General features: G+C 36.9%; 50 protein-coding genes, 5 pseudogenes and 1 other annotated feature (1 of these 56 cut by a window edge). Of the genes and pseudogenes, 41 read left to right on the top strand and 14 right to left on the bottom strand.

The annotated features are described in order from the left end of the window. The first annotated feature begins 502 nt into the window (after positions 1-502). From ACGLYD_RS08785 to ACGLYD_RS08760, 6 genes are all read left to right on the top strand, one after another. Positions 503-706 (top strand): hypothetical protein, encoded by a 204-nt coding sequence (locus ACGLYD_RS08785; protein WP_399632476.1) that lies wholly within the window; start codon positions 503-505, stop codon positions 704-706. 543 nt (positions 707-1,249) lie between these two features. Further along, positions 1,250-1,690 (top strand): NUDIX domain-containing protein, encoded by a 441-nt coding sequence (locus ACGLYD_RS08780; protein WP_338656577.1) that lies wholly within the window; start codon positions 1,250-1,252, stop codon positions 1,688-1,690. A gap of 383 nt (positions 1,691-2,073) precedes the next feature. Next, on the top strand, positions 2,074-2,577 hold the full coding sequence (locus tag ACGLYD_RS08775; protein WP_342538269.1) for a hypothetical protein: 504 nt from the start codon (positions 2,074-2,076) through the stop codon (positions 2,575-2,577). A 297-nt stretch (positions 2,578-2,874) separates the two neighbouring features. Further along, positions 2,875-3,699, top strand: coding sequence for a methyl-accepting chemotaxis protein (locus tag ACGLYD_RS08770; RefSeq protein ID WP_399633160.1), 825 nt, complete (start codon positions 2,875-2,877; stop codon positions 3,697-3,699). 630 nt (positions 3,700-4,329) lie between these two features. Then, positions 4,330-5,373, top strand: a complete 1,044-nt coding sequence (locus ACGLYD_RS08765) for a hypothetical protein (protein WP_067209562.1) — start codon at positions 4,330-4,332, stop codon at positions 5,371-5,373. A 323-nt stretch (positions 5,374-5,696) separates the two neighbouring features. After that, complete coding sequence (locus ACGLYD_RS08760; protein WP_342538268.1) at positions 5,697-7,448, top strand: M3 family metallopeptidase; 1,752 nt, start codon at positions 5,697-5,699, stop codon at positions 7,446-7,448. A 131-nt stretch (positions 7,449-7,579) separates the two neighbouring features. Here the strand turns inward: ACGLYD_RS08760 and ACGLYD_RS08755 are convergent. From ACGLYD_RS08755 to ACGLYD_RS08745, 3 genes and pseudogenes are all read right to left on the bottom strand, one after another. Beyond that, positions 7,580-8,786, bottom strand: a pseudogene (locus tag ACGLYD_RS08755) (IS110 family transposase). A 1,385-nt stretch (positions 8,787-10,171) separates the two neighbouring features. Beyond that, positions 10,172-10,654, bottom strand: coding sequence for a GNAT family N-acetyltransferase (locus ACGLYD_RS08750; RefSeq protein WP_399632473.1), 483 nt, complete (start codon positions 10,652-10,654; stop codon positions 10,172-10,174). A gap of 106 nt (positions 10,655-10,760) precedes the next feature. Beyond that, positions 10,761-11,315 carry a GNAT family N-acetyltransferase gene (locus tag ACGLYD_RS08745; protein ID WP_399632471.1) on the bottom strand — a complete coding sequence of 185 codons (555 nt, stop codon included), beginning with the start codon at positions 11,313-11,315 and terminating at the stop codon, positions 10,761-10,763. A gap of 384 nt (positions 11,316-11,699) precedes the next feature. Here ACGLYD_RS08745 and ACGLYD_RS08740 point away from each other — a divergent pair, with 384 nt between their 5' ends. The 7 genes and pseudogenes from ACGLYD_RS08740 (at position 11,700) to ACGLYD_RS08710 (ending at position 18,372) form a co-directional block, all read left to right on the top strand. Continuing rightward, positions 11,700-12,377 carry a GNAT family N-acetyltransferase gene (locus ACGLYD_RS08740; protein WP_399632468.1) on the top strand — a complete coding sequence of 226 codons (678 nt, stop codon included), beginning with the start codon at positions 11,700-11,702 and terminating at the stop codon, positions 12,375-12,377. Between the two features lie 674 nt (positions 12,378-13,051). After that, positions 13,052-13,393 carry a hypothetical protein gene (locus ACGLYD_RS08735; RefSeq protein ID WP_338656584.1) on the top strand — a complete coding sequence of 114 codons (342 nt, stop codon included), beginning with the start codon at positions 13,052-13,054 and terminating at the stop codon, positions 13,391-13,393. Between the two features lie 123 nt (positions 13,394-13,516). After that, positions 13,517-14,602: pseudogene (locus ACGLYD_RS08730) on the top strand (IS3 family transposase). A 555-nt stretch (positions 14,603-15,157) separates the two neighbouring features. After that, a complete protein-coding gene (locus ACGLYD_RS08725; RefSeq protein ID WP_399632465.1) occupies positions 15,158-15,790 on the top strand; it encodes a histidine phosphatase family protein in 633 nt (210 codons plus the stop codon). A gap of 101 nt (positions 15,791-15,891) precedes the next feature. After that, entirely contained in the window at positions 15,892-16,122 is a 231-nt protein-coding gene (locus tag ACGLYD_RS08720; protein ID WP_399632462.1) for a DUF3953 domain-containing protein, read from the top strand. Between the two features lie 123 nt (positions 16,123-16,245). Further along, positions 16,246-16,641, top strand: coding sequence for a nucleoside 2-deoxyribosyltransferase (locus ACGLYD_RS08715; protein ID WP_399632459.1), 396 nt, complete (start codon positions 16,246-16,248; stop codon positions 16,639-16,641). Positions 16,642-17,787: 1,146 nt separating this feature from the next. Further along, entirely contained in the window at positions 17,788-18,372 is a 585-nt protein-coding gene (locus tag ACGLYD_RS08710; RefSeq protein WP_399632457.1) for a GNAT family N-acetyltransferase, read from the top strand. 200 nt (positions 18,373-18,572) lie between these two features. On the opposite strand, the gene ACGLYD_RS08705 is transcribed toward ACGLYD_RS08710, so the two are convergent. Beyond that, on the bottom strand, positions 18,573-19,784 hold the full coding sequence (locus tag ACGLYD_RS08705) for an IS110 family transposase (protein WP_399632455.1): 1,212 nt from the start codon (positions 19,782-19,784) through the stop codon (positions 18,573-18,575). Positions 19,785-20,222: 438 nt separating this feature from the next. Here ACGLYD_RS08705 and ACGLYD_RS08700 point away from each other — a divergent pair, with 438 nt between their 5' ends. The 7 genes from ACGLYD_RS08700 (at position 20,223) to ACGLYD_RS08670 (ending at position 26,286) form a co-directional block, all read left to right on the top strand. Beyond that, positions 20,223-20,939, top strand: coding sequence for an alpha/beta fold hydrolase (locus ACGLYD_RS08700; protein WP_399632452.1), 717 nt, complete (start codon positions 20,223-20,225; stop codon positions 20,937-20,939). A gap of 968 nt (positions 20,940-21,907) precedes the next feature. Then, entirely contained in the window at positions 21,908-22,294 is a 387-nt protein-coding gene (locus tag ACGLYD_RS08695) for a hypothetical protein (RefSeq protein WP_399632450.1), read from the top strand. A gap of 81 nt (positions 22,295-22,375) precedes the next feature. Beyond that, a complete protein-coding gene (locus ACGLYD_RS08690) occupies positions 22,376-22,612 on the top strand; it encodes a hypothetical protein (RefSeq protein WP_399632447.1) in 237 nt (78 codons plus the stop codon). 1,496 nt (positions 22,613-24,108) lie between these two features. Then, on the top strand, positions 24,109-24,327 hold the full coding sequence (locus tag ACGLYD_RS08685) for a hypothetical protein (RefSeq protein WP_067209539.1): 219 nt from the start codon (positions 24,109-24,111) through the stop codon (positions 24,325-24,327). Positions 24,328-24,454: 127 nt separating this feature from the next. Beyond that, on the top strand, positions 24,455-24,781 hold the full coding sequence (locus ACGLYD_RS08680) for a MazG-like protein (RefSeq protein ID WP_399632443.1): 327 nt from the start codon (positions 24,455-24,457) through the stop codon (positions 24,779-24,781). Positions 24,782-25,352: 571 nt separating this feature from the next. Further along, positions 25,353-25,709 (top strand): hypothetical protein, encoded by a 357-nt coding sequence (locus ACGLYD_RS08675; protein ID WP_399632440.1) that lies wholly within the window; start codon positions 25,353-25,355, stop codon positions 25,707-25,709. Positions 25,710-25,848: 139 nt separating this feature from the next. Continuing rightward, a complete protein-coding gene (locus ACGLYD_RS08670; protein WP_399632437.1) occupies positions 25,849-26,286 on the top strand; it encodes a GNAT family N-acetyltransferase in 438 nt (145 codons plus the stop codon). Between the two features lie 378 nt (positions 26,287-26,664). Here ACGLYD_RS08670 and ACGLYD_RS08665 read toward each other — a convergent pair whose 3' ends face one another. Then, on the bottom strand, positions 26,665-27,300 hold the full coding sequence (locus ACGLYD_RS08665) for a pentapeptide repeat-containing protein (RefSeq protein WP_399632435.1): 636 nt from the start codon (positions 27,298-27,300) through the stop codon (positions 26,665-26,667). Positions 27,301-27,907: 607 nt separating this feature from the next. On the opposite strand from ACGLYD_RS08665, the gene ACGLYD_RS08660 reads away from it, so the two are divergent. Beyond that, on the top strand, positions 27,908-28,150 hold the full coding sequence (locus tag ACGLYD_RS08660; protein WP_338656599.1) for a hypothetical protein: 243 nt from the start codon (positions 27,908-27,910) through the stop codon (positions 28,148-28,150). Positions 28,151-28,241: 91 nt separating this feature from the next. Beyond that, positions 28,242-28,484, top strand: a complete 243-nt coding sequence (locus ACGLYD_RS08655; protein ID WP_338656601.1) for a hypothetical protein — start codon at positions 28,242-28,244, stop codon at positions 28,482-28,484. Between the two features lie 352 nt (positions 28,485-28,836). On the opposite strand, the gene ACGLYD_RS08650 is transcribed toward ACGLYD_RS08655, so the two are convergent. After that, the gene (locus ACGLYD_RS08650; RefSeq protein WP_399632431.1) at positions 28,837-29,454 is read right to left on the bottom strand and encodes a cupin domain-containing protein; all 618 of its coding nucleotides are present in this window, start codon (positions 29,452-29,454) and stop codon (positions 28,837-28,839) included. 178 nt (positions 29,455-29,632) lie between these two features. Continuing rightward, on the bottom strand, positions 29,633-29,872 hold the full coding sequence (locus ACGLYD_RS08645; protein ID WP_399632428.1) for a hypothetical protein: 240 nt from the start codon (positions 29,870-29,872) through the stop codon (positions 29,633-29,635). A gap of 378 nt (positions 29,873-30,250) precedes the next feature. Here ACGLYD_RS08645 and ACGLYD_RS08640 point away from each other — a divergent pair, with 378 nt between their 5' ends. Together ACGLYD_RS08640 and ACGLYD_RS08635 are read left to right on the top strand one after the other, a co-directional pair. After that, positions 30,251-30,493 carry a hypothetical protein gene (locus ACGLYD_RS08640; protein ID WP_338656604.1) on the top strand — a complete coding sequence of 81 codons (243 nt, stop codon included), beginning with the start codon at positions 30,251-30,253 and terminating at the stop codon, positions 30,491-30,493. A 662-nt stretch (positions 30,494-31,155) separates the two neighbouring features. Continuing rightward, positions 31,156-32,355, top strand: a complete 1,200-nt coding sequence (locus ACGLYD_RS08635) for an MFS transporter (protein WP_340742146.1) — start codon at positions 31,156-31,158, stop codon at positions 32,353-32,355. Between the two features lie 129 nt (positions 32,356-32,484). Here ACGLYD_RS08635 and ACGLYD_RS08630 read toward each other — a convergent pair whose 3' ends face one another. Next, entirely contained in the window at positions 32,485-33,354 is an 870-nt protein-coding gene (locus tag ACGLYD_RS08630; RefSeq protein ID WP_399632425.1) for a LysR family transcriptional regulator, read from the bottom strand. Positions 33,355-33,471: 117 nt separating this feature from the next. On the opposite strand from ACGLYD_RS08630, the gene ACGLYD_RS08625 reads away from it, so the two are divergent. The 8 genes from ACGLYD_RS08625 (at position 33,472) to thrS (ending at position 46,196) form a co-directional block, all read left to right on the top strand. Then, positions 33,472-34,620 carry a CynX/NimT family MFS transporter gene (locus ACGLYD_RS08625; RefSeq protein WP_399632423.1) on the top strand — a complete coding sequence of 383 codons (1,149 nt, stop codon included), beginning with the start codon at positions 33,472-33,474 and terminating at the stop codon, positions 34,618-34,620. A gap of 1,347 nt (positions 34,621-35,967) precedes the next feature. Then, positions 35,968-36,195: a GNAT family N-acetyltransferase gene (locus tag ACGLYD_RS08620; RefSeq protein ID WP_399633159.1), complete on the top strand. Its 228-nt coding sequence runs from the start codon at positions 35,968-35,970 to the stop codon at positions 36,193-36,195. Positions 36,196-36,639: 444 nt separating this feature from the next. Continuing rightward, on the top strand, positions 36,640-37,428 hold the full coding sequence (locus ACGLYD_RS08615; protein WP_338656611.1) for an AraC family transcriptional regulator: 789 nt from the start codon (positions 36,640-36,642) through the stop codon (positions 37,426-37,428). 247 nt (positions 37,429-37,675) lie between these two features. Next, positions 37,676-38,914: an LL-diaminopimelate aminotransferase gene (locus ACGLYD_RS08610; RefSeq protein WP_338656613.1), complete on the top strand. Its 1,239-nt coding sequence runs from the start codon at positions 37,676-37,678 to the stop codon at positions 38,912-38,914. A gap of 13 nt (positions 38,915-38,927) precedes the next feature. Further along, positions 38,928-39,839, top strand: a complete 912-nt coding sequence (gene dapF, locus ACGLYD_RS08605) for a diaminopimelate epimerase (protein WP_338656615.1) — start codon at positions 38,928-38,930, stop codon at positions 39,837-39,839. A 2-nt stretch (positions 39,840-39,841) separates the two neighbouring features. Next, positions 39,842-41,167, top strand: coding sequence for a type I glutamate--ammonia ligase (gene glnA / locus ACGLYD_RS08600; RefSeq protein WP_067209467.1), 1,326 nt, complete (start codon positions 39,842-39,844; stop codon positions 41,165-41,167). A gap of 63 nt (positions 41,168-41,230) precedes the next feature. Continuing rightward, on the top strand, positions 41,231-43,081 hold the full coding sequence (asnB, locus tag ACGLYD_RS08595; protein WP_399632419.1) for an asparagine synthase (glutamine-hydrolyzing): 1,851 nt from the start codon (positions 41,231-41,233) through the stop codon (positions 43,079-43,081). A gap of 921 nt (positions 43,082-44,002) precedes the next feature. Next, positions 44,003-44,227, top strand: a binding site (T-box leader). A 49-nt stretch (positions 44,228-44,276) separates the two neighbouring features. Continuing rightward, the gene (gene thrS, locus ACGLYD_RS08590) at positions 44,277-46,196 is read left to right on the top strand and encodes a threonine--tRNA ligase (protein WP_399632417.1); all 1,920 of its coding nucleotides are present in this window, start codon (positions 44,277-44,279) and stop codon (positions 46,194-46,196) included. A gap of 997 nt (positions 46,197-47,193) precedes the next feature. On the opposite strand, the pseudogene ACGLYD_RS08585 reads toward thrS, so the two are convergent. Continuing rightward, positions 47,194-47,965, bottom strand: a pseudogene (locus ACGLYD_RS08585) (alpha/beta fold hydrolase). Positions 47,966-48,055: 90 nt separating this feature from the next. Further along, a pseudogene (locus tag ACGLYD_RS08580) lies at positions 48,056-49,086 on the bottom strand (IS30 family transposase). Positions 49,087-49,172: 86 nt separating this feature from the next. Between ACGLYD_RS08580 and ACGLYD_RS08575 the strand changes: the two are divergent. Then, positions 49,173-49,691, top strand: a complete 519-nt coding sequence (locus tag ACGLYD_RS08575) for an NUDIX hydrolase (RefSeq protein WP_255428430.1) — start codon at positions 49,173-49,175, stop codon at positions 49,689-49,691. 217 nt (positions 49,692-49,908) lie between these two features. Here ACGLYD_RS08575 and msrA read toward each other — a convergent pair whose 3' ends face one another. After that, entirely contained in the window at positions 49,909-50,439 is a 531-nt protein-coding gene (gene msrA, locus ACGLYD_RS08570; RefSeq protein WP_338656621.1) for a peptide-methionine (S)-S-oxide reductase MsrA, read from the bottom strand. Between the two features lie 165 nt (positions 50,440-50,604). After that, positions 50,605-50,703, bottom strand: a complete 99-nt coding sequence (locus ACGLYD_RS08565; protein WP_082786576.1) for a YjcZ family sporulation protein — start codon at positions 50,701-50,703, stop codon at positions 50,605-50,607. A 256-nt stretch (positions 50,704-50,959) separates the two neighbouring features. Here ACGLYD_RS08565 and ACGLYD_RS08560 point away from each other — a divergent pair, with 256 nt between their 5' ends. From ACGLYD_RS08560 to ACGLYD_RS08540, 5 genes are all read left to right on the top strand, one after another. Beyond that, entirely contained in the window at positions 50,960-51,919 is a 960-nt protein-coding gene (locus tag ACGLYD_RS08560) for an LCP family protein (RefSeq protein ID WP_067209453.1), read from the top strand. Positions 51,920-51,945: 26 nt separating this feature from the next. Next, entirely contained in the window at positions 51,946-53,151 is a 1,206-nt protein-coding gene (locus ACGLYD_RS08555; RefSeq protein WP_187044880.1) for an AI-2E family transporter, read from the top strand. 3 nt (positions 53,152-53,154) lie between these two features. Then, positions 53,155-53,538, top strand: a complete 384-nt coding sequence (locus ACGLYD_RS08550) for a sporulation protein (protein ID WP_067209440.1) — start codon at positions 53,155-53,157, stop codon at positions 53,536-53,538. Between the two features lie 145 nt (positions 53,539-53,683). After that, positions 53,684-54,094, top strand: a complete 411-nt coding sequence (locus ACGLYD_RS08545; protein ID WP_067209437.1) for a MarR family winged helix-turn-helix transcriptional regulator — start codon at positions 53,684-53,686, stop codon at positions 54,092-54,094. Between the two features lie 841 nt (positions 54,095-54,935). Next, the gene (locus tag ACGLYD_RS08540) at positions 54,936-55,181 is read left to right on the top strand and encodes a hypothetical protein (RefSeq protein WP_067209436.1); all 246 of its coding nucleotides are present in this window, start codon (positions 54,936-54,938) and stop codon (positions 55,179-55,181) included. Between the two features lie 136 nt (positions 55,182-55,317). Here ACGLYD_RS08540 and ACGLYD_RS08535 read toward each other — a convergent pair whose 3' ends face one another. Both ACGLYD_RS08535 and ACGLYD_RS08530 read right to left on the bottom strand, forming a co-directional pair. Further along, complete coding sequence (locus ACGLYD_RS08535; RefSeq protein WP_082786575.1) at positions 55,318-55,545, bottom strand: tyrosine-type recombinase/integrase; 228 nt, start codon at positions 55,543-55,545, stop codon at positions 55,318-55,320. A 12-nt stretch (positions 55,546-55,557) separates the two neighbouring features. Then, positions 55,558-55,797, bottom strand: coding sequence for a hypothetical protein (locus tag ACGLYD_RS08530; RefSeq protein ID WP_399632409.1), 240 nt, complete (start codon positions 55,795-55,797; stop codon positions 55,558-55,560). A gap of 237 nt (positions 55,798-56,034) precedes the next feature. Here ACGLYD_RS08530 and ACGLYD_RS08525 point away from each other — a divergent pair, with 237 nt between their 5' ends. The 3 genes and pseudogenes from ACGLYD_RS08525 to ACGLYD_RS08515 form a co-directional block, all read left to right on the top strand. After that, a complete protein-coding gene (locus ACGLYD_RS08525) occupies positions 56,035-56,703 on the top strand; it encodes a DNA alkylation repair protein (RefSeq protein ID WP_399632407.1) in 669 nt (222 codons plus the stop codon). A 146-nt stretch (positions 56,704-56,849) separates the two neighbouring features. Continuing rightward, positions 56,850-57,213: pseudogene (locus tag ACGLYD_RS08520) on the top strand (DUF6262 family protein). Between the two features lie 99 nt (positions 57,214-57,312). Then, positions 57,313-57,671 carry the start of a helix-turn-helix transcriptional regulator gene (locus ACGLYD_RS08515; RefSeq protein ID WP_399632404.1) on the top strand. 607 nt of this gene lie beyond the right edge of the window, so the window shows 359 of its 966 coding nt (coding positions 1-359); its start codon is at positions 57,313-57,315; its stop codon lies off the right edge, out of view.

The raw sequence follows: 57,671 nt of genomic DNA, 5'->3' as shown, positions 1-57,671 counted from the left end.
GATTCAACTAAACGGTTGTTTTTAGTTTTATTATTGGATTTTAGTCTTTGCACTTATTTTGCCCGAAAACAGCTAATGGGGCACCAAAGTAGGAAAAGTCGATGGGAATCAATCAAACTGAAAGGATTAGAGATGTTTTTCGAAGGAGTAAGCATCTCCAACAAGTCATTAGATAGGAACGAAGTTAAGGATAATTCAAGAGCGTATCCACGTAGTTGGAAATGTGAGAGGGATAGAAGTTCTTCGTTGGATTCTTGAGGTGAAGAAGTACTCTTGGATAAGCATGTCCCATCCGACACCTGAAAGGCTCCATCGTGATGCAAATGTCAGAAATGCCAAATACGTCGAGATATTGTTCTTAGAGAATAAAGAAGATAAACTTAAAGGCAAGTCGGGAGTGCGATAATTTGTATGTAGAACTATGCAACAGTCCAATTACATACGAGTGTTAACTTTTAGTTTACCTATATTTCTGATAACATCGGTTGCGGGAGGTGAGAAAATGCTTGAATTTCAGATAACACTTCATTTTAATGATAATGAAACTTTCATTATGAACTTATCTGCGAGTAGTCTAGAAGATGCGTCGATAAAAGTTACTCAAATGATACAAGATAAACACATTCATCAAGATATAATGGGGAATTCCTATATAAAAGGATATAATCTTGCTATGGTACAACGTTTTCATGTATCCAACAGGTAAAAGTTATGAGTTTATTTAGCATCTTGCTGGGTGCTTTTCTTACGTTCAGTCAAGTGTTTTCGTGGGCTTGCTTGCTGCATACACCGATTGAACCTGACCAGTAATCTCGATGCAACAATGGCCAACTAAACAATTTCCGAAGTTACAACCCAACCCAACAGCTTAGCAACCATCCGATTCAAACCCCGCATTATTATTAGCGCCCAGATTCAGCGACAAGCAGCGAATCGAGGAGCTGAGGTTCATGGCTAACAATGCAATTACGTGTGTTCGCGAGATTTTGATTGGCGTTGAATGAATTCTTGGAGTATCTCTTGAATTTAAATAGTACTATAGGTATCATGATTTATAGTCCGTCAAATCAATAAATTGGAGAACTGTAATTAGGGTTCTGCTCATAAAAGTCTGAAACCAAGGATCATACCTTTTCAAGTTGCATAAGGTGCCTATTGACATAAAAGGTTCGAGGGGGAAATTTTTTGCATATGATGCGTTGAAACTTTCTCAATCAGCCTTATTTTATTACTTAAGGGGATAATTGAAATGAAGGAAATTAACGAACTTAAAGCAGGAGTCGCTATTATTATTTTAGATGAAGATAATCGAGTATTATTGCAGAAAAGAGCTGATGTAGGGCTATGGGGGATCCCATCAGGACATGTAGAGATCGGGGAGACAGTATCCGAAGCAGCTATTAGGGAAATGAAGGAAGAAACGAATTTAGATATACGAATTACTAAGTTAATCGGTGTTTACTCTGATCCAGATTCACAGGTGTTTTCATACCCTAAAGGAAAAATAGTTCATTTTATAACAACCTGTTTTTTAGCTGAAATTATAAGCGGAGAACTTCGATGCAATTCTTCGGAATCACTCGATATTCAATATTTCGAACAACAAGATTTGCCATCAGATTTGTTGAAAATGCATCCTTGCTGGCTGAAAGATGCTTTGGCTGAGAGAGATTTGGCGTTTATACGTTAAGGTTCAGCGCTAAGAATAAGTACAAATGGAGAACGTCCAACCGGGCGTTCTTTTACTTTCCCAAAAGAAAACTGGCAAACAATGCGTTTGGTGGTTTTCTATTAATTAAGGGAAAAGAAAACAAATCTACCGTTGACGGCATGCTGCATACGCGAAACGAAAGCCGAAAGATAGAGAAGGTATAAGGCTAGGATAGCAATGCGATTAGTCTGGTTATCCAAAAATAAGGAGTGTGGAATGGCTGACGGAGAGGTGACATTCATTTGAAGAAAATGCTATGATTAGTAAATCAGTGTGTAGAGATATTGGCTTTCTCATTAACCAAAAATATATGTCTCATGATACGTCTGCCATCTGAAATATTATTCGCGGAGATGACAAACATGCATGGAGAAACAAGACTACCTAGAAACGGAAGAGAAGGTATATTATTTTTATTAATCATTTCAATTATTTCAGTAAACACAATCGCCCCTATTATTACAGGGTTGGAACGTGGCTTCAGTAAAGAGGTATATCTAGATACATTAAAGATTATTCCGTTTATGTGGATAATCGTAATTTTATCAGTACGATTGATTGCGGGACCGATTGTTGGTAAGCTGATACCAAAATTCGTGGGACAATCAGATGGGTTTAATGCCAGAATTCTATTGAATACTTTATTGAATGTTACGGTATTATCTATTATTCTATCGATTATCGGAACTTGGGTTGGTACGAAACAAATAAGCCTAGAACCATTTAAAAATTTCTTTCACATTTGGCCAAGAAACTTTGGTATAGCATTTTGGATTGAACTGTTGGTTGCACAGCCAATAGCAAGATTTGCGATGAAAAGATTACATGCAAGACAGGGTCGCAAAGCCGAAAGTGTAAATGCGTAACGCGCAGCAGGAACAAACTGCAAAGTAGTGAAATTGAATAATTATTAATGTGAAAACGTCCATTCGGGCGTTTTTTACATTTGTAAACCGATGCTGTGTTGAGTCGATGATGGTGGAGGTGATGAGTTAGGTAATTTGGCACTGTAATACTTGATGGTGATAAAAAGGTCTTTCGTCCTCCTTTGTAGTAGTATAGTGTAGAGGAATTATTATGGGAAATAAAATCTGTAATTCCACTCTTTTCTATTATGTTTTTAAGAATAGGAAATCTATTATAAAGGAAGTAGGCACATGAACATGAACATTGCTACAAATATTAATATTAGTACCCAAGTATTGAATGAAAGAGCGGTTTTAGCTTCACTAGAATCTAATTTAGCTATGATAGAATTCAATTTGGATGGGAAGGTTATTTGGGCAAATCAGAACTTTGCACAGACTTTGGGGTATAGTGTCGACGTAATGAAGAATATGTCACATGAACAATTTTGCACCTTAGAATTCTGGAATAGTAAGGAATATGCTGAGCTATGGGATAATCTAAGGAAAGGTAAAAAGTTTCAAGAGAAGATTCATAGGGTTAGTAAAGCAAAGGATTTACTTTGCCTAGAAGCTACTTATATTCCCGTTCTAAACGATAAAGGTGAAGTAAATGCTGTACTTAAAATCGCAACAAATATTACAGAACGCGAAAATAAAACGATAGAAATAGTTTCTCAATTAAAAAAGTTGTCTGAGGACTTAGGGGAAATGGTTACTGATAACTCTACGGAGAACATAAAAGCATTTCAATCTTTGAAGGAACAAACCAATTTAATAAGTGAAGTTTCTAAATCAATACGAAACATTTCTTCGCAAACTAATATTTTGGCATTGAATGCAGCTATTGAAGCGGCTCGAGCAGGGAAACATGGACCCGGTTTTAATGTGGTGGCAACAGAGGTTCGAAAATTGGCTGGTGATGTCGAAGGTGCGATAAAAAAAGTGAATGCCAACGTAGACAACATTACAAAAGAAGTAATGAAGGTCAGTGAAGTAACGGAGAATTCGCAAAGGGCGGTTATTTCAACTCAATCTAAAATTAATGAGACAATGAAGGAATTTGAAGGTATTACTAAGTAGTAAACTAGCGTATTTTATTTGTAAATTAATTATATGCAACAAGTCAGAACGTTCCACTGGGCGTTCTTTTTCTTTGCTCAAAAATAGCGAAGGGGAGTGAAATGGAGGATGCCGGATGTAACAATAGAATCATCTATTTTTAAAACAGTTAGACATTAAAGCGGACAAATTGATGTCCAAACAGTAAAGATTGCGGTGCTAGAAAAATCAGACCAACGCGAAAATTAGGAGCTGTATGTCTAAAGATTATGTGGGTTATTTGGTACATTCAAATATTGATAAACCTGATGTCTACTACCATACCTAATGACCTGAACAATGTTTTGAAACTGTTTCATTCACTATTCGAAAAAATGAATTTGGATTTTTAGTTTTAGGGAGAGAAAGAATCTAATAAATGGAGAGAATTTTACTGCTCGATGTATGTTTGTAAGGAGAAAAGAAGGAAATAGGTGGGGATAAATGGAAACAACTATAGAGTATATTGAGTTGGAAAGTTAGTTCTTATTAAGTCAACGAGTGCGTTCGTTGAACTGTAGAAGATGGTCTCTTTTATTTTTAAAAGTAATAAGTGTTGCGTTTGGGAGTAAAATAAATTACTGTTTAAAGTAACGAAGGAGGGTTTCCAAAATGGATGATATTCGATTAAACGTGGCATTATTGAGAAGAAAAGTGCCGAATTTAACATCCGCAGCAAAATCAATTGGAATTCGACCGGCTACGGTGTCAAATTTATGCACAGGTAAAATCGATTTAGGAAAAGCAGAAGTCCGCACTTTAGTCGGTCTCGCAACACTAGCTAACTGTTCAGTAGACGACTTGATAATTCGAGGGGAGAAACTGAATATGATTGAAACGAAAATTAAAACATTGGATTTTTTTGCACCACTTGTAAAAGGAGGTACTACTGGATTAGTGGCTCGTCCAGGCATGGGGCAAGTTGTTATATTAGCCGAATTAATGCACCGTTTTAAAGAGAGTGATTACACAACGGTCTTTTTACTTCCAACAACGAATCATCCGGAGCTTGAAGGCACGACTGAATTGGCTGATATAGTGACGGCGACAATTGACGAGACATTCTCAAAGTTAACTTCACAAAACGGAGATGTAATTTTTATTTCAGACAAGAGTTTTAATGCGTCTGGTGAACTATTAGATTTGCAGGAACGATTAGTGGCAGAAAGAGTTCAAAACATCACAACAATTCTTGTTGATCTCTCTGGAGAAGCTGTGGACGAAGAGATGCCATATGGTCCACTTGAAACATTGTGGCAATTGGATGCAGACTTGGCTACACGACACCAATACCCAGCTATACATCCAATTTATTCAACTTCTTCTATTTTGGAAGGGATTGACTTGGACCAACGTCACTTTAATTTGAGACAACGTGCACAAAAATTACTTCGTCGATATCGTGAGTTACGTTCAGTAGTAGCTGTGCATGGGATTGAGAAAATTCCTGCAGTCGAGTTAGAGACATATAATCTCGGAGAGCGACTAGAGGCGTATTTCACACAACCATTATTCGTAGCAGCAGCATATACAGGACAACAAGGTAAAGCTGTTTCAATGTCACAAACGCTACAAGATGTGGAACATATTTTAGATGGCGAAGCAGATCATTTATCAGTCGAAGAGTTAAAATATAGAGGGAATTTAGTGTTATAAAGATAAAAATGATTGGGATTTAATTTTCAATCATTTTTTCGGTGTGCCAAGCATGGGCGTAATCTATAGGGTGCAAATCCCAAGTATTATTCAACTAACCTACCCGTTCGCCATACATATAGCGCTGAAATTATGCTACATGTATGGCGAACGCGTGCGTTACTAAAATAAGTAGAGGCGCATTTTTACTAACGGGCAGTTTAGTTAAAAAAAGGGGATTTATTCTTTGTGATTTATTAATATTCAACAAAGAATTATTGGGGCTTGATGGAAATATCAGTGTGTAGCATTTAAAGTATAATCAATAACAGGAGGAGAAGTGTATGGAAACATTTGATACATCAATTCGTTGGGATTTGAGTAATCTTCTATGTGGTCTAGACATGGAAAAGTTTAAAAATTATTTGGGTAGTATTAAAGAAAAATTGATAAAAGTCGAGGAGTATTCAAAAACAAATAACTTGAATGACGGCGAATTGATCATTATTTCGCAAGCAATTAATAAGATTGAATCAGCAGAATCCTTTTATTACTGCTTAACTACAGAAAATATTGACCCTTCCCTTCTTACATCATTAAATGGATTCATATCAGCTTTAAAATCCCAAGTACGCTTTATAATATCAAATTTGCAAGAGAACCTAAGTAATATGAGTGAAAAACAATTTACAGATTGGTCTAACAATATAAATCAAAAAAGTTTGATAGCTAAGTTACTAAAGGATGTAAAAATAACAAATAGTGAAGAAACAATAATATCAAACTTTACTCGAGAAACATTAAGTGGTCTTGAAGACCTTTATGGACAAGTTCGTAACAATTTGAAAGTAAAAGTCTATCTTAATCATGAAGAAAATGAAATTTCTTTTGCTGAAGCTAGCAATTTATCCTTGTCTCAGCCAGAACAATCTAAAAGGCACAATGTATTTAGAGAACTAAACAAAACCCTTGAAATAGAAGCAAATATTTTTGCTTCTATTTATAATCAAATGGTTGGAATAAGACTTAATGAAAACAAGATAAGAAAAGTAGATTACCTTGATGAATCATTACAATTGAATGGCATATCCAAATCAACACTTAATACTATGTGGGATGCAGTAGATTCCAATATTCATGACCTTTCCGGCTATTTAAGAATTAAAGCAGAAGAAGTAGGGAAAAAGAATATTTCTTGGCATGAGTTGATGACTTCATCTCAAGAAGTTTCTCTTCAGATTACTTTCTCACAAGCGATCGATGGAATAACAAAGTCTCTTGTAAATATTGACAGGAGTATGTGTGAATTTGTAAAAGAAGTAGTTACAAAGGGATGGGTAGATGCAGAACAACGTAAAACAAAATCTTCGGGTGGGTTTTGTGCTCCATTTACTCCAGAAGGCGAATCACGGATTTCATTAAATTATGACAATAGCATAGACAGTGCTAGAAGACTTGCACATGAATTAGGTCATGCTTGGCATTTCCAACAAATGAAATATGTTCCATCCCTTTCGTTCTCAGAAGATACATTTGAAATGACAATGGCGGAAACCTCTTCAATCTTTTTCGAAACTGCATTTATTGATTATGTAATTCAAAACACAAACGATGTGTCTATTAAAAAAGCAATTCTTGGTTCGAAGATTGAGCGTTCCCTAAATTACTTGATGTCTATTAGAGGAGCCTTCTTATTTGAAAAAAGGTTTTATGAGTTTAGAAAAGATGGACAATTAGATGCAAAACAGATGGAAGAACTTTCGTTACAATTTCAGGAACAAGCATATGGAAGCAGTTTAAGTGAAAATGAGCCTTTTGTATGGATTAAATATGGACAGTTCTATCAAGCGAATACTCCCTTTTATAATTATCCATACTCTTTTGGCTTCTTGTTAAGTATTGGACTTTTAGAACTTGCTAAAACGGATGAATCATTTAATCAAAAGTTTAAAGGGTTCCTAAGTGAAACTGGGATGCTGCCACTTGAACAACTAATTAAAAAACATTTCCAATTAGATCTTTCTGAGTTGGAATTTTGGCAACAATCAGTCCGGAGGTTAATTCAAGATATAGAGCAGTATAACCAAATTTTATGAAATATTGTACTTCAACTCCCATAAAAATTAAATGCCAAACTTCGCAAAAATGACAACGCTAAAGGAGACGCTGCTCAATATTTTTAAAAAAGAGTGCAGCGTCTAGTTCCTGACTCAGATTATTTGTTGGATTAGGAGACTTCTGGTTCAGTGATTGTAACGTTGTACCCTAAGTTTTCGAGCCTTCGAACAGAATACCGTACAATGGATTGTTGTTTTTGTTTGTCGAAATAATCTTCGCCTAAGTCTACATACATCTCTTTGCGTGTTAAGAGATAATAGGCGATCCTTAAAATGGCATGGGTGACTGAAATACCTGCACGTTTTTTACCTTTTCGTGCTGCAGTGCGCCTATACATGACTCCAAGATAGGTTTTTGACCCTCTTATTGAGTGAGCGGCTTCTATATAAAGCTGACTTTAAATATTTGTTTCCTTTTTTCATATTCGTGGATTTCCTTTTGCCAGCACTTTCGTTATGGCCAGGAACATAGATGGTAAGAGCTTTGAAATTGATTTCCGACATCGGTTCCGACTTCAGCTAAGATTTATTCAGCCATACGTGTGGCAATGCCAGGAATAGAATCCAACCGCTCAATATCTTCTTGGTGTGAGGATAGTCTAGAAGCTACTTCCTGGTTTAGTAGCTCAACTTGCTCACTTAGAAAGTCAATATGAGTGAGAATGGTTTTTATCATGAGCCGTTGGTGTGAATTGATGTATCCACGAAGAGCGAGTTCAAGATCATCTTTTTTCTTTTTCATTGTACGTCGAGCGAAGCGCGCAAGTTTTATAGGATCATCCTCGCCATCTGCGATGGCATTAAGCATGTCACGAGCTGAAACACCCATAATATCGGAGACTACGGAGCCCAACTTGATATTCGCTTCCTTCTAACATTTGTTGAATCCGATTATGTTGTCTTGCACGCTCTTCAATAATGCTGCGATGATAGCGAACCAACCCCGAAGTTCCCGTTGATTTCGATCAGGAATAAAACTCGCTTTGAGTAGTCCATGACGAAGTAACTTGGCAATCCATTCGGCATCCTTCACATCGGTTTTGCGACCCGCACTACTTTCATATGTTGGGCATTCACGACTAGAAACTCAATATTCTCAGATTCTAGTATGTTAACGATAGGCTTCCAAAAGACGTCTGTACTTTCCATCGCGACGTGGGTACACTAATGCTCCTTAATCCAGTCAATCAACTGTAATAGAAATACAGTCTTGGTAGAAAACATTCGAATCTCCTTTCCTTTTGGAGTCATAATACACGCAGTAATCGAATCTTTATGAACGTCCATACCGCATGCATGCTCAATGATTACTTCCATTGTAATCATCCTTTCTACGGCGAATAGTATTGGAGGCTAGTGCAACAACTAGAGTAGGATTAATCTCCCATGAGTGCTACTCGTAAGGGAGCGACATTCTGTGATGCACCGTGGTCGTTGGAGTCAGACTAACGGATGGGCTCTATGGCACCATAGTTGATCGACCTTCCTCTCCTAGCCTAAATATCCAATACCCGTTCTGTACACATTTTCATCCTCTGTGGTGTAGCGCTGACTTTGCGCTACATGTATGGCTAACGGGGCATTATAGTTGAATAATACATTTCAACTATAATAAATAAATGTTAGTATAAAATTATAATATTAAATCAATCTGAACTTACGCGGTTGAGGGAGGGCGATTTGTGAAAAATTTATTATAAGCAATCTTAGGGGCAGTTGTGGCAGCGGTAGTATTAAGTTTGATAACAAAAGATTTTGAAATGGATGTATTAATTTTCCTTATCTTAGGTATTGTACTTGGTTATAGCATTGGAAAGAAAGAAAAAGCAGACTCGAATTAGGGAACTATCTAACTGAATAGGGAAATTATTTTAGTAGTGTTACAATATCTTTTATTAAACTCCCATGAAAATTAAAGAACTCTCAAAATCAATAAAATGGCATAAAAAAAAGACTCAGTAATAGTTTTTTTAAAAAAGGCTGAGCCTACAAAAAGATTATATTAAGTTGAAAGTTAATCAAAAACCAACTCCATTCTTCATAGAATAAAGGCAGGCTGGTGCAATAACCAGAGTAGGATTAATCTCTCATGAGTGCTACTCGTATAGAGTGCGACAGTCTGTGATGCACCGTGGACGTTGGAGTCAGACTAACGGATTGGGTTCTATGGCACCATAGTTCATCGATTTTCTTCGCCACCCGTCCTAATCTATACCTGTTCTGCACACATTTTCATCCTCTGTGGTGTAGCGCTGATTTTGCGCTACATGTATGGCTAACGGGCGACTTAGTTGAATTATTAAACGTATTCAAAAATAGAAAGCATCAGTGCTATAATTGATACTTTTTTGGTCTATAAAATAAGTGTTACTGTTTATGTCTTTTATCATTTTCCCCTTAAATAGAACCCATTACTGTATTTGAAGTCCTTTTTGTTTATAAATGATTTGCCCACTATATTAGTGATTACGGTCATAAGAATGTACCGCTTCTGCCATGTTTTTCACCAGCGATTCCCGCAAGACTAACCACTCGTTGCCAATGAGTTTACCAATGTGGTAACGTCAAGAAAGAGCAAAATTACAATGGTAAGGATTTTGAAAGATAAAAAAGCCTAACCCCATCGTATCTTGAACGAGGAATTAGGCTTATGATCTTCCATAATAGCACCCGTTAATGGAACAAAGGAATGGTAAAGTGATTTATATTTTTTTACTTAGGACTTCCCCTGATAAACCGTCTATTACACAAAACTCTTGGGATTCAAAACCCAGGTTACTCAATATCTTTTTAGAAGGGAGATTCTCTGGATCAATAATAGCTTTTAACACCATAATTTCTAATTGATTTGCAATTTTAATTAATTTTTTGGCCGTCTCAGTCCCATAACCTTTCCCCCAGTATTCTGGTAGCAACATATATCCAATTTCTGCTTCACTAATTTGTTTTTCATTTAGTGTCAAATGCCCAAGTCCAACAAAGGTCTCATCGAAACAATCATAGACTTTATACGATCCGTATTTCTCATATTTTTCATTGCGTTTTAACAACTTTTGAAAATCTACTTTGGCTTCGTCATAAGGGATAGCTCGCTCTGTTATTTGCGCCATTACACTCGCGTTCGAAACAAGACTATAATAACTATCAAAATCATCTTCTTGAAATTTCAATAATTCTAAGTCCATATTTACCCCCAAATTATTATTTTTTGTGTGTATTAATTAACAATTTGTATAGTCAACAAATTTATTAATCCTTACTTAATTATCTGGCCCGATTGTGGAAGAGTAATTATTTGTTGTCTGGATGCCATTTCAAAAACATTTCTCTCTCTATTACATTCAAAATGCATGGTGAATTCACTTGCGATTCTAACTTACTATGTTCCTCTAGAAACTCTGATTGCACACCAATTCTTATATAAGGAAGATTCTCTTGGGCCTTTTGAGAACGGACATTTGATAACTTCGCTCCTGCAAATACATGTTCTAAATTCAATATTGTAAAGGCAATATATAGAATTTCTGATTTAGCTAATGCGTTATAACCTTTTCCCCAATATTGATGCCCTATCCAAGTACCAATATGACAAGTTTTAGTGATGCTATCAATGTCTTTTAGTGTGATTGCGCCAATTAAATTTTCGGTTTCATCAAGAATGACTCTTGAATATTGCTTACCTAGTCTTTCTTGCACCAGAATAAACTTGATAAAATCAATAGTACCTCCAAGTGAAGTTTGGTCATTGGTAAGTCCTAATGCATCTTTTACCTGGGGTGCTGATGATAGTGCAGACATTGATTTTGCATAGGTTTTATTATGCGGCACTAATGAAACCTTTAACAATCTTATCCCCCAAAAAATATTGATATTTAAATCTCTATCTAACAATCAATCTGGCCAGTTTGCGAAAGGTTGATCTTATTGAAAATCAGTCAAATTTATATAACAAGTATAACATTATCAATTCCGGAAAAACTGATTTCCTACCTTTGATCATCCAGAAGGTATGAAACGGTAAAAAACATGACAAGGAGGGTACATTTCATTGGTCGTAGTTAAATAAGCTATTAACGTATAGAGCGAGAGGGTATTTTGTATTTGCATTGAAACAATAGGCTTTATTAAGGTCTATTGTTAGTTTTTTGTATTCAACTAACGGACAGGTCAGTACATCAAAATACAAAAACAACGCCTAGATTGATAGGTTTAAATTATGGAGGAATGTTTATGTTATCTGACTTAGAATTGATGGAAAATCATGTGAACGTGTTATTTAAACACGATACTGAAAATCGAGTAACAGTCGTGAATGAACCACCATACGATGTTGCACCAAGAATTTTCATTGGCGGCACCAACCTGGGGAGTGTAGTAAGGTATTCAAATAAGCTGGATGCGAGCCTTGTAGAGAAGTTAGAACAGGTTATTGGTACAAATCCTGATGCTTATTTAGGAGAAGTAATCAATGTTTTAAGCATAGACAGTAAATTAAATAATTTATGGATTGGACCAGCGTATGTGTTTTCTGATGTAAGGAACAAGGCCCATACAGAAGCAATACAAGTAACTCATGAAAATAAAGAACTTTTAAAGCCTTATTTTCCATATACATTTGAGGATTTTGAGCATAAGCAACCTTGTTTTGTCATAGTTGAGGACAATATTCCTGTTTCCATTTGTTGTAGTGCAAGAAGTACCACAAAAGTAGACGAAGCAAGTATATTCACACATGAAGATTACCGTGGACGAGGATACGGTATAGATGTTACAAATGTTTGGGCAACAGAGGTGCAAAAACAAGGACGAATTGCTCTTTATAGCACATCGTGGGATAACTTTGCATCCCAATCTTTGGCAAGGAGGCTAAAATTGCTTCGGTATGGAACAGACATTCATATAAGTTAAAGTAACCGTAAAACGCAAGACTCCTTCTTCAGCTAACGAGTAGGTTTAATTTAGTTGAATTTTTAAACGTATTCAAAATAGAAAGCATTAGTTATAGCTAAGCCGTTCAGTCTATAAAAGGGTACTAATTATTAATGGGATATGATTTTTGAAAGATATATGCTTAAAAATCTGAATAGTATTAGTGGACTGTTATTCAACTCCCGTGAAAATAAAAAACTCTTATTATTGATAATAGCACATAATAAAAAGCTCAGAAAAAATTTTTAAAAAAAGACTGAGCCCTGCAAAAGATAAAATTGAATTGAAAGGTAGATCAAGGATCAACTCGATTCTTCAAAAAAATATAGCAAGGGTGGTGCAGTATCCAGAGTAGGATTAATCTCCCATAAGTGCTACCCTTATTGGGTGCAACATTATGTTATGCACCGTGGACGTTGGAGTCAGACTAACGGATAGGGCTCTACGGCATCATAGTTCATCGACCTTCTTCGCCAGCCGTCCTAATCTATACTCGTACTGCACACACTTTCATTCTCTGTAGTGTAGCGCTGATTTTGCGCTACATGTATGGCTAACGGGGCAGGTTACTTGAAGAGTTTTTTATAATTTGTGTTCAACAATCGGACCAGGTTGTTGAACAACGCCAATCAATCTACTTTTAGGAGTTTATTATGAAAAAAATTAATTTCCCTATAATTTTTAATTTAATAGTTCTTTTATATTTATTTGCAACTTTTTTTCTTCAATATGAATTTTTATTTATAACTCGTATTGTTTTAATTGTTTTTACAATAGTATTTTTAGTGATTCAAATAAAAAAAGAGTATTTTTTGGTAAATAAAATGATATTTATTATTTTTAGCGTGATTATTATAATTGCTTTAATAGTAAGTATACTATTCGATAATACTTCAGCGAATAGCCTGACAAATAATAGGTTTTTTTTAATCCCTGTATTTGTTTTTACTCTTGTTGGTATTATGTATAAAGATTTATATGATAATAACAAATAATAAAAAGCTCCTTTTAGTTCAACCGTAAACGGCACTGACCTAGAAATATGAGACAAATAAAAACACCTTTCGTTGAAAAACGGGTATTGATACCCTAACTAGACAACGTGGAGGTGTTTTTTTATGGGAACAAGAGTGAGCTATCCAGTAGAAGTGAAAATGAAGACAATTGAGATGCGTTTGGCCGGAATACCCGTGAAAGAGGTATTAGCGACGTTAACTATTCGGAACCACTCTCAATTAAAGACATGGATGAAATTGTATCGTGAGGGTCAATTACACCGCCTAGAACAACCAGTTGGAAAACAATATGCCTTCGGCAAAGGTCCTGAGTACGAAACGGAGACAGCTAAATTACAAGTAGAAAATCGTTATTTAAAACAACAGATTGAGGTCTTAAAAAAGTACGCAGAGTTGGAGAGGACGTGGTTCCCAAAATAGTCGTGCAGCTTGTCGAGGAATTAAGCGAAATTATGCCAATCACGGAAATTTGTAAGCATCTGGGTGTACCTCGTTCAACCTATTACCGTTGGAAAAAGGAAAGTGGAATTGAAACAAAGAAGGACAAGCATCTTACAAAGTGAACAAGTAATTTGTGAGAAAACAGTCCAAGATGTGATGCGAAAATACGGGTGGCAATGTCGTGTGAAAGTGAAGAAACGTAAGCGTACTGGACAGCTAGCTTATATTGCGCCGAATTTATTAGCACGTAATTTTAGATCGGAGAAACCGTTTGAGAAGCTGGTCACAGATATTACTTACTTGCCTTTTGGTCAATCCATGTTATATCTTTCAAGTATTATTGATTTGTTTAATAGCGAGGTCATTGCCGAAACGATTGGGCAAACGAAAGATACACAATTTGTCTTAGATACACTCAAGCAGTTGCCAGACTTGCCAGAGGGCTGTATCTTGCATAGTGATCAAGGTTCGGTTTACACGTCGTATGCCTATCAACACGCAGTGAAAGAAAAAGGAATTACCATGAGCATGTCCCGCAAAGGCACGCCCGCTGATAATTCCCGAATTGAGACGTTTCACTCCTCACTAAAGTCTGAAACGTTCTATCTCGACGAAATTCACCGGACAACAAATGCATATGTCATCCAAATCGTCGAAGACTACATTGATTATTATAACAATATCCGTATTCAAACGAAATTAAACAGCCAGTCGCCGGTAAAATACCGTCAACTGGCTGCACTATAAGGTGTTTTCTTACTGTCTCAAAAACGACAGTCAGTGCCAACTGAAAGGGGCTTTTGTTATAATAAGAGACTGTTAGTTGAAGAAAAATAAAGCTAATTAGCATTCTTGTTTCTATATTCGTTATTCCATAATAGTGTGCAATTGTTTAATAAGTGTCTCTGTTCTTCTTAAACTCACATGAAAATTAAAGAACTATCAAAATCAATAAAATAGCATAACAAAAAAGACTGAGCCTACAAAATGATTATATTAAGTTGAAAGTTAGTCAGTAACCAACTCCATTCTTCATAGAATAAAGGCAGGCTGGTGCAATAACCAGAGTAGGACTAATCTCCCGTGAGTCCTATTCGTATAGAGTGCGACAGTCTGTGATGCACCGGGATCATGGGGGTCAGACTAACGGATGCTTTAGTTTAAGATCGAGAGGTCTTAGTTAGCTTTTTTTCTTGTTGAACTAACGAAGCAGTTTAGCTTAATAAGATATTAAAATATTGATATAATTCTACAAGTGAGGATAATTTGAAATAAATTAATTTTTAGGGGAGGGAAGTCTGAATGAGCAACATTATCTTGATACAGCATTGTCAATCAGAACACCATATAAATAACATGTCAGGAGGATGGACAGATACACCTTTAACAGATTTAGGGAGAAAACAAGCAAAACTTATAGGGGACAAATTAAAAGAGGAAATAGTAGATAATAACGAATATGCTTTTTATTCATCTGATTTATTAAGAGCAGCACAAACAGCAGAAATAATTGGCAATCAGATAAACTTAAAAGTCATCAAAAATAAAGGACTTCGTGAAATAAATACTGGTGTTGCAGCAGGAAAAACAAAGGATTGGGCAAGAGAAAATAGAATACCAAGGAAAAATAGTGGATTTGATTTAGATTATCAAGAATTTAAAGATGGAGAGACATGGAGAGAGTTTTATAGTCGTGTTTGTAGTTGCATGGATAGGATATATGAAATGGAAAAGGGGGGAAATTTATTGATTGTCACACATGGTGGTACTTTGGGTTATATTATGGCTTGGTGGATGAAATTTGAACCTAAAAGGATTGTTAACGCATACTTTTCTTCATCAGTAGGAGGTATTACAGTTCTAAGTCAAAATAGTTTTCAGCAGAATGTTTTAAATAAGTTTAATGATACCTCTCATTTTCCTTTATTGAACTAACGCAGCATGTTAGTTCAATAAGGAATTCCATTTTTATAATAAAAAAAGAGTTCGAAATAATATGATTAAACAAGAAATTGTACAGGGACTTAATAGGGGAGATGGAAATATTGAAAATATTAAAAGTTATCTTATCAGTTATTGTTATAGCATTAGCAGGTTATGGTCTAATTACTAAAAACTTTGAGTTTATGCCATATATGATGTTGTTCTTAGGTGTGTTTATGTTGGTTACGGGGATTTCAGAACTACAAGCAAAAAAGAAAACAAGTGCGATATCTTTTATCCTTGCAGCAGCATTTTTATTTTTTGTTGCCATTTACACTTTTTAAGCTAACGGATGCTTTAGTTAAACAAGTGGCTGCCTGTAAGGGTAGTTTTTCTTATTGAACTAACGACGCAGTCTAGTTGAATAGGGGGGAGTAAGATATATGATAATAAAAAGGAGAGAAATTATGAAATTTTATATTGCATCTAGCTTAAAAAATATAGACCAGGTTAGATATGTTAGTAAAAGGTTAAAAAATAAAGGGTTTATCCATACATATGACTGGACTGTAAATGAGAACGTAACAACATTGGAAAAACTAAAGGCAATAGGTCAAAAGGAGAAAAATGCTGTAATAGAAGCTGATTTTGTTGTAGTTTTATTACCAGCTGGAAAAGGAAGCCATATTGAACTAGGTATTGCTATTGGAAATGACAAACAAGTTTACCTTTACTCACCGAACAAAGAAGTAGATAACATTGAAACAACCAGTACATTTTATCATTTAACTGAAATCGAAAAGTGCTTTGGAAGCATAGATGAGTTAGTAGATATTATAGACTTAAAATCAAAAAAATTTTAAGCTAACGAATGCTTTAGTGTAACAACAGTAATTCTTTTCTTATTGTGCTAACGGGGCAGGATACTAAAAAAAGAGGGGAGTTGTATAAATGCCAACTTGTCAGAATTATGGTCGGAAATGGAGTTGGAAAGACGCCATCACTCAGGTATTTAGAATCAAGTTGAGATGTGCTTATTGTGAAGGTGTCCAGTATTTATCTGCAAAATAAAGGGTTCGTGCTTCTCTTTTATATCTTCCAGTCCTTATAATTCAATTCTTTTTATTAACTTCGCATCTGTCCTATTCTAGTATTACAGGAATCGATGTTATTTTACTGGCTTTAGCAACTGTCCATATGCCATTCATTTATTAATTATGCAATGAAGAAGAACCTCGCTGGAAGAACTTTTCAATTCATTGTTATTACATTAAAGAAAAGCTGCTTAAGTGGAAAATCATCGAGTTGCTAAAGCATCTCCTTTTTTTCTTGAACTCCCATGAAAATTAAAAAACGCTCAGAATCAATAAAACAGCATAACAAAAAAAGCTCGGAAAAAGTTTTTTTGAAAAAAGGCTGAGCCTTTAGAATGATTATATGAAGTTAAAAGGTAAATCAAAAACCAACTTCATTCCTCTTAGAATAAAGGCAAGGCTGGTGCAATAACCAGAGTAGGATTAATCTCCCATGAGTGCTACTCGTATAGAGTGCGACAGTCTGTGATGCACCGTGGTCGTTGGAGTCAGACTAACGGATGGGCTCTATGACACTATAGTTCATCGACCTTCTTCGCCAGCCATAGTATCCAATACCCGTTCTGCATACATATTTTCATCCTCTGAGATGTAGCGTTGATTTTGCGCAACATGTATGGCTAACGGGTCAGTTTAGTTGAAGAGTGTTGTTTAACTTGCGTTTAACAATCGGGCCAGATTATTAGAATTTTGAAACGAAGTTAGATAATTCATAAGAAAGTGATATAATTGTTAGGACGAATTGGTTTCTTCAATAAACGGGCCAATTTTGTTGAGGATCACAGTTTTATAGTATTTTTCGAAATTAGGAATATATTGTGAAGAAATGTACTTAAAGTAAAGGAGCAGTTTAGTTAAATTACATAATAATTAATGTGGGTAAAAGTTAAATAGAATTAATGGAGTGTGAATGGAATGGTATATCTAGCTGATAAACCACTAATAGTAGGGAAGAAAGTTGTTCTCAGACCCTTTAAGGATGAAGACTTTCCTTTTATAGTGGAATGTTTAAAGGATTCGGAAGTATTAAAACTAACAGGAAGCAGTTCGGATTTTGATAGGGAATCAATTCTCCATTGGTACAACACAAGAAATGGACAAACCGATCGCTTGGATCTTGCTATTGTTGACCAATCCCAGGACTTCTTAGTGGGAGAGGTGGTGGTCAATTTATACGATGAAAAAAATCATAGTATGAATTTTAGGATACTTATTGGGCCGAGGGGAAGGAATCAAGGATTAGGAACGGAAGCAACTCGACTCATAATTGATTATGTATTTAAAAACACTACATTGAATCAACTAACTTTAAGTGTTTTTGACTTCAATCCAAGGGCAAAGTATGTTTATGAAAAGGTTGGCTTTGTAATATATAGCATTGATGAAAACGACCTAGAATTCGAAGGTGAATGGATTGACTCTATTAATATGAATTTAACGAGAGAGAATTGGTTAAACAGAGAAAAAATGCTTATTGAATTAAAAGGTGCGTTAATTTAACAATCGGCTGCCTTTACAGGGCAGCTTTTCTTACGATTAGTCAAGTATCTTAGATAACTTTTCTCATTTCCTCTGAAGAAATTTTTTCATGAACATTCATGCATTATGAGGATTTTGATTGTTGATCCACACCAAATAAGCCTAATGACTTTTCGTTTTTTCACAAGGCTTGAATATGTTAAAATGATGCTACGGCTATACTAGGGGGCTAACCTGTAGTCGTAGTTTTGATTATGTGTTACAAGAAAGAAAATCGTCTTTAACAACTTGTTCACGCATGCGATGGAGGCAACCTTATGACATTTATTGTAGGGTTGCGCTTTTAATTTATCGTAATACTCCACGATATGATTTCCACCGAATCGTCGCTGTTTAATCATGTTCTGAACGTTTAGATACATGATTTTACGCAAGTGCTTATTCCCACGTTTATTGATTTTATCTCTCGCTAAAAATTTCCCTAATTGGTATCGTCTAATATCGATACCTGCATATGCGTTTAGCTGTCTGTTGTTGTCAAACCTACGAATGTCGCCAATTTCCGCTATGATTCGGACGGCCGTGTTCGCTCCAATAGCAGGGAGACTACGTAAAATTTCATATTCTTTAAGTTCCTCGGCAAGGGACTCCATTTTGTCGATGCATTGATTCTTCTGAAGAAGGAGCTCTTGATATCGTTTTGCATATACACTTACTTGATCACACAGTACATCAGTTGAAGAGGCGGCTGGGTAAGATTGTTTTGCTGCCTTGAGTAGTTCAACTGCCTTTTCCTCCGCTTTTTTAACGGACAATCGTTTATTTGTATTGGCAAGTATCCGATTTTTAATGACCGTCTTTGATTGATTTATGACAAGATCTGGATGCGGATATAATTGTACTACGTTCAGGAATAGCTCGGATTTGGTTGTGAATATCTTCTCGAGCTCAGGAAAGGTTTCCTGAATGACCTTATGCATTCGGCTCCGGGCGACGCTCAATTCATCGTCCAATTCACTGTAATGCCTAGACATTCGTTTCAGTTGTCTGTAAACATCATCCGACACTGTTTCAATCCGTCTTTCGGTCGTAAAGTGTGTGAGTGCCAATTGATGTGCATCACTTCGATCCGTTTTGTGCATACGCAAAGAATCGCATTGGAGTTTTGCTTCCAAGGGATTTAAAAGACAATACCTGTATTTGTTCTCTATCATAAAACGTTCCAGAGGCCTTGAGTAGACACCTGACGCTTCAAATACGATGTGAGGATGCTCTCCATATCCGTCAATTAAGTCATCGATCAAAACTTTGAGTTCGATGAACTCGGGACGATTGTGCTCGATTTCTTTCTCCAACTCACACTTCTTCAGCGCGTTATAAACGACCATATAGCTCTTTCCCATACTGACATCAAATGCGATGGCGTGTTTCATATTCACCCTCCTTGTGTGTTTTAAAGACCTCACCTTCACCTTATCGATTCCCATTTCTTATACACGATCTCGATGGATCCAACATACTTAAACCTGATTCAAATAAGGGGAGTGAAGTAGGTCGGTTTTTTATACGGATTCAAGACCCCAAAGCTGCCACGACCTATTCTTCACCTCTACTATATAAAAAAATAGTAGTGCTAACCAATGCCTTGGTCTGCACTACTGATCTTAGTATGTTTCTTATTGAGTAATGGAGTTAACTACTTCTGTGAACTGGCGTTATGTTAACCTGGTGTGTATGGACTATACAAGCTCGTTCAGTGATCGAATTCCTTGTTTAACTAACTGGCAAGTTAGTTAAACAAGCAGGTGTTATTAAAAGACTGGCGAAGTAGACATAATTAAACGATATAAACTTGGAAAGTAGGCATGATTTTGCTATTACATACTGAAGTTTTTGGAGTAGGGGAACCAATTGTATTTCTTCATACTGGTTTACAAACTAGTTTAACTGATTTTGAATATCAGAGAGAATATTTTAAACACAACTTTAAAGTTATTCTTCCCGATTTAAGGGGACACGGTAAGTCAATTGAAAATAATTTATCGAATTTCTTTGAAGATTCTGCAATGGATATGGAAGAAACACTAAATAAATTAGATGTGAAATCTACTCATCTAGTTGGTTGTTCATTAGGTGCTTTAGTTGGATTATGCTTCGCTAAAAAATTCCCTCATAAAGTTAAAAGTTTAACTATTTCTGGATTATTATCTGAAAAACCAGAAAACTGGATCGAAATGCACAAAAAAGATGTAGAATCTCAAGCTCTATTATTACAAAATGAAGATGTAGTTAATTACTTTGATAAATTACATAGTTCTGATTGGAAACAATTCTTATATATGGGACAAAATGAACATTGGTATCCATTTCACGAGACAAAAGACTTGGATGGTATTAATTCGCCAGTTTTATATATGGTTGGTGAAGGAAATAAAGGTGAAACCAAGGGGGCTATCTTGTACCCGTTATTAAAGGAGGACGTTCACGTGTCTATCATTCCCTTTGCCTCGCACCTAGTACATTCTGAACAGCCAGAAATATATACAAAAGTATTAGATGCTTTTATAAAAAAGGTTGAGAAAGAATAGTTTTTCTTATTCAACTCCCATGAAAATTAAAAAACGCTCAAGATCATAAATCTGCATAACAAAAAAAGACTGAGCCCTGAAAAGGATAAAATTGAATTTTAAACACCAAACTTCGCGAAAATGACAACACTAAAGGTGACGCTGCTCAATATTTTATAAATAAGAGTGCATCGTCTAGTTCCTGACTCAGATTATTTGTTGGATTAGGAGACTTCTGGTTCAGTGATTGTAACGTTGTACCCTAAGTTTTCGAGCCTTCGAACAGAATACCGTACAATGGATTTTGTTTTTGTTTGTCGAAATAATCTTAGCCTAAGTCTATATACATTTCTTTGCGTGTTAAGAGATAATAGGCGATCCTCATTTAGAAGTAATTAAAAAAGCACTTAAACCAAATGGCTATTTTGGTTTGGTGTGCTTCAATACAGATGGTGCATTAGATACTTCTGATTGGGAAGTTTATAGAGCGGGTAGTTTAAATAAAGGTATAGGTTATACAGAAAAGAGACTTAAAGAAGTATTCGCAAAGGACTTTGACATCCTTAATTTCAGGAGAATGAAAAAGATTACTCAACCAAGTGATTTTTCGGAGAAGAGTTTTTGTGGACAAGCTTAATGCAAATGAAATAGTTTTTGAAATAACCGGGAGCGTTAGTTAAACAAAAAGAGATCGTCTATTGACGGTCTTACATTTGCTTGCTAGACGAACGTTTATTCGGTATAATGAATCAGGACAGGGAACGAATGTACGTAATCGGTTAATTAAGTCAGTTGAATATGACGAATCCCTAGATATGGATATACATGGCTGCAGACGAATCTAATCAGCAAACGAAGAATCAATGTACTGCAGGTCGCTGAGATATCATTCCGTGCCTAGTGTTTCTACGTAACCCCAATCAGAAATTTACACTTGATAACGTGCTGGCGCTTGTTCCCATCGTATATAAAGAAAGAATGGTGATCTAATGCCGTTAATCCCAGGAGAAGCATTACCGTATTTCGAGAATATGATTTATTTACCGATGATTATAAGTATCTTGGAGAGAGACCGAGAAGTGATTGAAACAAGCTCATTCAAGTTGAAAGGACCTTACACCTATATCGTTGAAAGTGCGTTAAAGACCGTTCGAGCTGAATTGGCAGAAACGAATAATTATGCACGAAGAAAAAACATGAAGTTAATTAAAATGGGAAAATATGGAGCGTTCACCGAGTATGCATTTATTCATGGCGGCTATGAGGACAAGAGACGCTACTTGAATATACGGCTACGTAACAGGACGGAAGAATTGATTGGTATTTATTTTGCAATGGTAGAAAATCAAGGCATAAGGGGAGTTGCTACAACGTGATTGATCAGAGCGCTGAAGAGTTGGCCATATCACTGATGTTTAGGGAACACCTAGCGGAATTAAGAGACTGGTACAGAAAGAATGATGAAAATGGTAGCACTTCCAAAACCACCGAAATCAAAGGCTGCAGCGGTAGGCCCAAAACTAATAGGAACAGATGTTCTTGAAATTGGCGGGAGAATTGGTGAATCAATAGAATTCGCCGTAGAAGTTGGAATTATGATATTTGCCCATAAGCGGTATGAATCATTTACAGGAGTCGTTAAAGATATAGAAAATCAGCGAGGTTTTTCGGTTTATGCAAAATTATGGAATTAACGTCTCGAACCAGTACAACGAGTTGATTATAGACGTAGCAAGCAACACTTATGCGGATATAAAAGAATGTGAAAATGGTAGTTGTATTTAATCTTTGTCGTCAGATTGGCAAGGGTTTAGAAAAGAAACAAGCTAATAGGTTGGTAGAAAAACTCAATAAATACTTTCATACTGAATTAAGCGGAGAGGACTTACATTTGATATATTTGGAACTCTGTTATAGGTCTAAGTTTGAAGATTTTAAAGACTTTATAAAACGCGGATTCCCTATTGAAGAACTAAGAAGGTAACACACAGTACAAACAAAGCGCATATAAAAAAAAGCCGATTAGGTTTAATCAGCTTTTGGTTTCTTGATTTTTATTATTTGGTAGATGTCATATAAAATCCTAACTGAGAATATAGAGACTGCTAACGCTTTCATCAGTATACTTCCGTTTTGGAGGAATAGAATTACATATATCAATACAAGTAAAAGGAAAATATTTATAACTTTGTTAGTTACCTCTGATATAAACAAGTAGAACACCAACTTTCTAAATATAAGCTTCGCTGGCCTCTGCCTTATGAATAGACCGAACGAAGGAACGAAGGAATGTGGGTACATGATGCCAAGAGACTTGGAAGGGTACGTCGACATAAGAAAACGCAGAGATCCAATGTGCATAACATATTGGATTAAAACCAGTTATTAGAACTGGTTTCGGCGAAGCGTATTACCATACTTGCAATTTTTAACACAAATTACATTATGTGTTTCTAGGACGGTTGAAAAATATTTTTTGGCACTCTGAAAAATGGTGATAACCGTTGGTGCATCAACATTTATAGGGGGAGTTATCTAATTTACGTATGTAAAACCAATAAGTTTCAAATGTTTCAATAATAATTGAGTCACGGTACGAACATTAAATGTAGGAAAAGAGACAAATCACTCTGTCTTTTTATCGTTAAATTTGTTTGGAATTTCTTTAAGTATAGTAATTCGTTCTTTTTGGACATTGATAAAACTGATAACGAACCAGATAATAACCAAATAAATAATGAAAATAAATATCGGAGTGAAAGACCCTATTGGATATCCCTCCCTTTTTAACTCGTTAAGGAGTATGACATAAAGTCAATTAAAGGTGAGTGATCAGTACAAAGAAGCAACGAATGGGAGAACCAAGTGACAGGTGAAAGTAGTGAATAAAATACTTGAATTGTTTGGTGGTATTGGTGCTCCAAGAAAGGCATTGATCAATCTAAGAATCAACCATAAATCTATTGATTATAAAGTGGTATTCGTATAAATATGGGCGAATAAAGAACAATGCTCTGTTCTTATTCAACTGGCGGGACTGATTCGTTAAATAAGATCCCTTCCATCTGTTTGATTGTGTGTCAGCTCATGTTATAATGAGGAGCTTAGGATAATTACGACTTTAACTCATAATTGAACGGATGCCCCAAAAAAGCCTCCGCCTATGGATAAAATATGGAGGTGTAAGAGAATGATTAAACGATGGACGATCGATAAAATTAGAGAATTTGTTGAGAAAAATTCGGAAAGTAAGTTGTTAACGACTGAATATCTCGGTTTTTCTCAAAAGTTACAATTTAAATGTGCATGTGGTAGCAACTTTGAAAAAACATTTACGAAATTTAATAATAATAACCAACGTAAATGTGACGTGTGCCAACCGCCAAAAGCGTCACGCAGCGTAGAGTGAATAAATGAAGTGCTGATTTCTATTAAAGAGAAATTGGCGCTATTTTTATTTTATGGGAGTAAGATAGATGCCCTTATCAAAATACAAACAGATGAACCATACATGTCTATAAAAGAAAGGAAGCAAAATGAAAGATATGAATTTTAGTGAAGCCGTTGAACGTTCTATACAAATAAGAAAAACCTACCATAATTTGGAGCGACAGTATCATGAAAAAGAATGGACAGTAGAAGAAGATGCGTTAGCTTTCCTGACAGATGCTGGTTTGGTAGGTCGTCTAACAATGTCTCAACAGGGGCGTTGGCCAACAAATGGAGAAACTGAATCTGAACTTGAACATAAGCTTGGTGAATGTATGTGGTGGCTGATTAATTTGGCTGACCGCACGGATATTGATATTAGTGAAGCATTGGAAAAATTCTTAACCAAAACCGAAAAGAAAATAGGGGATTGAGCTAATAAGCTTATTGATAATAGCGCATAACCAAAAAAGCTGAGCTATAAGAATGATAATATGGAATGGATAGGTAAATGAAAAATCATCCCCATACATCCACCCACCCTAGAATATAGGCAAGGCTGTTGCAGTAACCAGAGTAGGATTGATCTCCCGTAAGTGCTGCCAATATTGGGTACGACAGTCTGTGATGCACTGTGGTCGTTGGAGCCAGGGCTTCTCTGCCCATCATAGTAGATCGACCCAATACCCGTTCAGCACACATTTTCATCCTCTATGGTGCAGCTCTGGCCTTGCGCTATATGTATTGTTAGCAGGCGCATTAGTCGAACAACAGGAGATTGTCTATTGACAGTCTTTAATATGGACAATCCGAGAACACTGTTGTGTCAACGTTGCCTAGTTATCCATAAGAAGGTTAAATAAGTACAAAGCCAAAGCGACCTGTCCACAAATTGAAATTGTGGCTGGGTCGCTTTTTTACGTTAAGCAAAAAGTTGCGTAATATCAAACCAAAAAGAGGACTTCCTCACTGTAAGTCGAATTACAAGTGTGGGGGAAGATGTAAATGCGTTACGATAGAAACAACTTAATCGTATTAATGAAAAGTGACCTTGCAAATTATCCTTGTCGAAAATATAATGATGAATCATTAACTAATAACGAATTATCAAAAAAGGATAAACAAATTATTGATAGTAGTAAATATAAAAAATGTAATGGGTGTGGTGGTAATATGTCTGCAGAAGAAAAAGAAAGAGAGAGATTAAAGGCAAAAGAACAACAGAAAAATCCAGGTAGCACTTTAAATAATACGTGGGCACAAGCAACCACAGGTGCACCAAGTGGTAGCTGTTTAATAAATATTATTTCATTCATTATGATTATAGTATTTGTGTTTTTAATTAGGGCTTGTTCAAATTAATACTTATTCAACTTACTGGAGCATCAGTTGGAAAAAGGATAAAATCTTTAAGAATAGCCGATTCATCTTCAATAAGTAAGGTAGACGAAAAACTATGTTAGATTCAATTCGGCGAAAAATTGGAAAGGAGTTTCCACTTATGGATACGTTAACAATTAAAGAACTTCAATCACGCAATGAAATTATTGAAGCATTTCCTGTTATGAAGCAGTTACGAACTCACTTGGATGAAAATACTTATCTTGAAATAGTAATTGCTGCGCAAGAGAATGATAGATATAAAATGTTCGCTTTACTAGATGGTGGTGAAATTGTTGCAGTTACTGGTTTGAAGCCGATGATAACACTTTCTAGTGGCAGATTTATTTGGATTTGTGACTTGGTTACAGATACTACTATACGTTCAAAAGGATACGGTGAAAAACTATTTACATATGTTCATGAATGGGCAAAAGAAAATAATTATGAAAGTGTTTCTTTATCTTCAGGATTACAGCGTACAGATGCACACCGTTTTTATGAGGATAAAATGAAGTATGCCAAAACTAGTTATGTGTTTAAAACAACTTTAAAATAAATATGATATTTCACTAATGGATGTAATAGTTGAACAAGAGAAGATTGTCTATTGACGGTCTTCTCTTGTTTGTTCGGAATAAGAGCATTCATTCTGTGCGTTTGGTGAAAAGAGGAAACTAGTGTGCATAATAAATGTGCTACAGGTTGGAGAAGTATCATTCATTGTTAATTGTTTTCTATGCAAAACCAATTAAAGGGGCCTTACATCAATCTTATAGAAGAAACATCTTACGTTTTTGTATGATATTCAGTGGTGTGCCATTATAAAAATTCCTCTTATTGTTAGTCAGCTAACGACTATGATGAATGGGATTTTATAATGGCCATTTTTTGTCTAAGTTTAGTTGGCAAAGTTAATTATATAACTAGAATAAATTCAATCAGTAACTATCAAGCCTAATAGAGAAGCAAATTGAATTGCTTGGAAAGAACTCACTTTGCAGCCTTTAAGATCTGCTAGAGATACTGTAAGTGATTCAAAAGTAGAATTACTAATATCGATTCCTTTAAGTGGTGTCTTTTCAAAGTTTGCACTGTTTATGTTGCATAATCTAAATTCGACGTTTTTAAATATACAATCATAAAAATCAGAGCTTACTAATGATGTGTCTAGAAATTTAACTTTTTCTAGTTTTGAATTTCCGAATGAGGCTAAGTTCAGTGAAGAATTATCAAACTCAACATTGCCAAATCGAGACTCTGTAAAATCCAGACCTAATAATTTACAATTTTTAAATACCGTCCTATGTATAGAAGAACTACTCAAGTTAGCATTTGAAAAATCGCAGTTATCAAAAATAACATCAGTAATGTCGATATTACTAAAATTAGTATTGTTAAACTTACAATTTTTTAAAGTCATTTTAGATAATCGCACTCTATGCAACACTTCATTAGCAAAAAAGGAATCATTAATTATACATAATTCAAGTTCTGGATCTTCTTGGTAAAAAATATCTTGGAAATTGATTGTAGGTAAATCGTTTGGTATTCTTGGTGAATCGATTTTCATTTAACTACCTCTCTCAAATATAAATTTTGTGCATTTGTTTAAGGAAAGAACTTCATCCCTTGAATAGCAACTCTAAGCTATTATTGATTATTATAAAAGACTATATTTTTAAGGGAATCTGTGTGCAACGTTAGGAGCTTTTCTTAAATTAACGGCGAGATTCAGTTAAATACGCGAAGTTTCTCCAACGCTAACTTATCAACATCAAGAAAATAAAGTATTCATTTCACTTTAATTTTTGTTATCGATGGATACTCAGAATAGAAAGTTATGGGTATTTGGGCAAGATGTGTCTGAAGATGATGGTAGAAAATTAAAAGACCTGCGAGCGAAAAGACAGAACTCAATGCAATCATTAAGGGGGAACCTGAATTACTATGTCACCATAGTCAAGGTGATATGATTTTCAGCTTTAATCAATTCTATAAAATATCTTGGTTTGATTCTATTTCTACAACAAACGAACACCTAGGTTGAGAGGTGTATTTTTTATGACCAATCTGAATCCTTTTATTAGGATTGATATTCCTTTTTTTGTCGGATATTATAGTATTTAAGCATTAAGGTGTTAGAGTGTTAAAGTATTAGATATATGAGGAGTGGTTTTATGAGTGGGGCTGTCAAAGTTTATGCTATTACTGAATTTGGACTGGGAGCTAGAGGGAGCAGTGAAGGAATTGTTGATTTTCAAACTGCGCAATTGATGATGGATGCGGACATTGTTAGGATAAGCAATAAATGCTACCGAGTAAAATACAAAGAGGTTACAGAATGTGGGAAAATAAATTTTTATTCTGAAGAAATTATCAGAAAAAGTTTTACGGAATTGAAATTAAGTGAAATCGAGTAATACTATAACGTTCGTCCATCACTGGCTATTATTTATTTAAAGGATTCCTTCCTCATTTGTCGAATGGTAGAAGGAAGAGGAGGGATTACATATGACTAATGAAGAAAGAAATAAATTATCAGATATACTATTACAAAGTCTTTATGATTATCATTTCGCTAATAATGGAGGAAGTTATAAATTACCCAAAGCAATGATAAATGCAGACGTAAACAGCAAACTGGCTATTGAATACCTAATCGAAAAGGAATATGCCATAGACAGTGGGCAAGGGTCAGATAATCTAGTATTAGCAATAACAACGCAAGGGATGGACTATATAAAAAACAAATAACTGTATGCATTAATCGATTAACAAGAACGTCTATCCGGGCGTTCTTTTTTATTTACCCATAAATAGAGAAAAGGGGAGTGAGGAGACAAGTGGAGGGGAAGAACATGCAGGATATAGTACAGGCCCCGGAAAAGAGGATTATCAGTCTGGAGTAGAACTATTAAGAAGTTCAACGTGAAGTGAAAAAATGACCGACACAATCGTCAGCAGCTCGATTCGTTGTCAGTGAGAAGGTTAAATTGAACAAAGCTAGAGCGACCCGTCCACAGATTAGTGAGGAGGTCGCCAATTCGAACATCAAGTAAAGTAATGAATGGGATGGACGCGTTCAAAGAGAAAGAACGATAAATTGTTATTTTTGATAAGTATATGGACACATTTGGTCGGCGTATTGCTCTACAGAATGTGGGACTGGATATGAGGTGGTTTCTTTCACTCTGTTACAGTCCTTTGGGGGTCCGATAAATGTAGAAGGCTCAACGGGAGCAATTGCTTTTTTCCATTGACTCTCATCCATACAATAGGTATGTACCATAATATTCGAAGGCGTTAATTTTAAGAGGTCAGACCCTAGAATTACTTCCGGAGTTGGTGCATCAAAAATACCTAAAAAATGAGTGTTATTAGCAGTAGCTACTATATAGTGCCACCATCCTTGCGGCACGTTTGCAACTTGCCCAGGGGTAATAGGATAATTTTGGATTTCTTTTGTAAAAGGATTCAGAAATGAAACAGTACAAGCTCCAGAAATACAATAAACAAGCTCTGCAGCATGTTGATGGTAATGTGGCTCGATGACATTGCCAGCGCTAAGAAAGATATCAAGTAATGACACATTTTCTAATGTGTTTAATTGCTTGATACCTAACACATTAATAAAATTTTGATTGTCTTTTTTGAAAATCGGACTGTCATTTACGTCAAAAGTGAACTGAGTTGCTGGTGAAGTGTAATCAATATTCGAACTCATAAGTACATCCTTCCTTATATGATGTCAAATATGCATTGGTAGCATACTTTTACAGGATATGTATGAATCCACTTTAGTGTGAAGGGTCATTTACTTTCTTGCGCTGATACATGTGCGGTCCGATAAACAGTGGACACATTATGTGAAATAAAAAAAGCCATTAAAAATAGAAATAGACTTAATCGTCTATTTCCTTCTGCATCGCTGCCCATTGTGCTTTATGTTTAGATTTTGGGATGCCATGATACTGTTCATAGCAGCACATTCTACAAGAACAATGGACTTTTCCTTTGCTAAATGTCCCACGCACGGGCATGGACTCGCCTTCTCGTTGCAGAGCATCTTTTAGAATTGCCCATTTTCTTTGAATGATTCTCTCTCGCTGATGGCGAGTATAGGCTTTGGAACGGTTTTTCATTTGGATCAGCTCCCTTGGAGAAACCCGAGCTTGCAAGGCACGTCAAGGGGTGTTGCAGCACGCCCTACAAGCTGGGTATTGAGCTGATCAACTGTATTAATATAATCATGGCTTTAGTTCCTTTCATTATGTATTAAATGATAGTACCACAGAGGCAATCGAAACACATTATGAAAACTGTTTAATACGCAGTTTGAACATTAAGCGAAAGAGCAATATATGAATCCGATAAACTTAATAGCAAACATATCAAACGCATATCGCGCACGTATTTCCGAGTGAGGATAATACGGATATCATGCCTAAATTGATTGAAACAACAAAAGTAAGTGAATAATAAAAGTACATTATTGTTGTTCCAAGAAATGAGGGTATGGTATGAGTGAGAAATTGACGGGAGAGGAAGAATGTGTGAATATAACTTATTATTTCACGGTGATATTCACAGCAATTGGAACCGTTTTAGTCTTCTATTTTTTGTACCAAAAAGTAGGGAGGGTAGATCTTTTTATTATTTTACTTTCAACCTCTGCAGGCGGTATACCTATAGGGTTCATTGGTGCATTTATTGATTATAAGGTTTCAGCATATAAGTTTGAAAAGAGAAGTTATGAGCAATGAAAAAAGTCCGAATTCCTCTCGTATAACACTGGGAGGGGATTGGTAATGGCGGAATTGATAATAGAGTTTGCTATAGTGGATAAGTACTCCGGTTAGCTATACACACATGGCACTATTCGCAACACTACCCTCATAACGTGATAGAATGTAAACTAGACACTCTATTGAATGTTTGGTTATTTTGTGTTTTCACTGGGATATGTGATTGTAGCACCACACACTAATTATTATTTTAAATCTACGGTTTGCTATGCTAGACAGAAAGCTCGAATTATAAAAAATAGCGAACCACTTGGGTACGCATGACAAAGAGCCGTCTATGAAGATTTATTTAATTGTAAGACGGCTTATTTTATTTAGTGTTACATGCCACTTTAGTGTGAAAAGATACTCTCCATTACAGTGTTGTCCCAGCAGTTTTCTCTTCTTGACATGCTTGGAATAAAGCCAAGTTTCTTTGATTGTTTATGGTGTTGAAGTGATGTAAAGACAGTTCCTTGATCAATATGGAGAAGAAAACCTTCCATCCTAGATAGGATAATTAGAGTTCTTGCATAGACTAGACTATACCCTACTTTGTCCGTTTTAGGGGGATGACCAGAGTTTCCCTCAGCAATGAACGCCCAGAGCTATTTGTTTTACTGAAAGAAAGGAACGAGTAAATGTCTAAAAAAGTAACTAAACAAAACGCATTTCTTATTATTTTCGCGATTTTTGCGATATCCATTAACATGAGGCCAGCTATCACTTCCATTGGGCCCATGCTTGAAACAATTCGTGAGCAGTTGACGTTATCTAATGCACAGGTGAGTCTATTGACGGCGGTACCTGTCATTTGTATGGGCGTTTTTGCCTCAATGGCACCGGTGTTGAACCGGAAATTTGGATTGAAGTATACAATCTATGCAATGCTTATACTAATTGGACTAATGACCGCTTTACGCGGGTTCATTTCCAGTTTTTTAATTCTAATCGGAACAGCCTTCCTTATAGGTATCGCTATTGCAGTAATCGGGCCACTCCTTTCCGCAATGATCAAGCAGTATTTCCCGGACCGCGCTGCATCTGTTATCGGAATTTATTCATTCGGGATGGGGGTCGGGTCTGCAGCTAGTGCAGGACTGACGGCTGTATTTTTTGATAGAACAGGATCCTACTTGTTTGCACTTAGTATTTGGTCCATGCTAGCACTTCTCGGTCTAGTTGCCTGGTTTTTAGCAATGAGAGGGAACATGGAAGTACGTCAACTCGATTCCGTTGTCGTAAAGGGGAAACAGAAAAAGGTGAGATCCCCATGGAAAACACGGAAGGCATGGCTATTCTTACTATTTTTCGGTTTGCAGTCATCTGCATTCTTTTCAATTATTACTTGGCTCGCGCCAATTGCAATTTCTTCCGGAATGACATTGCTGCAGGCGGGAACTCTCCTTAGCATTATGACGACGGTCCAAATCTTTTTAAACATTCTCCTACCTTTGCTGATGGAGCGTTTTCCAGCACGAAAGTTTTGGCTTATGCTAATGCTTATTGCGGGGATGCTCGCAGTTGCGCTGTTCTGGACAGGGATCCATCCACTCATGTGGGCAGGCGCATTCATCATGGGGATACCACTTGGCGGTTTATTCCCCATAGCACTTCTTTTACCACTTGACGAGACAAAGACAGCTGAGGAAGCAAGTTCTTGGACTGCAATGATGCAAACAGGCGGTTTCATCATAGGGGGATTATTGCCTCTTCTGATTGCAGTTGTTTATGACGGGACGGCGAACCATCATTATACGTTCGGCATTATCATGTTACTGTATGTGATGATGCTCATCCTGACGTTTATGATTGGCGATAAAAAAATGCGTGAAGAATAATGAAGTAAATAGAGTGAAAACCCCACAGAGAAATATGTTCTTTGTGGGGTTTATTCAATTTAAGAGCTTTTAGAATAGAACTATTTTTACACTTCAGCTATAAATAAACATTTAAATGGTATTTTTACATTAAAAAAAGGTTTCCATTCGGTTCAAGAATGCTTTTGCAGATTGACTTAAATATTTATCAGTACGATAAAACATCTCTAAGTTCCTAGTAGGGGAATCCTTGATTGGAATAGCACGGATACCGAGTGATTGGAAACTTTCAATTAGTTGACTAGGTTGAATAGTAGCCCCAATCCCTGCTTTTACAAGTTGAAACAAAGATGTGGCTGATCCTGTTTCCATCAGGGCATCGATAGCAATTTTTTGACTTAAACACCAAGTCTCAATCAAATCACGTCCAGAGAATCCCTTCGGATACATAACTAAAGGCAGATTTACCAAGTCAGCCGGCAAGATAATACCTTTGTCTGCTAATTCATGATCTTTAGTAACGAAAAGACTATACGATTCGGTATGAAAAGGGATGCGATTTAAACGACTGTCTGGTTGAATCGCTAGCCCAAAACCAATATCAACTTCATTTTCTAACACCTTATTTAAAATATCAATAGATGGAATCACTTGCACTTTAGTATTTGGAAATTCTTTGTGAAAATCGATTAGTAATGCTGTTAATCGATAATCAAGATCGGATGGTAATACTGCTACACGTAAGTGACCGGTATTCAGATTTGTAAGATCTTCTATAGCATTTTTTGCGTTTTCTAGTTGTTGAACAATTTGCAATGCGTAGTGCTCAAGGAGATTACCTGCTTCGGTCTTAACGGTTTTTTTTCCAAGGCGATCGAACAGAGGTAGGCCTAATTCATCTTCCAATACCCGTATTTGCTGGCTTAGGGTTGGTTGTGAAATACCTAGTTTGTAGGCAGCTTCAGTAAAATGAAGTTCTTTGCATAACATAAGGAAATAGTGTAACTGCCTGATTTCCATTTAACATGCTCCTTTTATGATTGCTTACAGCTATGGTTTGTATAGAAAAAATAGTATTGAACTATTATAAGCGCAAATATACAATGAATGCAATGCTTAATGAAGGAGATGTTTCACATGCGTTTTGTTTATCTTGTGATGATTATATTTTTTGTTTCATTAAATTTAAGACCGTCGATTACTTCTGTTGGGCCTTTACTTGATATCATCCAAACGGATTTAGGTATGAGCGGGGTGACAGCTAGTTTACTAACCGCACTACCGGTTTTTTGTATGGGGCTATTTTCCATATTGGCCATTAAGTTAAATAAGCGTTTGGGAATGGAGAAGTCTCTGCTTATAGCAATGACTTTGATATTCGTTGCTACATTCCTTCGTATGTTCATTCATAATAGCTTTTTGTTGTTTGCGACAGCTTTATTCTCGGGGATTGGAATAGGGATTGCTGGACCATTAATTACAGGATTTATAAAAAAATACTTTCCCAACAATCATGGTTTAATGGGGGTTTATTCCGTGTCAATGGTGATTGGTGCAGCGGTTGCATCCAGTCTTTCTGTGCCTACATACCAGAGGATGAATGAATCTTGGCAACACGCATTAGGTTTCTGGAGTATATTAGCGGTTCCTGCATTTTTACTACTTATTCCACTTCTAAAAAAAGCAGAAAAGAGTACAGATACCCTGCCTATTTCAGCTTTGTTTGTAAAAAATAAAAGGGTGACATTATTCATGTTGTTTTTTGGATGCATGGCGGCTATCTTTTATTCGCTAACAGCTTGGTTAGCACCAATCGTACAATCAATGGGTTTCAGCTATTCTCAATCCGGTTTGATTCTGACTCTATTTACAGTAATCCAAATTCCCATAAGCTTTTTACTACCTATACTCGTTAGCAAAACGGGTAATAGAAAAGTTTGGTTACTAGTCTGTAGTTTTTCAGAAATAGTAGGGATTTTGATTTTACTGCTAAATTACTCTCCGTGGATAGCTACAGTTTTCCTTGGTATTGGGGCTGGTGGTTTGTTTCCTTTGGCACTACTTCTACCTATTCAAGAGGCCAAAAATATTGAAGAAACAGTGTCTTGGTCTGCGATGATGCAATTTGGTGGTTATCTACTCGGGGCCCTCGGTCCTGCATTTATTGGATTAACAATTGATGTTTTTGATAACTTTGTTCCAGCATTGGGAGGACTATTGATCATTTTATGTGTAATGCTTTTCACAATCTTAAAAATAGGGAACAATGAACAATCGATTCATTGATTTGGCACTGTGAAAATTTAATGTTGTTTTTTAATTGGGTGTTTAATATTTTCTAATACTTAAAGCAAAGCAGGATGATTGTCAAGACACTTTGTTACAACCCCGTTAAAACATTGTATCCACCCTTGAGCCTACGATAATAATTATTAACGCACGTCTGTTGATTAACCATTTTCTTGCATAAATAACAAGTAAGAAAAGGCTTGAAAACCTCCATTTTTACTGGATCATTTCCGGTTCGCTTACGGCACACCCTTTTCGATCATCTTATTGTGAATAAGTACCTATCGCAAACCTACACTGTTTAAGTGAAAAGTGCAGCTGCTTTAGAAGTAAAGAATAGCTACCTTTTTCAAAAGGTATCAGTGCCCGAAGATGCAATTTCGGGCACCCTGGTACATTGTACAGGCTGTTCTTTAGTAAGGTATATGACACTATAGAAAGTGACACTTCCTAAAATAAGAAAAGAAAAGACCATAAAGAAAGTTTCAGCCGCCAAAATTGTATCTTTGGCGGCTTTTAACCAATTAGGAACCCCTCTATTCCCTCGTTCCCAAAAGCATTAGCACTTCGTGTACCTTTGCCTTTGGAGAGCGACGGATGAACGACCACCAGACGATTACTGAAGAAAATGTATAGGAATGCGGCGAAGTCGCATTCCTATACATAAAAATAGCTCAGTTATGTATAGAAGTTGTTCAATCCAAAGTTAGCCAGAAGCAACTGTAAACCGATCGCGTAGTAGTCAATTAAGTTATTAATTGGTTGTTTTTGGTTAATCAACAAGTGTGTTATTAACGTTCTATAAGTAATAAAAACCCTTTGCATGAATTTCACTATCAGATTTATATTGATTGAAAGGTCATTCAACAATCCTAATAAACTGCCTCTATAAAATGGGCATGCTCAACAATTGTTCTTTTTATTGTGATTCTACAATAAGAAGGTAGAATTTAGAATAGTAGCTACGTTTAACTGTGAAAAATTGGAGAGAAAAATCAACAATAACATTTACCAAAGCTGATAAAATCACAGAAATTGAGTTAACAATAAATAAGTAGGTGAAAAAAATGGAAATTATATATGAGACTAAACGTTTATATCTATGTGTGTTTAATGACTCTCACTTAGATTCAGTGAAAAAGTTTTGGGGTGATGAAGAAGTGATGGCATTATGCGATGGTGCTTCTTCAAGTGATGTGTTGGGTCGAGTTATCGAAGGCTATAGGAAATGTCATGAAATTAACGGTTTATCCGTGTACGCAGTAAAAGATAAAGAATCTAAAGAAATTATAGGTGCTGCTGGATTTAATTGTGTGAATTCATTAAGCGATGTGGAATTAATTTATCATTATAGTAAAAAAATCTTGGGGCAAAGGTTTCGCAACAGAAGCGGCGTATGCTTGTGTAGAAATCGCCATAAATCATGGGGAAGTACAGGTTATCACTGCTTCTGCAAGTCCAGAGAATAAAGGGTCTTTAAAAGTATTAGAAAAGATTGGATTTCCTTTTAAATGCATGAAATGGTTTGAAGATACAGAGCAAGAAGAACTTTATTATGAATATAGGATATAGAAGTTATAAATAATCTACGAACTATAATGAATTGATAATAAAAAAATCTCTAAAACCTCTTTTCTTTTTTTCCTATTTCGTGATAGAGTAGTCCCTTATGCTTCACGCGCAACTCTGATTTCGCTTTTTATGTTACCGTCGCGCGTATGTATCAACGGTTGAAATACTGTTGCTTTAAAAAACAGTTTGACAATCACCTCAAGATGGGCAAATTTTTCATACCTACTTGCTATCTGTGCTTGGAAGCTTTATGCGGTACATCTACGACATATAATAGCAAGTAAAGGATTTCTATCCATTCAAGACTGTATTGAATACACTGTTGATAGTAATTTTAGCGAGTTTTATCGAATATGGTTACATAGAGTTAAACGAAGACAAAAGGTAGACGAGCATTATTAGGAATTACCTAAAAAGGTTTGCTGAAAAATAAGGGGGTGCTGCATGTTAGATTTGAATCCGGATCAATTTATTTTGAAACCGGCATTTGCCACTATTCATTGTGAGCCGACTTGGAAATGGAAAAAGCGCGATAAACCGTTCCCTAATTATGATTTATTTTATGTTTGGAGCGGTGAAGGAATATTGGTACTAAACGGAAAGTCTTATGATATACAAAAAGGGCACTGTTTTCTTTTTAAACATGGAGACGTGACAACTGCCACGCATAATCCCCAAGACCCCCTAGTATTAACCTATATTCATTTCGACTTAACTGAAACACCACAATTGGTCCCTACCGCCCATCGGATGGTTGAAAATACTTTCAGTTTTGAATCACTCTTAACTCAATACGTTCGCTTGTTATTAGTGAAAACATTTGGAATGGAAATAGAGGCAAAGCTCATCTTAAAGCAACTAATGATTCACCTATTGAGAGCAGAAGAAGAAAAGGTAGAGCAAATGGCTTACACGAGCAATATCTTGCTGGAAACTGTTCGGGAAATAGCTAACTATATTCAGCAGCATCCCGGTGAACAACATTCAATTGGAAGTTTAGCAGCTCGAGCCAATCTTTCTCCAAGATATTTTTCTCTGAAGTTTAAACAAATAATTGGCCATACGGTTAGATCATATATCATTCGTTCGCGCATTGAACGAGCGGAACATTTACTCCGTTATTCAGGTATGACAGTGACAGAAGCTGCGTATGTCCTTGGATACAGCGATCTCCATTTTTTCAGCAGACAATTTAAAAAGTACACAGGTAAAAACCCTTCAGAAATTCGTTAAACTAGCCAGGCTCTTATGCTTGGCTTTTTTTATTGCAAATTTACGGTATCACTAAAAAAGTGCAAATGTTTAAGCAATAAGTCTAAATCAATTCCATTTAATAATCGATATTATAAAAGTAGAAAATGAATTCAAATAGTAGAGGAGAACAGAGGTAGGTTGGGCTATTCAAGAAGTATGGAGGTAGTCATTGAATGTAATGAGTACATCATAAGCAAAATGTCATGAATGTTTTGGGGGAATAGATATGTCAGCTGATTATATACAACAACTGTTTGCAGACCGTTTAGGGGGTCCGCAATTTGGTTTAAAAGAGGAAATCTATAAATTCGAAAAAATAAAAAGAATAAAAAAAGAAGCATTGCAGGCAAATCCTCATATGGAATTGATCGATCTTGGCGTTGGAGAGCCTGATGCAATGGCAGATGAAGCAGTTGTGGAAATATTGGCAGAAGAAGCAAAGAAGCCTGAAAATCGCATGTATGCGGATAATGGGATAGTTGAGTTGAAGCATGCAGCTGCCAAATATATGAAACATGTATTTGGAGTGTATGACCTCGACCCAGAAACCGAGATCAACCATTCGATCGGATCAAAGTCAGCCTTGGCGATGCTTCCTGCAGCCTTCATCAATTCTGGTGATATTACACTTATGCCATCGCCCAGTTATCCTATTTTAGGCACTCACACAGAATACTACGGAGGAGAAATTGTCCATCTGCCGCTATTGGAGAGTAATTCATTTCTGCCAAAACTAGATTCATTGAATGAGGGTATTCTCAAGAAAGCGAAGCTACTTTACTTGAATTATCCGAACAACCCAACAGGGGCTGTAGCAACTGTAGAATTCTTTGAGGAAGTAGTCCAATTTGCAAAGAAAAATCAATTGATCGTTGTGCATGATGCTTCTTATGCTGCTCTCGTATTCGATGATGAAAAGCCGTTAAGCTTCCTTTCTGTACCCGGGGCAAAGGAGGTTGGAATAGAGCTTCATTCCTTATCGAAATCATTCAATATGACAGGCTGGCGCATTGGTTTTATGGCAGGAAATTCGAAACTTGTCAAAGTGATTAAGACAGTGAAGGACACTATTGACTCTGGTCAATTTATCGCCATACAAAAAGCAGCGGCATTTGCCCTTTCTCATCCAGAAATTACAGAACAAACTGTAGCTAAGTATTCACGGCGTCACAATCTTTTGGAAAAAGTTTTACGTGAGTGTGGCTTTAATGTTAAAAAACCGAAAGGATCATTTTTCTTATATACAAAGATACCAAAAGCGGTAGCAAGCGGTCCTCACTTTCAGTCAGCGGAAGAGTTTAGCCAATATTTATTACGTGAACATTTAATATCCAGTGTTCCATGGGATGATGCCGGACACTATGTGCGATTTTCGGTTACGTTTCAAGCGAAAGGAGTGAAAGAAGAGCAACGAGTAATCACTGAAATCAAAGCGAGGTTGAGTACATCCAAATTCATCTTTTAAGGGGGGGATAAAGTTGTTGTTTACTAAAATGCATGGTTTGGGAAACTCCTACGTTATTTTCAATCAATTAGAAACTGAAATGGACTACCAAGACTATAATCAGCTTGCTCAAATAGTATCTGATGTGAACTTCGGTATCGGGTCTGACGGCATAATAATAATAGGCTCTTCGGATATAGCAGATTTTCAAATGAGAATTTTTAACGTGGATGGATCGGAAGCAAGGAATTGTGGCAACGGATTGCGTTGTGTAGCAAAGATTCTTTTTGATCAAAAGTACGCTACAACATCCCATTTTACAATTGAAACGTTGGGTGGGGTGGTGCGTTTGGAAGTAGATGTAGACCATGAAAAGTACGTGCAGTATGTAACTGTTGATATGGGCGAGCCCAAACTACTAAAAAATAGGATACCGATGCAAGGAGATCCATTCTCGGTAGCGATAAATGAACCGCATTCTTTTGGAGGAGATGTGTATTACATGACTTATGTATCGATTGGGAATCCACATGCAATCATGTTTGTTGATGATGTGAATGAAGTGCCATTAGATAAAATAGGTCCTGTAATTGAACACTCTGATTTGTTCCCGGAACGAATAAACGTCGGAATTGTTCATGTCAAGAACAGCCAAGAAATTGATTATCGAGTGTGGGAACGTGGATCGGGTATAACAATGGCTTGCGGAACAGGGGCTTGCGCTGCGGTAGTAGCTGCCACATTAAACGATATGTTGGATAGACATCTTCCGATAACCGTTCATCTACCTGGAGGAGATTTGACGGTAAGTTGGGATGAACATGGCCACATTTGGAAAAGAGGTAAAGCAACATATATCTGCCATGGAGAATTGGGGAGAGACACCTATATTAATGGTTCAGTAATCGATGAAGGCAATGATTTTAGACAAAAGGGGAGGATCTAAGTATGAACAGAGAATCTATTTTAGATTTGGCTAAGATGCAAAATGTAAGGTATGTTCGACTACAATTTACAGACTTATTCGGGAAAATTAAAAATGTTGAAATTCCGATTAGTCAGTTGCCGAAAGCACTCGATAACAAAATGATGTTTGATGGCTCATCAATTGAAGGATTTGTACGTATTGAAGAATCTGATATGTATTTATACCCAGATTTAGATACGTTTATTATCTTTCCTTTTACAACAGAAAAAGGAAAGATCGCGCGTCTCATCTGTGATATTTATCATCCAGATGGAACACCATTTGAAGGTGACCCTCGCAATAATCTCAAAAGGATTTTAAATGAAATGAAAGTACTTGGGTTTTCTGATTTCAATGTTGGACCTGAACCTGAATTTTTCTTATTTAAACTCAATGACAAGGGTGAACCATCATTGGAATTGAATGATCATGGCGGTTATTTTGATCTTGCACCAACTGACTTAGGGGAAACTTGCCGTCGCGATATCGTATTTGAACTGGAAGAAATGGGATTTGAGATTGAAGCTTCCCATCATGAAGTAGCACCGGGCCAGCATGAAATTGACTTTAAATATCAAAGTGCCATAAGAGCCTGTGATGATATTCAAACCTTTAAGCTTATCGTTAAAACTATTGCTCGCAAACATGGGCTACACGCGACATTTATGCCTAAACCATTATTCGGCATAAATGGATCTGGCATGCATTGTAACTTGAGCTTATTCAAAAATGGCGAAAATGCATTTTATGATCCAAACGGGTCGCTAGAAATAAGTGATACTGCAAGAAGTTTTGTGGCAGGAATTCTGAAACATGCTCAGAGTTTTACTGCTATTACAAACCCTACTGTAAACTCCTACAAAAGGTTAGTTCCCGGGTATGAGGCGCCATGCTATGTGGCTTGGTCAGCAAGAAATAGAAGTGCACTTATTCGAATCCCCGCATCACGTGGAATGAGTACACGTGTAGAGGTTCGTAGTGTTGACCCTGCTGCAAATCCATATTTAGCCATGGCTGTCTTGTTAGCTGCGGGATTAGATGGCATTAAAAATAAATTAACACCTCCTGAAACAATTAACAAAAATATCTATGTGATGTCAAAAGAAGAGCGGGAAAAAACCGGAATCATTGATTTGCCGGCTACTTTAGCTGAGGCACTAAAAAAATTAAAAGCAGACAAAGTGATTACTCAAGCTATAGGCAGCCATTTGTTGGAACGGTTTATTGAAGCAAAAGAAATTGAATGGGATATGTATAGGACACAAGTACACCCATGGGAACGCGATCAATATCTGTCGCAATATTAATGAAGCGGTGGATAGTGAAAAAAAGCTAATATGTAAATTTCTAATGAGAAGGAGTGATTGCGAGTGTGTGGAATAACAGGATGGATTGATTGGCATCAAGATTTGACACAGCAAGTATTCATTGTGGAAAAGATGGCGAATTCATTGGCGAAGCGTGGTCCGGATGCTTCTAATGTATGGAGTTCGCGCCATCTGTTACTTGGTCATACCCGGCTTATAGTTGTCGATCCTGCCGGAGGTATACAGCCGATGTCAATAGAAAAAAACAACCATACTTTTACTATCGTATATAACGGAGAGCTTTATAATACAGAAGAAATTAGAAAGGAATTACTACAAAGAGGGTACTCTTTTCAGTCATATTCCGATACGGAAGTGTTACTGACGGCATATATCGAGTGGGGAGAAAATTGCGTAATGCATCTAAATGGAATTTTTGCATTTGCTGTTTGGGATCAACACCGAGAGCAGCTTTTTATGACAAGAGACCGACTTGGTGTCAAACCTCTATTTTACCGTGAAGAAAACGGATCGCTCATATTTGGTTCAGAGATTAAAGCAATACTGGCACATCCAAAAGTGAAAAGTGAAGTGGACAGGGAGGGGTTTCAGGAAATATTTGGATTAGGTCCATCCCGGACTCCTGGTCATGGTGTCTTTCGGGGCATTAATGAACTTCGCCCAGCTCATGCATTAATTTACAATCGAAATGGACTGAAAACTTGGCGGTATTGGAATGTAGAAAGCAAAAAGCATCATCATACGTTAGATGAGACGGCTGAACAAGTAAAAATTCTTGTAAAGGATGCCGTTGAGCGCCAGTTAGTTGCTGATGTACCTGTTTGTACATTCTTATCTGGAGGAATTGATTCGAGTGCTATTAGTTCATTTGCTTCAGAATATTTTAAAAAAGAGGGACGCGGTACCCTTCATACGTACTCCATTGACTACGAGCACAACAATCAATATTTCAAAGCGAGTTCCTTTCAGCCTGATCAAGATGCACCATGGATAGAGAAAATGCAACAATATTTGGGGTCTATTCATCACTCGGCTATTATAAATAATGATCAGCTGGCAAATCTGTTGGAAGAAGCAGTGATGATGAGAGATTTACCTGGTATGGCAGACGTAGACTCATCATTGTTATGGTTTTGCGAACAGATGAAACAAGATTATACAGTTGCATTGTCTGGTGAGTGTGCGGATGAGATCTTCGGAGGATATCCATGGTTCTATAAAGAAGAACTGCTGCACGGAAAGGAGTTTCCGTGGATGCGGTCACAAACGGAAAGACAGCAGCTGTTGCTTCCACATTGGCAAAAGAAACTCGATTTGGAAGGGTATGTGAGGGATCGCTATAACGAAACGATTAGTGAAGTGCCTCTTCTAGGGGGAGAAACCCAAATAGAAGCACGGCACCGGGAAATGTCTTATTTAAATATGATTTGGTTTATGTCAACGCTTCTGGAGCGAAAAGATCGCATGAGTATGGGAGCAAGTTTAGAAGTACGGGTTCCATTCGCCGATCACCGAATTGTTGAATATGCCTGGAACATACCGTGGGAAATGAAAATGCTGAACGGCCAAGAGAAAGGAATATTACGAAAGGCTTTAGAAGGAGTACTTCCTAATGAAATTCTATACCGGAAAAAGAGTCCGTACCCTAAAACACATCATCAAACATATATGAAACTCGTAAAGACTAAGTTAAACAACATCCTAGATAATAAAACATCTCCCCTACTAGAACTTGTCTCAAAACAAAGAGTCAAGGACATCATCAATTCAGACGGATCCTCATTCAAAGTTCCTTGGTTCGGTCAGCTTATGACAGGCCCCCAACTCATCGCCCACCTATCCCAAATTAACATGTGGTTAGTAAACTACAACATAAACATCATTGATAACTAATCTCCTTCGTTCTTTATTGTTATTAAGTGGCCGCAAGCAGCAAACGTTTTATGTCAGTGACTCCGCTCATTTATATAGCTTGCTTGACGTGTGAATAAAGTAACCCCACGGGAATTAGCATAATCCTTGGGGTTATTATTCCCATATTATTTCGTTCAAAAGGATTTTTCGCTTACCTTAAGAAAGAGAGGAAACCCCTGAGAATATAACCACAAAATGAACATGGATTTCAGGTTATATTTATAATTAATTACTCCTTTGACGTAGCTAATGAAATTATAAATACTGCTGAATTTAATTGTATGAATTTATTAATTAATATAGAATTAACTTATCATTATAATGAAAAATATAGTGGCAAAGGTTTCGCAAGAGAAACAGCGTAGTCTTACTTAGAAATTGCCGGAAATCATGTAGAAGTGCACGTGTACACAGCATCTGGAAGTCCTGATAGTCAAAGGTCACTAAAGGTATTGGAAAAGGTCGGCTTTACTTTTTTAGGTATGAAATGATTTGAGGATACGGGCCAGTATGAACCTAACTATGAGTATCCTTTTTAACTAATCATACATAAACTGTATTGGATGCAACCAAAAAAAGCTTGATAATCCATTTTCTTTGTTGTAGGATATTAACTAATTCGATTTCAATGAATTTTAACTATACTTGTAACAGCGATGATAAAGACATGAATTGTTTTGATGGTTTCCAGAGAGGGAAGTATTGCTGAAATCTTCCTAACTTAGAAAAACAATTTACCACTTTTGAGCTGCATGAAGCCGTCTATGCTACGTTACAGCACCATGAGCAAACGCCATTGTTGGATGGTGTTAGAAATTTGGGTGGAATCACGAGCAAACACACTCGTCCCTTTACTAGGGATGGGTGTGTTTATTTGTATAGAAATATAACTGAATAACGATAAAAGCGATGACAAAGACATGAATTATTTTGATGGTTTCCAGAGAGGGAAGTATTGCTGAGAACTTCCTAACGCAGAAGATAATTTACCACTTTTGAGCTGTATTAGTGAAATGAAGTAACTAATTCCGTTAATGCTACGTTACAGCGCCATGAGTTAACACCATTGTTGGATGGTGTTAGAAATTTGGGTGGAATCACGGGTAAATCATACTCGTCCCTTTATTTGGGACGGGTATTTTTTTATACAAAAAATTGGATGGGGTGTTTTAAGATGAATGACAAGCAAATTGAGATTCGATTTCCAGACAGTAGCCGAAAGAATTTTCCTCTAGGTATTACATTAGCGGATATTGCACAGTCCATTAGCTTAAGTTTGAGAAAGAATGTTGTAGCGGGAAAAGTGAATGAACAATTATATGATTTATCACAATGCATTATGGAGGATGCTGCGATTACACTTTTCACAAAGGAATCGATAGAAGGACTCGAAGTTCTAAGGCACACAACTGCACATGTGCTAGGGCAGGCGGTTAAAAGACTTTATGACGATTCGAAGTTAGGGATTGGACCCATAATTGAACACGGTTTTTACTATGACTTTCTATCGGATACAAGCGTCACTTCGAATGATTTAGTAATGATTGAAAAAAAGATGCAAGCTATTATCGAAGAAGATTTGAAAATTGAACGTATAGAAGTCACGTATGGAGAGGCAGAAGAACTATTTGAGAAGCGTGGCGAATTGTTTAAGTTAGAACTATTAAAAGACATACCAGCGGACGAGAAAATTTCCCTTTATAAACAAGGAGAATTTATAGACCTTTGCCGCGGACCACATTTACCGTCAACTGGATGGATAAAAGCATTCAAGTTAACGCAGGTGTCAGGTGCTTATTGGCGGGGAGATAGTGATAATCAAGTGATGCAACGTATCTATGGAATTTCCTTTTTGAAAAAGAAAGACTTAGAACAGCATTTGTATTTTTTGGAGGAAGCAGAAAAAAGGGATCATCGAAAACTTGGAAAGCAACTTGAATTATTCATGTTCTCTGAGGAAGCACCAGGCATGCCGTTCTATTTACCGAATGGGCAGATAATACGCACTGAGCTAGAGAACTTTTCACGTGCACTTCAGACGAAGGCGGGGTACGCAGAAGTCCGCACGCCTTTCATGATGAATCAACGTCTGTGGGAGCAATCGGGGCACTGGGATCATTACCATGAGAATATGTATTTTTCAGAAGTGGAAAACGCAAAATTTGCGATGAAGCCGATGAACTGTCCTGGCCATATGCTAATTTTCAAAAATAGTCTTCATTCATACCGTGATTTACCAATACGTATGGCTGAATTCGGTCAAGTCCATCGCCATGAATTTAGTGGTGCTCTTAACGGACTATTAAGGGTTCGAACATTTTGCCAAGACGATGCGCATATTTTTGTGAGACATAATCAAATTAAAAGCGAAATAAAGCAAGTTATTCATCTTATTGATGAAGTTTATCGAACTTTTGGTTTTGAATATTCGATTGAACTTTCAACTAGGCCAGAACAATCACTAGGAAGTGATGAGATTTGGAATGATTCAGAAGAGGCTCTAAAGAATGTATTAGAGGATCTAGCGGTTACTTATCAATTAAATGAGGGGGATGGTGCATTTTACGGACCAAAAATTGACTTCCATATTAAAGATGCACTTGGACGCAGCCACCAATGCGGCACAATTCAACTCGATTTCCAAATGCCTGAAAAGTTTGACCTCACGTATATTGATGAAAACAACGAAAAAGTTCGGCCGGTGGTCATTCACCGTGCAATTTTTGGCTCAATCGATCGTTTTTTCGGCATACTGATTGAACATTTTGCAGGTGCTTTTCCAACATGGCTCGCTCCTAGGCAAGTACAAATTGTTCCTGTTTCAAGTGTACATTTGGATTACGCATTGTGTGTACAGTCCGTTTTAAGAAATGAAGGCATACGTGTTGAAATTGATCAGCGGAACGAAAAGTTAGGTTACAAGGTAAGAGAAGCCCAACTTCAGAAGGTTTCTTATACACTTATTCTTGGTGACAAAGAGGTTAGTGATGGAACGGTGAATGTTCGGGAATTTGGTAGTCAGAAAACGGAGTGTTTATCTATTGAAGGCTTTGCTTTGTTGATTAAACAACAGATAGAGCAGCGTGTCCTTTAAGAATCTCAAATCTTCGAAATTGTGAGTAGTTGGAATTGACGGTATAATTAGTTAAAAGTATATCTTTCCTATAAGTACAGGGGGGAATTGTCAATAGTAGAAGTTATACGTTTAAGACGTGAAATCACTAGTTTTCAGGAGAAAGAAATTCTGGGGACCTACTGGATCAAATCATAGATTCAGCTTTATGCACCTTCAGGGAATAATTTTCCTTCCCGTGAATTTATCGTCATTGAAAAACGTGGAAAAATTGGCTGTTTTGAAAAACGACACCCTTCATGAAATGGCTGTCTACTGCGCAAGTGGCGATTGTTGTGACTGGGCGACCTGGTATCAGTAAATAGTGGCTGCAAGATGCATCCATCGCGACAGCATTTATGTGGTTAGCTGCAACGGATCTACAGCTCGGCGTTGGGTTTGATGCTGTCTATCATTCAGAGGATGCAGAAGAGTCGAGGGTTCGTGAAACAGATGTGAGGGAAGCTTTAAACATCCCGTCAGACCTAAAATTGTTGCAATTCTAGGTCTTGGTTTTCCTATAGAAAAACCAAAAGTCAAAAAAATATTGAATCGAGATGATATCGTCCATTACGAATTATTTCAAACCGACATCGAATAATAAAAAATGCTTACCTGGATTAGTTATTTCAGTTCTGAGTAGGCATTTTTTAGTTGGGCATAGTTTGACGCATACGTTTACTTAATACTTATCTTTACTTTCCGATACTATTGCTATTATTTTTACGTAAAATGTAATATTAAATGCAACAAAACATAAAAGTCCCCATTAACCATGACTCAGGCGATGTTAGCGAGTTCTTCTAACAAGCACTCTTATGGCGTGCGGTAGTCTAGAATCTTTCTAGGTAGACGGTTGCGCCAGTCCTCGGCGTAACGGATTGTTTCTTCCACATCAGAGTTACGAAATCCTGCAGCAACTCACCTTCACAAGGCCGGTAATGCTCACTATTAATTATTTGAAGGTCCAACATAAATTTCATCCTTGCATCGTTTGCTTTCCCATCCCCTTCAGCATTATAATAATCTCCTCGATCACAATTTCCGGTTCATCGTGATGAATATAATGTCCGCTCCGACCAGCAATCCGGTGTTTGCTTGACGTTGACAGCCACTGGAAATCTACTTGCAGCCTTTGCTCAATTTCCAGTATTTCCTTATCAGGCCATTCCCCGTCACTCTTATCCGGTAAGCCTCTTGTGATAATTGAGAGAGGAATGTCACTTATTCGGAAATAATCAACGATTTGTTTATAACTCTGTACCTTATCGATCTTCTCACTATTTAACATAGGATTCTCGAAATATTCCCTATTTCCTGCAACCAACTTTTCAGGCAAAACCTTTTCATACGCAAGCTCTTTATATTCGGGCGCAGCATCAACCAAAACTATACCGGAAATGACCTGCGGATAAAGGCTTGCATACAATCTGGCGACCAAACCGCCAAAAGAATGCCCCACCAATACATAGGGCGGTTGGACCTCAAGCTCTAGCAACAATTCGGAAAGCTCCTCTACCAGATCAAGGCAAGTGCGGGGCGGATGTCACACGGCTCCTGCCAACACCCGCCCTGTCGTAAGAAAAGGTAGATGTTTCCTGAGATATTCGGCCTTGGACCTCGTTCCAAGTCTCACAACTATCGCCTAATCCAGCTATGAAAATTACGCTCGGTGTACTTTTTTGTGAATATTTACTGTACAGCCTGCGGTTATCGCAGGTATCAATTAACTTTTTACGTTGAATAGTCACTTTTAATCACCCATTTAAATTATAAGCTAAACACTATTAATTTTTCTACCTTAAATGCAATAAATCATGAAAGTACAGACGAACCGTTACTCAAGCTATATTGGAGAGTTCTTCTAAGAAGCATTCATCAGGCGTTTGATACCCAAGAATCTTTCTAGGCAGGCGATTACACTAGTTTTCTGCATAGCAAATTGTATCTTCAGAAACTGAAGTGATTGTTTTCCACTTCGGGATAAAACGATGGATTAATCCATTATGGTCCTCATCCGTTCCACGTTCGCAAGATGTATAGGGATGGGCAAAGAAGACCTCTGTACCTTCACGGAAGACGGAAGTATTAAGTTCGGAGAATTCGGATCCGTTATCAGCGATAATTGTTTTAAACAGCTTTGCGAAGTTAGTCTCGTAGTTCACAGAAAGCAGCACTTACCACTTAGCTACTCTTGGCAAGAATCCTTAAGGTGATCTCCTTACGGGTTTTACGTTCAGTAATTGTGAAAAGTGCCTCGTCCTGGCTCTTCTTTCCGATGGCAGTATCGATTTCCCAATCGCCGAATATTTCCCAATCGCCGAATACTTCACGATCCTCGACTTCAGTCGGGCGTTCTTCGATACTCTGACCAAGAACACGCTTGTTTACCCGGCTTCTTTTTGTTTTTGTGTTTAGGCGAACCTTCATAGGTAAATCAATATTTTTGACAGTGATGAGTCTGAGCTCAATATAGTTGTAAAATGTTTTTGTACAAACGCGTGCCTTATCAAAGAGATTGTTGCGCTACGCAAATCCGCAGACGTCGTCGGGTGACCACTCATCATACAATATCTTAGCCTCTACAAACTTGATAAATTCAATGGTTTCATCAAGCTTGGGTTTGGCACCGCAAGCTTTCTGATTTTCTTGGTATTTGACTTGGGCTGTCTCTGGGAAGTGGGCTTCGTACATGGTGCGGCCGGTTTTCAACTGTGTTACGGTACCACGCTTTAATTCACGCCAGATTATACTACGGTCATAGTCGATCGAGTTTGAGATGTCCTGCATGGATTTTCCCTTCGCCGTGAAGCGCTGCAATCATGCCTCGTTTATAGGTGCGTTTAAATGTGGTAGAATGTGTTTGTGCCATAGATAAACCTCCGTATTGATTGTGTTTTAGTCGACCTAATCATACACGGTTTGTCTGTGGCTTTTCATGTTTTAAGGTTGTTGCATTTGATTATACAACTAGTCAAAATAAGAAAGCTTGACTTGAAGGGAATGAAATTCATGGATGTTGTATTTAAAACTGAAAAAGCTGTATTTAATTATCGAGTAGCTGGAATTTGGATTGAAAATGGGCATGTTTTATTACATCGGGATGTAAATGAGTCGCAATGGTCTCTTCCTGGGGGAAGAGTTGAAATTGCGGAGGATTCGCAAAGCAGCCTTAAAAGGGAATTTCGTGAAGAATTGGGAATTGACGTGCATGTGGACCGAATGGCTTTGGTCATCGAGAATTTCTTTGAACATGGCGGGAGAGATTTTCATGAAATTGGCTTTTATTATGCGATAACATCAAAGGGGAATCCATCTTCATATAACGAAGCCCCTTTTCATGGCATTGAAGGCGAGCGATTAATATTTAAATGGACACCAATCAAAGAACTGAATGAAGTCGCATTATACCCTGAATGTTTACGTGCCGTTTTAAAAGATATGACGCCGTATATCCAACATTTTGTAGTTAAATAATAGAAGTTTATCAATCTTAATTCTAGTAAAATTGATTATTCTTTTAGAACAGGAAAAACTAAATAATGAGTACTTTGATAAGCGCTCATTATTCAGTTTTTTACATATATGATGGGACTTAGCTTGGAAGTCCTGCTTTAATCCCAAAAATAAAGAATATCATAGAAATTGCTAGTAGTTTAACGAAATACATTGTCGGGCACTCCAGTTCTTACTGTTACGACCAGTGCCCTGCGATAAATTCATCCCGACCAGAAAGTGCGCGGTCTTCTTCGTAATGCTCTTGTTCTTTTGCGTGATAATCCTGGTGATAGTCTTCTGCACGGTAAAATGTTTCAGTGGGACGGATTGGTGTCACAATCGGTTTAGAGAATGTACCGCTTGCACCAAGTTTATCTTTAGACGTTTCGGCAATTTGACGCTGCTCATCTGTATAATAGAAGATAGCTGTTGAATATGAATGTCCGCGGTCTTGGAATTGTCCATCTGCATCGGTCGGGTCGATTTGCTGCCAAAATACATCCAGCAATTTATCATAGGAAAAAACGGATGGATTATATGTGATTTCGACGACCTCTAAATGACCAGAGTCGCCCTTTTTGACATCTTCATATGTAGGATTCACAACATGTCCTCCCATATAACCGGATACGACGTCGTGGATACCGTCCCACTCTTTAAATGGTTTCACCATACACCAAAAACAACCACCAGCAAATGTGGCTTTTTCAACTATTTCTTTAGTCATCGTTACCAACACCCTTTCATTGCATATAAGTAAATTGTATCATAATTAGAATAGTAGAAAATAGTTGTTTGCCTCTGTTTAGTACAACAGCAAAAAGAGCGCCTACTAAGCGCTCTTACAGTTGAGAGATGCTAATGAGCGGTTGAGATTGGATTATTTTTTATATTAATAGATGAAGCTTGCGCCAATGATTATCAATAGTATAAAAAGCACAACAAGCAAAGCAAACGAGCTACCTTCTCCACCACCATGTTCACGTCCCATATCTTACACCACCTTTCTTCACCAACATCTATGTAACATATGCAGGGATGTAATGGGGGGAGTGGGGAACTGTTGTAAATCGACCATTATAGAATAAATATTAATGGATATAACTACATTAACAGACCTAGATCCGCGCAAAAAATAGTTAAGGTTAACCTCAAGGGCCCATCGTGTTATAATTGAAATAATTAGACGCAACCAAGAGACTTCCTGTTCGTCCTAATGGAGATATCACTTTTTGGAGGAATCAATAATGGAAGAACATTATGAAGGGCCAGTACCGAAAAGAAGAAGAAAGAAAAAACTTCGCATCGGCAGGGTCATCTTTTTAATAGTCACACTCTGTTTTATCGGAGCTGGGTTGTATTCATATACTGAATACAATGCGGGGAAATCGTTGGCAAAAAACAATGGGATTGACCCGGGTCCGTTTAAAGGGGATGCTACAGATCCGAAGTATACATCCGTTGAAAATTACTTACTGCTCGGTGTGGACGATGATGGCAGTGGGAAATCGCGGACAGATACGATGATGGTGCTATCTTGGGATAAGGGTGCTGGGAAGATACGGGTGATTTCATTTATGCGTGATATTTATGCGGAGATTCCAGCATACAAGTCGTATAAGTTAAATACCGCCTATTATCTCGGCAAACTGCAGACTACGAAAGACACGATAACAGGGATGTTTGGTGTCCCTATTCATCACTATGCAATTGTTGATTTTGCTAACTTTGAATCGATTGTTGATATTGCGTTTCCAGGCGGAGTAGAGATTGATGTTAAAAAAGAAATGTCAGAAAAGATTGGCGTTACACTTATGCCAGGAAAAAAACAGTTGAACGGCAAGGAATTACTTGGCTATGCGCGTTTTCGTGCAGATGAAGAAGGTGATTTTGGTCGAGTTGCACGACAACAAGAAGTAATCTCTGCGATGAAGGACGAAGCGATGCGACCAGGAATGATTGCAAATGTGCCGAAGCTTGCAGGAGCGTTATCAGGTTTCATCAATACGGACTTAACGTCAAAAGACGAAATTTCACGTGCAATCTCCCTTATAATGAAAAAAGGTGCAGAAGTTGAAACGATGACTGTTCCAATAGAGGGATCCTATTCATTTAATTCGTATCCACACGCTGGATCTGTTATTGAAGTGGATAAAGTGAAAAATAAAGAGGCGATCTCAAAATTCCTTAATATGAAGTTGGATTAATAGCACAAACTTGACGAGAGTAGAGGATGCCCATGGAAGCTGATGAGAATAGAAATAAACCGATTTCGAATATAATTCGTTTTTTAGGTGGGCGTAGCACGTTGTTTGTTCTCATTTCACTATTATTGATTGGCTTAATCATACTTATTTTTAATCGGATTTCTTTCATTTTTTATCCGATTACTGTCTTTTTCTCGACGGTAGTATTGCCAGTCATTCTTGCAACAATTGCTTATTACTTACTAAGGCCCATCTTACGTTTATTAGAAAAAATCAAAATACCACGAATCTGGGGTATATTAATTCTATTCATCGGAGCCATGGGTCTTATCACCTTGCTGGTCTTTATGGTATTTCCATTCTTGAAAATACAGTTTAATAACCTTGTCGAAGACTTCCCTACATATTTCAGCCAGATGGTGCTGAAAATCGATGAGTTTTTAAGAACATCGATTTTCGCTTCTTATTATGAAAGTTTGGATATTAATGTAAAAAATATCCTTGAATCTGGGCAAGGGGATATCGGAAAGTATTTCACGGATGCGGTCGGTGGAATTGCAAGTGGTCTTAGTTCTTTCATTTCTGCTTTAACTGGTTTTGTTCTTGCAATTATTACGGTGCCCTTTATTCTCTTCTATTTATTGAAAGATGGGGAGAAGCTGCCACGTTACTTTGTTCAGATGCTGCCTCCGCACATGCGTAATGACGCTAAAACCATTCTTCGCGATGCGGATCACCAAATTAGTTCTTATATCCAGGGGCAAATTCTTGTCGCGATTTGCATTGGTGTCATGGTTTCAATTGGGTTTCTTATCATCGGAATGAAATACGCGTTACTGCTCGGTGTCATTGCAATGTTTACAAGTGTCGTCCCGTACCTAGGACCGCTTATCGCAATTACTCCTGCAGTCATTATCGCTGTGGCATCGCCCTTCATGCTTATCAAGTTAGCAATCGTTTGGACAATTGTTCAACTCATCGAAGGGAAGTTTATTTCACCGCAAATTATGGGGAAATCATTGCATACACATCCGGTCACTATCATTTTTGTTTTACTCACTGCAGGATCGTTGTTCGGTGTGCCCGGTGTCGTTCTCGGAATCCCGGGATATGCACTCATTAAAGTTGGGGTAACACATTTATTTAAATTGTTCAAAATACGGTATAATAAACATGTAGCTGCTGAAGGCTTATATTATGAAGATCCGGATGGTCGAAGATTGGGGGAATAGAACATGGTAAGGCAGTTTTTATCAACGATTGAATATGGAGAAATGACCGTTAATACAAACGTCGATGGACCGAATGTCGCTTTTGGTGAAACACTTTCCGGCACGGTTTATATCGATGGGGATGCCAGTGATGAACTCGTCGATTTTATTGTGATTGAGTTGTTGAAACGGTCGGAAATTGATGAAGTGATTATTGCAAAACAATCTATTGAAATAATGAGTGACATCAAATCAAAAGAAACATGGATGATTTCGTTTGAAATGGTACCTGACGAGCGATGGGAGAGCGAATCGGAAACTCGAATCCAAACGCTTATTTTAAAGACCACGGTTCATCTCAAAAATGGAATTGATATCCAAGATGAAGGCGAAATTACATATACATGATATCCAACGCGTCCAACTATATGGACGCGTTTTTGCATTTCGCCAAAGCCACTCATATGCAAGGGATTGAATTTTCTATCAATACAGTTACTTATACTTTTCTTGCTGTATAATTGTAGAAAGAGTTGGTGGGGGGAATTCATTAATGGAAAAAATCATTCCTATTTTTCACTCGTTATCTAAAAGCATGCGTGGCATTCATAAGTCGAGTTGCAATGTGATTTCAATCGTTCAAAGTTCAATACTTTATGAGATTTCATTAATGAATAAACCGTCCATGCAAATGGTGGCTGAAGCTGTCGGTATGGACATCACGACGTTTTCCAGACAGATTGGTACGTTGGAGAAGAAAGAGCTGGTCGTCCGAACTCCTTATGAAGGAGACCGGAGAATATATTTATTGTCGTTAACTGGAAAGGGCAGTGACATGGTGGTGGCCATCAATGGAATCATTGCTTCCAAAATGGAGAATGCCTTGGCTTCTATGAATGACTTTGAACGTGAAACAGTCCTTCGCTCTATGCATGTATTGGAGGTAAAGCTGCGAGGGAACTAAGTAGTAATCAGGGATGAGGGGATTACTATGTGCGAAATTTGCATTTTGCAAGTGATTAAATTGTCGATAAATTGCGGCATGTAAATAGATGAGGTAAATAATTTGCAAAATGCAAGTGAATAACTTCGCTTTTTTCATGAGGGTAGGTTGGTTTTGCTAATTATTTGTAGAGTGCAACTATTCTTTATATGTATACGAGTTACTAACTACTTGGTGTTTACGTATTAAGAATAATTTATGGACAGACCTTTTTAATAAGATTGATAAAGGAAAGGGTTCATACATTTCTAGCCGTTCATTCATGGTCTTTTTATTAACGAAATGTGTTTAAGTGACGGTTTGAATAGCTGTCACCAAACACTATTATAAGGTTTTTATAGCTTTTGCTTTAAATCTCGCTTGCTGAATTTCGTAATAAGTTTGTGAAGAAAGAATTCGCGATTAATTTATCAGTAGTAAAAAAAGAGGGACTTCAAAAAGAATAGTAAGGGACAAATCAAGAACGTCTAATCAGGCGTTCTTTTTAATTACCCAAAATAAGGAGTGATGGAATGGCTGACGGAGACGTTAAAATGATCATCTAACGGGCATTAAGACTTTTTTTAGCACAATGGCTAAAAATGACATGACTGGAGCTTTAGAATCCGCTAATTCGGCTTATTACAAGTTCGATAAGGGGGTAAGACGATATTGTATGTTGAACGGCACAGTGACTGTAGGAGTCCACATTGTAGTAATGGTAGCTTTGTTGTGGCAAAACATTCAATGGAAATACAGGAAATAGGCCGTTACCGAAAGGACGAGTAGTTCATAAAATAGTAGAAGGGAAAGAGGTGATTAAATGTTTGAAGTTTACGATGTAGTCTTAATTCCTCTGATATTGGGGATTGTGGAGTTGTTTAAAAGGGCTGGCGTGAGTAAAAAAGTGTTGCCGTTTATCGCTTTAGTAATCGGTATTGCTGTAGGTGTGATTTATGTGGCTGACTTTGATTTAAAACAGGGTATATTAGTTGGTGCAATGTTAGGGTTATCAGCCTCAGGATTGTATTCAAGTGCTAAAAACACTGTAGAGAAGAGTGACGAGTAATCGTTACTCTTTTTTAGGTGTAGCTTTGTTAAAATCTGATGAGAACGTACGCCCTTGCTTTGCTGGGATAAACAATAGAGAACGGAATTGTTTTGGATGATTTCCAAGGTAATGAATGTAGAAATCAGAAAGCTACTTACAGCGGGGCAATATAGGTTAAAAGAGTTTTTTTCTTACATAGAGGATTATTATCGAGGCTTCTCATGAGTTGTGTAAACTTTTGGGAACATTCTTTTTTCTTTTCTTGTGTTACGTGGAGATAAACATTCTTGGTGATTTGATCATCTGAATGGGCAAGTCTACCCATGATTTGTTCGAGTGCGACACCTGCTTCTGCTAAAAGTGAAGTGTGTGTATGTCTCAATGAGTGAGGTGTCTAGTCTTTGTTTAATTTTGTGATTGCAATAAGTCTAGCTATCCTGAGTTGTACCATTTTAATGACGATAGGATATCTTGGATGTCTCTCTGTTTTAGCAAAGATGAGGTCTTGATTATTGTAAGCATCACCTAACTGCTGAATGGTTTTTGCTTGAGTTTCTTTGTGAAGGCTCAAAGCTTTGATCACATCTTCATCCACAACAATTTTCTGTCTAGATTTTTTCGTTTTTGGTGTCACCAACTGAAACTGATTTCGTTTCCAATTAAAATGAATTAAATGTTATTACTTATATTAAAGAAGGTTGCTTTTCTATTATAGGTGGAGAAAGCTTTAATACGATATATGCTACAATATTAAAAAAGGTAAACTTTGGAGGCACACCACTGCAATGAGACTTATAACGAAATTAAGTTCTTGATATATCCTGTCAAGGACATATTAAGAAACAATGCTTTAATAAAGGAGTTGTATAAAATGAATGAAAATAAAGGTACAGAAATAAAACGCTCATCAAAAGCAGAAAACATTCTCCCTCAGATCAATAGTAAAACTAAGCTAGGCGACTTACGAAAAATCGCGAAGGACATTAAAAAAGATCACGAACTAGCTGTGGAACTTTGGTCAACCGAAGAGTTCTTGCCCAGACTATTAGCAATCTTAATTATGGACAAAAAACTTCTTTCACAAGATGTGCTAAATAAGCTTGATAAGGATATGCAAACTCACACTTTTGATGAGCGAAATAACTTAATGGATTGGTTAATGGCTAATCAGCTCACCAAAGACAAGAAGAAAATTGCATTGATGGAGTCATGGGGAAATAGTCCTTCTGCTCTTCAAAGGCGAGCTTTCTGGTATTATCAAGGGCGATTGAGATGGACTGGACAAACACCGCCTGATAACACCGCAGACTTGCTATCTGCATTAGAAGCTAATATTACGCAGGAAGAAGCGGAAGTTCAATGGGCTATGAATTTCACCGCAGGCTGGATAGGCGTTTATGATGAAAAGAATCGCGCACGTTGTATTAAACTTGGTGAGAAAACGGGTCTTTACAAAGATGAAATAGTAGCAAAAGGATGTACTCCCAGCTATTTGCCAGAGTTCATTAGGATTGAAGTTAACAAACGACTTAATAATTAGTTACCTCTGAAAAATTCATTAGGGTTTGATGCAAAAAATAAAGGAATTCAAAGCCTCAATATGAAAATTGTAATAGGCTTGGACCGGAAAATAAAGAAAAAAACGCGTTTTGGCATCTATTCATTCTTTAAAGGAGACGAATTGAGATGACTAGAAAGAGTAACACAACTGCCATAATTCAACTATCCAAAGAAAAGTCGGAGAAGACAAGAATTAAGGTTGAAAATACAATTTCAGAGATGACATTGAAAAAAGAGAAGATTAATTTTAATTCCGTTGCACAAAAAGCAAATGTTTCAAAGTCATGGCTTTACAAACAAAAAGATATTAGAACTAGAGTGGAGACATTAAGGGATGCAAATGAGTGAGTTAAACCCGCGAAAAACTAGTAAAAGTGTCCGTTCAGAGGAAGTATTAATAAAGACCTTAAAAAAACGTATAAAGGCACTAGAAGAAGAGAACAAACAATTAAAAGATCAAGTTCAAAAATTACATGGTAAGTTGTTTTAGCTTTTTCGGTTTTCTTACTTTTAAATAGAAATTCAATGAATAGGTAGTGTTTTTAGTGTGATTTTAAAATAAAACTATTTCCATATAGAGGTGGATTCTGTGGCTAAAATTGACAATGTACTAGTAATTCTATGGATGCTTAGTTCAGGTGAAAAAATTACTGCAAAACAAATTTCAGAAAAGCTAGAGATGAATATAAGAACTGTATATCGTTATATTGATACACTTTCAATAAGTGGTGTACCTATAATTTCAGACGCAGGACATAACGGTGGGTACACTTTATTGAACAATTTTATTGAAGCTCCACTTTTTTTTGATTTTGAGGAGCAAACCTCGCTATTTCACGCTGCTATTTTTGCAGAAGAAGCGGGATATTATGGAGGTGAAGCACTAAATAGGGCTATTTCAAAGCTAAGAAAATATTCGAATCAAGAGCAGGAAACAAAGATAAATCA

The organism is Sporosarcina sp. SG10008 (genome assembly GCF_044569405.1).
In the GTDB taxonomy this organism is placed as follows: Bacteria; Bacillota; Bacilli; order Bacillales_A; family Planococcaceae; genus Sporosarcina; species Sporosarcina psychrophila.
Note: the sequence above shows the minus strand (reverse complement) of the source record. Positions and strands in the feature narration are given on the sequence as shown.

Bases quoted from the DNA above. Each gene is read 5' to 3' on its own strand.
- ACGLYD_RS08610 (WP_338656613.1), top strand. From the start codon at position 37,676: ATGTCAGCTGATTATATACAACAACTGTTTGCAGACCGTTTAGGGGGT.
- ACGLYD_RS08560 (WP_067209453.1), top strand. From the start codon at position 50,960: ATGGAAGAACATTATGAAGGGCCAGTACCGAAAAGAAGAAGAAAGAAA.
- ACGLYD_RS08615 (WP_338656611.1), top strand. From the start codon at position 36,640: ATGTTAGATTTGAATCCGGATCAATTTATTTTGAAACCGGCATTTGCC.
- ACGLYD_RS08630 (WP_399632425.1), bottom strand. From the start codon at position 33,354: ATGGAAATCAGGCAGTTACACTATTTCCTTATGTTATGCAAAGAACTT.
- ACGLYD_RS08710 (WP_399632457.1), top strand. From the start codon at position 17,788: ATGGTATATCTAGCTGATAAACCACTAATAGTAGGGAAGAAAGTTGTT.
- ACGLYD_RS08735 (WP_338656584.1), top strand. From the start codon at position 13,052: ATGAAAAAAATTAATTTCCCTATAATTTTTAATTTAATAGTTCTTTTA.
- ACGLYD_RS08685 (WP_067209539.1), top strand. From the start codon at position 24,109: ATGATTAAACGATGGACGATCGATAAAATTAGAGAATTTGTTGAGAAA.
- ACGLYD_RS08770 (WP_399633160.1), top strand. From the start codon at position 2,875: ATGAACATTGCTACAAATATTAATATTAGTACCCAAGTATTGAATGAA.
- ACGLYD_RS08565 (WP_082786576.1), bottom strand. From the start codon at position 50,703: ATGGGACGTGAACATGGTGGTGGAGAAGGTAGCTCGTTTGCTTTGCTT.
- ACGLYD_RS08540 (WP_067209436.1), top strand. From the start codon at position 54,936: ATGTTTGAAGTTTACGATGTAGTCTTAATTCCTCTGATATTGGGGATT.
- ACGLYD_RS08660 (WP_338656599.1), top strand. From the start codon at position 27,908: ATGAGTGGGGCTGTCAAAGTTTATGCTATTACTGAATTTGGACTGGGA.
- ACGLYD_RS08665 (WP_399632435.1), bottom strand. From the start codon at position 27,300: ATGAAAATCGATTCACCAAGAATACCAAACGATTTACCTACAATCAAT.
- ACGLYD_RS08780 (WP_338656577.1), top strand. From the start codon at position 1,250: ATGAAGGAAATTAACGAACTTAAAGCAGGAGTCGCTATTATTATTTTA.
- ACGLYD_RS08715 (WP_399632459.1), top strand. From the start codon at position 16,246: ATGAAATTTTATATTGCATCTAGCTTAAAAAATATAGACCAGGTTAGA.
- msrA (WP_338656621.1), bottom strand. From the start codon at position 50,439: ATGACTAAAGAAATAGTTGAAAAAGCCACATTTGCTGGTGGTTGTTTT.
- ACGLYD_RS08695 (WP_399632450.1), top strand. From the start codon at position 21,908: ATGCCGTTAATCCCAGGAGAAGCATTACCGTATTTCGAGAATATGATT.
- ACGLYD_RS08725 (WP_399632465.1), top strand. From the start codon at position 15,158: ATGAGCAACATTATCTTGATACAGCATTGTCAATCAGAACACCATATA.
- ACGLYD_RS08705 (WP_399632455.1), bottom strand. From the start codon at position 19,784: ATGAAACACGCCATCGCATTTGATGTCAGTATGGGAAAGAGCTATATG.
- ACGLYD_RS08720 (WP_399632462.1), top strand. From the start codon at position 15,892: ATGGAAATATTGAAAATATTAAAAGTTATCTTATCAGTTATTGTTATA.
- ACGLYD_RS08690 (WP_399632447.1), top strand. From the start codon at position 22,376: ATGATGAAAATGGTAGCACTTCCAAAACCACCGAAATCAAAGGCTGCA.
- ACGLYD_RS08645 (WP_399632428.1), bottom strand. From the start codon at position 29,872: ATGAAAAACCGTTCCAAAGCCTATACTCGCCATCAGCGAGAGAGAATC.
- ACGLYD_RS08670 (WP_399632437.1), top strand. From the start codon at position 25,849: ATGGATACGTTAACAATTAAAGAACTTCAATCACGCAATGAAATTATT.
- ACGLYD_RS08655 (WP_338656601.1), top strand. From the start codon at position 28,242: ATGACTAATGAAGAAAGAAATAAATTATCAGATATACTATTACAAAGT.
- thrS (WP_399632417.1), top strand. From the start codon at position 44,277: ATGAATGACAAGCAAATTGAGATTCGATTTCCAGACAGTAGCCGAAAG.
- ACGLYD_RS08650 (WP_399632431.1), bottom strand. From the start codon at position 29,454: ATGAGTTCGAATATTGATTACACTTCACCAGCAACTCAGTTCACTTTT.
- ACGLYD_RS08785 (WP_399632476.1), top strand. From the start codon at position 503: ATGCTTGAATTTCAGATAACACTTCATTTTAATGATAATGAAACTTTC.
- ACGLYD_RS08740 (WP_399632468.1), top strand. From the start codon at position 11,700: ATGTTATCTGACTTAGAATTGATGGAAAATCATGTGAACGTGTTATTT.
- ACGLYD_RS08675 (WP_399632440.1), top strand. From the start codon at position 25,353: ATGCGTTACGATAGAAACAACTTAATCGTATTAATGAAAAGTGACCTT.
- ACGLYD_RS08625 (WP_399632423.1), top strand. From the start codon at position 33,472: ATGCGTTTTGTTTATCTTGTGATGATTATATTTTTTGTTTCATTAAAT.
- ACGLYD_RS08680 (WP_399632443.1), top strand. From the start codon at position 24,455: ATGAAAGATATGAATTTTAGTGAAGCCGTTGAACGTTCTATACAAATA.
- ACGLYD_RS08760 (WP_342538268.1), top strand. From the start codon at position 5,697: ATGGAAACATTTGATACATCAATTCGTTGGGATTTGAGTAATCTTCTA.
- ACGLYD_RS08635 (WP_340742146.1), top strand. From the start codon at position 31,156: ATGTCTAAAAAAGTAACTAAACAAAACGCATTTCTTATTATTTTCGCG.
- ACGLYD_RS08775 (WP_342538269.1), top strand. From the start codon at position 2,074: ATGCATGGAGAAACAAGACTACCTAGAAACGGAAGAGAAGGTATATTA.
- glnA (WP_067209467.1), top strand. From the start codon at position 39,842: ATGAACAGAGAATCTATTTTAGATTTGGCTAAGATGCAAAATGTAAGG.
- ACGLYD_RS08750 (WP_399632473.1), bottom strand. From the start codon at position 10,654: ATGGACTTAGAATTATTGAAATTTCAAGAAGATGATTTTGATAGTTAT.
- ACGLYD_RS08555 (WP_187044880.1), top strand. From the start codon at position 51,946: ATGCCCATGGAAGCTGATGAGAATAGAAATAAACCGATTTCGAATATA.
- ACGLYD_RS08765 (WP_067209562.1), top strand. From the start codon at position 4,330: ATGGATGATATTCGATTAAACGTGGCATTATTGAGAAGAAAAGTGCCG.
- ACGLYD_RS08550 (WP_067209440.1), top strand. From the start codon at position 53,155: ATGGTAAGGCAGTTTTTATCAACGATTGAATATGGAGAAATGACCGTT.
- ACGLYD_RS08640 (WP_338656604.1), top strand. From the start codon at position 30,251: ATGAGTGAGAAATTGACGGGAGAGGAAGAATGTGTGAATATAACTTAT.
- ACGLYD_RS08525 (WP_399632407.1), top strand. From the start codon at position 56,035: ATGAATGAAAATAAAGGTACAGAAATAAAACGCTCATCAAAAGCAGAA.
- ACGLYD_RS08545 (WP_067209437.1), top strand. From the start codon at position 53,684: ATGGAAAAAATCATTCCTATTTTTCACTCGTTATCTAAAAGCATGCGT.